The organism is Rhizobium sp. FG96, from assembly GCF_057808655.1.
This window is the reverse complement of sequence record NZ_JBMDIL010000001.1, coordinates 1-55,140: the sequence shown is the minus strand read 5'-3', so window position 1 is coordinate 55,140 and position 55,140 is coordinate 1. Positions and strand designations below refer to the sequence as shown.

Sequence of the window (55,140 nt, the reverse complement as noted above, 5' to 3'; positions counted from 1 at the left end):
GCCCTTCATCGTGATGTCGCCGTTGACATGCTCGAGCGCCAGCTTTTCGATCCCTTCCTTGTACTGCGGATCGGGCGCATCGGTCAGGTCGGCCTTCATGTTCTTGAAGGCGCCGTCGAAATCGAAGCCGGATTCGTCTTCGCGCAGCGTCAGGTTCATGTCGGTCTGGCCGAGCGAGAAGATGTCCTTGCCGTCCTTAGAAACCTTGAACGGGCCGGTATGGGCCGTCTCGTAGAGCAGCATGGAATCGACGCCGTCGCCGGTCGCATCGGCCGGGATCGAGATGCCGCCGAGCTTCATGTCGCTGGCGGAGATCGTCGTGCCTTCTTCGCTGACATTGATGTCGGGGAAGGCTGCTTCCTCGATGTAGTAGCCGCCGTCTTCGTCTTCCTCGACGCCGGTCATGGTGATGTCGCCGATCTTCAGCGCATCGCCGGCCGCAGGCTTGAAGCTTGCGTTCTTCAGCGTCACGGTCGTGTCGTCGACATCGACGCCGTCAGCGACGAGCGTGCCGCCCTGGGCGATATAGGCGGCATTGAGCTTCTTCAGCAGATCCTGGCCATCAAGGGCGAATGCGCTGGTGGCGAGCGACAGGAATGCTGCGCCGGAAAGCATAAGCCGGGTGGTCCGGTAAAAGGTCATGACGAAATCCTCTAGTGGCGGTTAAGGCTAGTCTATTGCGAAGTCGACGCGCGTTATATTGATGCGAACTCTAAATTTTAGTTGATAGGCAAAGAAAACGAAGTCCAAATGACGTGCCGATGCTTGATGGCCACATGATGTCATTCTGGTACGTCATCCACAGGCGCAAGCCTCCCGATTCCTTGCCGTGGAGAGCCTTCTAGGCTAGTCAAGGCCTATGGGACAAGAGATTTTGCCGCCCTCTGGCGGAGACGACGACAGCATCCTTCCGGTCGACCTCAAGGCTGCGCTCGAAGAGCGTTACTTGGCATATGCACTGTCGACCATCATGCACCGCGCCCTTCCTGACGTGCGCGACGGCCTGAAGCCGGTCCACCGCCGCATCATCCACGCGATGAGCGAGATGGGCATCCGGCCGAATGCGGCCTTCAAGAAATGCGCCCGTATCGTCGGTGACGTCATCGGTAAATTCCACCCGCATGGCGACCAGTCGGTCTATGATGCGCTGGTGCGTCTGGCGCAGGATTTCTCGCAGCGTTATCCGCTGGTCGACGGGCAGGGGAACTTCGGCAATATCGACGGCGATAACGCCGCTGCCTATCGTTACACCGAAGCCCGCATGACCGAAGTCACGGCGCTGCTGCTCGATGGTATCGAGCAGGACGCCGTCGATTTCCGCCCGACCTATAACGAGGAAGACGAGGAGCCGGTGGTTCTGCCGGGCTCCTTCCCGAATCTTCTGGCAAACGGCTCCTCGGGTATCGCCGTCGGCATGGCGACCTCCATCCCGTCGCACAACGTCCACGAACTCTGCGATGCGGCCCTGCATCTCATCAAGCATCCGGACGCCACGGTCGAGACGCTGGTCGAATCCTTCATTCCCGGCCCGGATTTCCCGACCGGCGGTATCATCATCGACAGCCGCGCCAGCATTGTCGAGGCCTACAAGACCGGCCGCGGTGGCTTCCGCACCCGCGCCAAGTGGGAGACCGAAGATCTCGGCCGCGGCGGCTACCAGATCATCGTCACCGAAATTCCCTTCCAGGTGCAGAAATCGCGCCTGATCGAAAAGATTGCCGAGCTGCTGCTTGCCCGCAAGCTGCCGCTGCTCGAAGACGTGCGTGATGAATCCGCCGAGGACGTCCGCATCGTGCTGGTGCCGAAGAACCGCACCGTCGATCCGACGATCCTGATGGAATCGATGTTCAAGCTCACCGAGCTCGAAAGCCGCTTCCCGCTGAACATGAACGTTCTCTCCATGGGCCGCATTCCGCGCGTCATGGCGCTGAACGAGGTTCTCAAGGAATGGCTCGATCATCGCCGTGACGTGCTGCAGCGCCGCTCGCGCTTCCGTCTCGCCGCGATCGAGAGGCGTCTCGAAATTCTCGGCGGTCTGTTGATCGCCTATCTGAATATCGACGAAGTCATCCGCATCATCCGTGAGGAAGACGAGCCGAAGCCGGTGATGGTCGCCCGCTGGGATCTGACCGAAATCCAGGTCGAAGCCATCCTCAACATGCGCCTGCGCTCGCTGCGCAAGCTCGAGGAATTCGAAATCCGCAAGGAATTCGACGAACTGACTGCCGAGAAGGCCGGCATCGAGGCGCTGCTCGCTTCCGACGAGAAGCAGTGGCAGACCGTTGCCTGGGAAATCGGCGAAGTGAAGAAGAAGTTTGCCAAGGCGACCGAGCTCGGCCGCCGCCGCACCCAGTTTGCCGATGCGCCGGAAGCCGACGAAGAGGCGATCCAGCAGGCGATGATCGAAAAAGAACCGATCACCGTTGTCGTCTCCGAAAAGGGTTGGATCCGTGCTCTCAAGGGCCACATCTCCGACACGGCATCGCTGACCTTCAAGGAAGGCGATGCGCTGAAGGTGGCGTTCCCGGCTCAGACCACAGACAAGATCCTAATCGTCACCACCGGCGGCAAGGCCTTCACCCTCGGCGGCGACAAGCTGCCCGGCGGGCGCGGCCATGGCGAGCCGCTGCGCATCATGATCGACATGGACAATGATCAGGACGTGCTCACCGCCTTCGTCCACGATCCCCAGCGCAAGCAGCTGATCGTTTCGACGGCCGGCAACGGCTTCGTGGTGGCGGAAGGCGAGATGGCTGCCAATACCCGCAAGGGCAAGCAGATCATGAACGTCTCGATGCCCGACGAGACCAAGCTGATCGTTCCGGTCAGCGGCGATCACGTCGCCGTCGTCGGCGAGAACCGCAAGATGCTGGTCTTCCCGCTGGCGCAGGTGCCGGAAATGGCCCGCGGCAAGGGCGTTCGCCTGCAGCGCTACAAGGATGGCGGCATCTCCGACGTCCGCTGCTTTGCGATCGATGCCGGCCTCTCCTGGGAAGACAGCGCAGGCCGTATGTTCAACAAGAACAAGGACGAGCTGGCCGAATGGCTGGCCGACCGCGCAACGGCCGGACGCACCGTTCCGAAGGGCTTCCCGCGCAGTGGCAAGTTCGCCGGCTGACACCGGTAACAATTTGGCGATCCGCCCTTGGCGGGCGGCTCGCTTCCTCTATCTCAGTCCTGTCACCAAAAACTGGGAACGGCTCCATTCCGAAAGGCGGACGGAATGGCCCCGCAAGGCAATGCCTTGCGGTGTGCTCTGAGCCCAAAACACGGAGGAAAAAATCAATGTCTGCCGCCGAAAAGATCAAACTCACCGTTACGCATAGCTACAAGGCGCCGCCATCCGTCGTCTATGATGCCTGGCTGAATCCTGCGATCGCCAAGCGCTTCCTCTTCGCCACCGATGACGGCCATGTGATCCGCGCCGAGATCGACGCCCATGTCGGCGGCCGCTTCCTCGTCGTCGACCGCCGCCCGACCGGCGATGCCTGCCACAGCGGCATCTTCCTCGACCTCCACCGCCCGAAACGCATGGTCTTCAGCTTCTCAGTCGAAGATCACGATCACTGCACCGACCGCGTCCAGATCGACCTCGAACCGCTCGGCAGCGGCTGCCGTCTGACGCTGACGCATGAAATGTGCTCCGAATGGTCCGCTCACGAGGAAAAGACCCGCCAGGGCTGGGCGCATGTGATGGAAGGGTTGGAGCGGGAGGTCGACCAAGTCGATCGGCTGGCGAGCTAGCTTTTCGCCAAAGCTGGCGCGGCGTTGTCGTTATGCAGTGCCGCGCTGCTCACGCAGGGCAGGCCGCCTTACTCCCCGCCACTCTCTTCCAACACCGATGGATCGAAACGCTCCCAGCCGCGTGGCGTCAGATGCTCCTGTGGCTGGTAGCGGGTCTTGTAGTCCATCTTCCGCGATCCCTGCACCCAGTAGCCGAGATAGACATGGGGAAGGCCGAGGGCCTTGGTGCGCTTGACGTGGTCGAGGATCATGAAAGTGCCGAGCGAGCGTCGCTCATATTCCGGATTGAAATAGGAATAGACCATGGAGAGACCGTCGCTCATCGTATCGGTCAGCGCTGCTGCGACAAGCTCGCCGCGCGGCCGGGTTTCGAGGCCGGAGCCTTCCTCGCGCCGGCGGTATTCGATGATTCGGGTATTGACGTGGGTGTCCTCGACCATGATCGCATAGTCGAGCACGGTCATATCAGACATACCGCCCTGCTGGTGGCGGTAGTCGAGATAGCGGCGGAAGAGGGAATATTGCTCGCTCGAAGGCTGGGCCGGAAATTCCGTGGCAATCAGGTCGCTGTTATTGGCCATCACCCGCTTCATCGATTTCGTCGGCTGGAATTCCTGCGCCAGGATGCGCACGGAAACGCAGGCGCGGCAGGCCTCGCAGGCGGGACGGTAGGCGATGTTCTGCGAGCGGCGGAAACCGCCCTGCGTCAGGATATCGTTCATTTCGGCGGCGCGGGGGCCGACGAGATGGGTAAAAACCTTGCGCTCCATCTCCTGCGGCAGATACGGGCATGCAGCCGGTGCCGTCAGATAAAACTGAGGGGATGGCGTGGACTGCGTATTCATCTGACGCGGATGGTTCCTTCGGTGACCGTCAATCTTGACAGCATGACTTAAGAATAAAAAACGTCAACAGCGCGGCCGGGTTCTCCGCGCTATCATTTTGTCGTAGCTTTTTGATATGGCGCCCCGAACCGGCCCGCAAAGGCCAGCCGGGGACTTTATTTCCGCGGTCAGGCGGTGCGCACCGTGACGGTGCCGACCAGGAAGTCGTGGATCAGGCGGCTGCGCTCGGTAAACAGGCCGACCAGAAGAATCAGCGGCGTCAGCACCGAGTTCAGGATCCAGAACAACGCCAGGTGAACGATCGCCGTCAGGAAATCGAGCGGGCGTCCGTCGACGCGCATCATCTGGATGCCCATGGCGCGCATGCCGAGCGAGGCCTGCGCCGGACCGCCGACCGTGAGGCCGAAATAGATGCCCGCCACCAGCACGAAGAGCGCCGGATAGAGGAAGAAGCCGAGGCCGAGCGTCACGATCGACAGGAAGAACAGCACCACCGCTGCCGGAATGCACAGCAGCAGGACGATGATGTAATCCAGGATGAACGCAAATACCCGCCGGCTGAGCGTCCCGCTATAGGCGCGCCAGTCTTCCGGTGCGGCATAGACGGGGTTGGGGTTCAGGCTCATCTAGGGTCTCCTTTGTGAAACGATGCCACTGATATGGTGTCGGCGGCCGGAGATGCAATGATGCGCGCTTTTCAGCGTTTGGCGAGCGCCCGGGCGACCTCGATCGCGAAATAGGTCAGGATGCCGTCGCAGCCCGCGCGCTTGAAGGCGAGCAGCGTTTCCATCATCGCGCGCTCGCCATCGATCCAGCCGTTCATCGCCGCAGCCTTGATCTGCGAATATTCTCCGGAGACCTGATAGGCGAAGGTCGGAAGGCCGAAGGCTTCCTTCATGCGCCAGCAGATATCGAGGTAGGGAAGGCCCGGCTTGACCATCAGCATGTCGGCACCTTCCTCGACGTCGAGCGCCGCATCGCGGATCGCCTCGGTGCCGTTGGCCGGGTCGATATAATAGGTCTTCTTGTCGCCCTTCAGCAGGCCGCCGGTCGAGATCGCCTCGCGGTAGGGGCCGTAGAAGGCGGAGGCGAATTTCGTCGCATAGCTCATGATGCCGACATTCTGGTGGCCCGCGGCATCGAGTGCCCGGCGGATGGCGCCGATGCGGCCATCCATCATTTCCGAGGGCGAGATGATATCGGAACCGGCGTCGGCCTGCATGACGGCGGCGCGCGCCACCTGCTCGACGGTCTCGTCGTTGACGATCTCGCCGCCGCGCAGGATCCCGTCATGCCCGTGGCTGGTAAAGGGATCGAGCGCCACGTCGGTGATCACGCCGATAGTGGGCACATGCTTCTTCAGCGCCATCGTCGCCTGATTGATCAGGTTATTGGCCTCGAGGCTGTTCGAACCCGTCTCGTCGCGCAGCTCCATCTCGATATTCGGGAAGGTTGCGATCGCGGGCACGCCGAGATCGGCCGCTTCCTTGGCGGCTTCGACAAGCTTGTCGACGCTCATGCGGTTAACGCCGGGCATGGCCGGGATCGGATCGACGATGCCGCTGCCGGGAACGACGAAGACAGGCCAGATCAGGTCGTCCACCGTCACCCGGTTTTCCTGCACCAGGCGGCGCGTCCAGTCCGCCTTGCGGTTGCGGCGCATGCGGCGGTGTCCGGTGATGTCGTCGACGAGGTGGGTCTTGTCCTGCATTGTCTTGTCCCTGGCCATTCCATTTGCTGGCGCGCTCATTATCATGCCATCTTCGAAAACCAAACCGGACGATTGGCCGCGCCGGCGCGCAACGTCTGGCGAATGACCGAACGGAACCATAAAGTCCGCCCCATGGAAAATGATTCTCCGGCCCTGCCGAAGCGTACGCTGACCGACCTGATGTTCATCCTCTTCCTGAGGCTGGTGGCGATCACCTGTTTCTGGTTCGGCCTGCAATATTGGGGCATGCTCGTCGGCTACTCGCTGTTCGGCGCCGGCCGCTTCGATCTGCTCAGCCTTCCCTGGAAAGTGGCGGCCACGACGCTCGCCGTCGTCTTCCCCGTCGCCTCGCTGGGGCTATGGCTCACGGTCTCCTGGGGACCGGTCGTCTGGGTGCTTGCAGCCGGCCTGCAGGTGCTGATGCACGGCTTCCTGCCGGAGACCTTCGGCTCCAATCATCTGATCGTCATCACCCATGTTCTGGTGGCCGTGATGTACCTCGCATTCCGCGTTGCGCTCTGGTTCGAGCGCCGCCGCCAGCGGCGTCAGGTAAGCGTTGATTTACCCTGATACAACGGGAGGTTTTCGGTAAGGTGCTGTTAAGCCTGCAGTTTAAGTAGAATTTTATTTGTATTCGATAGGGTCTGTCTCAAGGCGGGAAGAAAACCAACACCGCCAAACAAACAGTGAGGCAGTCATCATGAACACGAAAATCAAGCCGCAGGCGGTATCGAACTTCCGTGACCAGCAGGATCAGGACATCCGTGATCTTTACATGGAATCCCTTCATCTTGTTGAACGTCTTCACCGCCGTCTGCTCGACGTCATCAAGGACGAATTCGACCGTCAGGGTCGCAGCGACGTCAACGCCATCCAGGCTCTCCTGCTCTTCAATATCGGCAACTCGGAACTGACCGCCGGCGAGCTCCGCTCCCGCGGCTACTACCTGGGCTCCAACGTCTCCTACAACGTCAAGAAGCTCGTCGACCTCGGCTTCATCAACCACCAGCGCTCGCGCATCGACCGCCGCTCCGTCCGCATCAGCCTGACGGAAACCGGCACCGAGATCGCCGAGACGGTCGCCAAGCTCTACGAACGCCACATCACCTCGATCGACAAGGTCGGCGGCATCGGCACCGACGAGTTCACCCAGATGAACAAGCTCCTGCAGCGCCTCGACCGCTTCTGGAACGACAGCATCATGTACCGCCTGTAAATCTCATACGCTGTTATTCCCGATAGCGTATAGGACCTCCTTACCGGCATGACAGAGCGCTGCAGTGTGTGAGAAGGCACACGGCGGCGCCTGTTGCCGTTCGGTCCCCTGCTAGTTCTTTGCAGCATCACGCTTCGGCGAAGGCCTGCCGAACTGTTCGAATGCAATATCCCTGCACATTCTCGTGGTGACGTCGAACACCTCGTTATTTAGTTCGCCACCTAGCTGGGCTCGGCTTTGTCGGCGCAGCACATCGTGCAGAGCGAATTGCTTTTACAAAGGCCCGGGCGGAAAGGGCTGTCAGTGGTAAAGGGCGAGGCTGGTTGAGTGTTGAGCGGTGGGTAAACAATGGCTAGCGAAATGATGGAGATAGGTTTTCAGAACTGCATGTATCGCACCTCGACCTTCATGTCGCGGTGGGAGAGCACTTCGCGAAAGCGTGGAGTTTTTGGTAGATCGCCATGTACCACAACCACCAAGACAAGACGGATCGGAAGCGCGCTTTTTATCGATGCTACCGTGACGGCATCAACGAACTTGTGAACACTATCAATGACAAACGGTCTACGAGGATATTTTGTCATTTTAATTTCGAAGATCGATAGGTTGGTCGGCCCATCAGCAATGCCGTCGAAAACCCTTCGCCCGGTGCCGGACCTCAAAGCGACATTGCGTCGGATCGCGGGGAACTCGTTCGCCAGCACAGCAAAAGCTTTGTCTTCAGCCTCGGAAACGAGATGCCGCACCTGCTGAACTTCGTAAACCGTAGTCGCTTCGGTTTCATCCGGGGGGAGGCGGTTCGTGATTGTCTCATCTGCTGCAGAGGGAGCCGACGGCGCATACTGAGCGGGTGCAGCCTCTCCGTGAACGAAATCTATAGCTTCTTTCTCGGCTTTCGCGGAGATCTCGACGTATGTCGCTGGCTCCATCATCTTCACGAAGTTTTCTTCGTTGGAGTAGTCCGACGGGGCATAGAGCGACTTCGGCTTGTACCAAAGCGTGATGAAGAAGATAGTGACCAACATTGCTGGGAACAGCATCAGAAACCAAACGTATTTGTTCTGATTGCTTTCGTGAATGAAGGGCAGGATTACCGTGCCGCTGATCTCCGCAATCCCAGCGAATATCGCGATGATCGTCAGCGGATTTTTGATGTGTCCAATTTTGCCGATCATCAACGTCGCTTTCCGCTCACGGACCCGTTTCTTCGTCCGAATTCCACCATCGGAGTCTCCGCAGACATGACTGCCCGACTCTGTGCCAAGATGGAAGCCGGTTGAGAATATTGGGCGTACTTTTCTTGTCATAGTAGTAGGGCGCGGTGAGAACGGCAGCGATGCCTTGCTGGGTGCCCGCGCCATGCCCGATACGTTCCATCCCACGTTCGGTTTTGCCCACTCACCGCCAGCGTGTCATCTTTGCAACGCATGCCTGCCAAGCGTAATCGCCTGTATTCAGGCCGTTTTTTAGCCGCTATTAACCAGCACCGTTTACGGATTGCTATGGTTTGATGCGTGCCGTCTCCTACCGCTGGTAGGTGCCCGGAAGGGCAGGCGACACGAATTGGCCATATTGGTATGGCAGCGGAAATGCACAGCAGACGGCGCCCTCGAACAGCAGTTCACGCATTCACGCTTCCGGCTCGCAATCTTGTGATGGCTGGACGCGGAAAATCGGTGATGCGCCGCAGAACGGAATGATAGTGGTCTGCGTTATCGCGCAGTGACTCGCAAAGCCCGCGGTTTTCCTCTCAGAGCTGCGGCATTCAGTGGTTGGGACTATGTCGAAGAAAAACGGAATTGAAGCTCTCTCGCGCCGCGCATTTCTTGCCTCCGCGGCAACGTTCGGTGTCAGCGCACTGGCCGCCCCGGCATTGGCGCAGACGGCCGTCGATGCGCTGATCAATGCGCCTCAACGCGGCGACTGGGACGATCAGTTCGATGCCAAGGCCGCATCGCGCACCGCAAACGCCATCGTTTCCAATACCCCGATCCTCGGACCGCAGTCCGTTTCCAGCATGCAGCAGGCGATCGCCCAGTACCAGCAGATCGCATCGGCCGGCGGCTGGCCGACCGTCAATCCGCCGGCCGATCAGCGCCTGCAGCTCGGCGTCACCGATCAGTCGGTCCAGGCGCTGCGCCAGCGTCTCTTCGCCACCGGCGATCTTCCGCAGGAAGCCGGCATGTCGTCCTCGTTCGACTCCTATGTCGACGGTGCTGTCAAGCGCTTCCAGGCCCGCCACGGCCTTCCGTCCGATGGCGTCATCGGCGAATTCACGCTGAAGGCGATGAACATCCCGGTCGATGTGCGCCTGCAGCAGCTGAACACCAACCTGATCCGCCTGCAGACCTTCCCCGAAGATCTCGGCCGCCGTCACGTCATGGTCAACATTCCGGCCGCTTACGTAGAAGCCGTTCAGGATGGCAGCGTCGCGACCCGCCATAACGCGATCGTCGGCCGTCTGAGCCGCCCGACGCACCTTGTCAATTCGAAGATCTACGAAGTCATCCTCAATCCATACTGGACGGCTCCGCGCTCGATCGTCGAAAAGGACATCGTGCCGCTGATGCGCAAGGACCCGACCTACCTGACGCGCAACAACATTCGCCTGATCGACGGCAAGGGCAGCGAAGTCGCGCCTGAAACCATCGACTGGAATGCCGAAAAGGCACCGAACCTGACCTTCCGCCAGGACCCGGGCAAGATCAACGCCATGGCGTCGACGAAGATCAACTTCTACAACAAGAACGGCGAGTACATGCACGACACGCCGCAGCAGGGCCTGTTCAACAAGCTCATGCGCTTCGAATCCTCGGGCTGCGTGCGCGTCCAGAACGTCCGCGACCTGACGACTTGGCTGCTCGGCGAGACCCCCGGCTGGCCGCGCCAGCAGATGGAACAGGTCATCGCCAGCCGCGTCAACACGCCGATCAAGCTCGCTGAAGAAGTGCCGGTCTATTTCGTCTACATCTCCGCGTGGGGCATGCCCGACGGCATCGTCCAGTTCCGCGACGACATCTACCAGATGGACGGCAATGCCGAACTGGCGCTGGATACGACGGCGACGACGGAACAGCCGGTTCAGTAGGGGCTGGTTCTCCTTGAGTTTGGCAAGGCCGCGCGGATTGCGCGGCCTTTTTTGTTTGGCAAGACCTTTCCTCCCTCATTCCTGTGCTCGTCACAGGAATGAGGGAGGGAGGTCACCCCGCGCGTAGATTGCCCAGCAAATGTCGTTCTTCGTATTGCTCTGGCGCAAACGGAAGGCTAAAGCTGCGGCCATTCCAGTTGAGGAGCCCGCCCATGACCAATGCTTCCACTCAGACCTTCTTCAATCGCAATCTTGCCGATACCGATCCGGAGATCTTCGGCGCGATCGAAAAGGAGCTCGGCCGTCAGCGGCACGAGATCGAACTCATCGCCTCGGAAAACATCGTTTCGCGCGCGGTGCTGGAAGCCCAGGGCTCCATCATGACCAACAAGTATGCCGAAGGTTATCCGGGCAAGCGCTATTACGGCGGCTGCCAGTATGTCGATATCGCCGAAGAACTGGCGATCGAGCGTGCCAAGAAGCTCTTCGGCGTCAACTTCGCCAACGTTCAGCCGAACTCCGGTTCGCAGATGAACCAGGCCGTGTTCCTGGCGCTGCTGCAGCCGGGCGATACCTTCATGGGTCTCGACCTGAACTCGGGCGGTCACTTGACGCACGGTTCGCCGGTGAACATGTCCGGCAAGTGGTTCAACGTCGTTTCCTACGGCGTTCGCGAAGGCGACAACCTGCTCGACATGGACGACGTTGCCGAGAAGGCGCGCACCCACAAGCCGAAGCTGATCATCGCCGGCGGCACCGCTTACTCCCGTATCTGGGACTGGAAGCGCTTCCGCGAGATCGCCGATGAAGTCGGCGCCTACCTGATGGTCGACATGGCCCATATCGCCGGTCTCGTTGCCGGTGGCCAGCATCCGTCGCCGTTCCCGCACTGCCATGTCGCCACGACCACGACCCACAAGTCGCTCCGCGGCCCGCGCGGCGGCGTCATCCTGACGAACGAGGAAGATCTGGCGAAGAAGTTCAATTCGGCCGTCTTCCCGGGTCTCCAGGGCGGTCCGCTGATGCACATCATCGCTGCCAAGGCCGTTGCCTTCAAGGAAGCGCTGCAGCCGGAATTCAAGGATTACGCAGCCCAGATCGTCAAGAACGCCAAGGCGCTTGCCGAAACCCTGATCGCAGGCGGCCTCGACGTCGTCTCCGGCGGCACCGACAACCACCTGATGCTCGTCGACCTTCGCAAGAAGAACGCCACCGGCAAGCGTGCGGAAGCCGCCCTCGGCCGCGCCTACATCACCTGCAACAAGAACGGCATCCCGTTCGACCCTGAAAAGCCGTTCGTCACCTCGGGCGTCCGCCTCGGCGCGCCTGCCGGCACGACCCGTGGCTTCAAGGAAGCCGAGTTCAAGGAAATCGGCAACCTGATCGTCGAGGTTCTCGACGGCCTGAAGGCTGCCAATTCCGACGAAGGCAATGCCGCTGTCGAAGGCGCCGTGCGGGATAAGGTGGTGAACCTCACCAACCGCTTCCCAATGTACGACTACATCGGCTAAGGATAGCGCATGCGCTGCCCATTCTGCGGATCGGAAGACACACAGGTCAAGGATTCACGCCCGGCGGAGGACAATACGTCCATCCGCCGCAGGCGTATCTGTCCCGATTGCGGCGGCCGCTTCACGACCTTCGAGCGTGTGCAGCTGCGCGAGCTGATGGTCGTCAAGAAGACCGGCCGCAAGGTGCCTTTCGACCGCGACAAGCTGGTGCGCTCCTTCGAGATCGCGCTGCGAAAACGCCCGGTCGATCGTGATCGCATCGAACGCGCCGTCTCCGGCATCGTCCGGCGTCTGGAAAGCTCCGGCGAGGTCGAGATCGGCTCTGAGGCCATCGGCCTTCAGGTTCTCGAAGCGCTGAAGAGCCTGGATGACGTCGGCTTCGTCCGCTATGCCTCGGTCTATCGCGATTTCTCGCATGCCGAGGATTTCGAGAAGGTCATTTCCGAGATCAACGCCAAGATCGGCCGCGATACTTTGGACAGTTGAGCGATGAAGTCAGCATCAGACGATGAACGTTACATGGCCGAGGCTATAAGCCTCGGCCTTTCGCATCTTGGGCAAACCTCCACAAATCCCTCCGTCGGCTGCGTCGTCGTCAAGGACGGCGAGATCGTTGGCCGCGGCACGACCGCTGTTGGCGGCCGCCCGCATGCCGAGCCTCAGGCGCTGGCCGAGGCCGGGGCGAGGGCGGAGGGTGCCACCGCCTATGTGACGCTCGAGCCTTGCTCGCATTTCGGGAAGACACCGCCCTGCGCCAACGCGCTGATCGCCTCTGGCGTCTCCCGCGTCGTCATCAGCGTCACCGATCCCGATGAGCGCGTCTCCGGCCGCGGCATCGGCATGCTCCGCGATGCCGGCATCGAGGTCGACACCGGCGTGCTGGAGGAGGAGGGCAGGCGCTCGCTCGCCGCCTATCTCACCCGGCAGACGAAGAAGCGGCCCTATGTGACTCTCAAACTTGCAGTTTCCTCCGACGGCATGATCGGCCGTGCGGGCGAGGGGCAGGTGGCGATCACCGGGCCTGCGGCGCGCGCCGAGGTGCAGAAGCTGCGCGCGCAGTCGGATGCCATTCTCGTCGGCATCGGCACGGCGATTGCCGATGATCCGGAACTGACGGTGCGGATTGCGGGGCAGGAGGATCGCTCGCCGGTGCGCATCGTCCTCGATCCGGCATTGTCGCTGCCGGTGACGGGGAAGCTGGCGCAAACGGCGCGGCAGGTGCCGGTGATCGTTGTGGCGCGTGAGGATGTTTCGGATCTGGGGGCTGTCGAGGGTTCACCCCCCTCTGCCCTGCCGGGCATCTCCCCCACAAGGGGGGAGATCGACGCGCGGACGGCACCTCCCCAGGCAATCGATGTTGAAGCGAGCGGCAGCCCCCAGCCAATCTCCCCCCCTGTGGGGGAGATGCCCGGCAGGGCAGAGGGGGGTACCCCACCCACTAACGCCGCAGATGATCTCGACTCCCGCCGCACCGCCCTCGAAGCCCTCGGCGTCGAAGTCCTCTACTGCAATCCCTATCACCCGGAAGTCCTGCTCCCGGCGCTCGCTTCCCGCGGCATTTCCTCGTTGATCGTCGAAGGCGGCGCCCGGACGGCGAAGCTCTTCCTCGATGCCGGTCTCGTCGATCGCATCCAGCTCTATCAGGGCGATGTGGTGATCGGCGCCGATGGTATTGAATCGCCGGTCACGAAGACCGATATGCCATCCGGTTTCGCCCACAGGGGCACATTTTCATTCGGCTCCGACCGGATGGACGAATACGAAAGAGAGCTTTGATGTTCACCGGCATTGTCACTGATATGGGCACGATCGAATCCGTTTCCCCGATGAACGAGGGCGTCAAGCTGCGCGTTGCGACGAGCTACGATCCGGCGACCATCGATATGGGCGCCTCGATCTCGCATGCCGGCGTCTGCCTGACCGTTACCGGCCTGCCGGACGAAGGCAGCAACGGCCGCTGGTTCGAGGTCGAAGCCTGGGAAGAGGCGCTGCGGCTGACGACGATCGCCGGCTGGAAGGCCGGAAGCCGCATCAATCTCGAGCGCTCGCTGAAGATCGGCGACGAGCTCGGCGGCCATATCGTCTCCGGCCATGTCGACGGCAAGGCGGAAATCCTCTCCGTGACGGCCGAAGGCGACGCAACGCGCTATCGCCTGCGCGCACCGGAACATCTGGCAAAATTCGTGGCGCCGAAGGGGTCGATTGCCCTCGACGGCACGTCGCTGACCGTCAACGCCGTTGACGGCACGGATTTCGACGTGCTGCTGATCCGCCACACGCTCGAGGTCACGACCTGGGGCGAGCGCAAGGCAGGCGACTTCGTCAATTTCGAAGTCGACACCATGGCCCGCTACGCCGCTAGGCTTGCCGAGTTCCCCGCCGCGAAAACAGAATGATCTCGCCGTTGTAATCGGTGCGGGTGACCTCGCGGAAACCGAGCTTTCCCGCAAGGCGGATCGACGGCGCGTTTTCCGGCGCGATGATGCAGGTCATCTCCATGTCGGGAAAGCGTTGCTCGGCCCAGCCGATCATCGCCTGCAGCGCCTCGCTCGCATAGCCGCGGCCATGGAAGTGCGGCGAGAGCGCCCAGCCGGTTTCCAGCGTCCCCTCGATCGACGGCGTCATTTCGCGGCGGGTTTCGAGAAAGCCGCATTCGCCGACGAAGCGGCCGGTTTCCTTTTCCTCGATGGCGAGAAAGCCGAAGCCCATATGGTGCCACATGCCGGTGGCGCGCAGCAGCCGCGCCCATGTCTGTTCGCGCGTGCTCGGAACGCCGGTGATATGGCGCACCACGTCTTCATCAGCCCAGAAGGTGACGTAGGCCTCGAAATCGGTTTTCCGGTGCGGGCGCAGGATCAGGCGCTCCGTCTCGATCGTCGGAATATTCAGCATTGAAAATCGCTTTCTGTCTTATGCGCCGGGTTCGTTGTGCCAGTAGTCGAGGCTCTCGTCCGAGCGGCCGATGACCCGGAAGCTCGGATAGCCGCCATCCTTGCGGGTCTTCGCCAGGAACTTACCGGAATCGGGATATTCGACGATCTCCGTCGGCGACATCGTCGAGACGCCGATATAGATCAGCGGCTCGCTCCCCGTGTTGAGGATCTGATGCGCGGTTTCGGGGCCTCCTGCCGGCGCGCCGAGGACCGATCCCTTGGAGATCGCATGCCGCTCGGCGCCGAAGCGGTATTCGCCGCTGCCCGAAAGCACGATGAACAGCTCGTCTTCGACATGGTGATTGTGGAACGGACAGCCCGACTTGCCCGGAGGCACTTCGTTATAGCTGACGCCGAGATTGGAAAGGCCGAGAAGCTTGCCGAAAGAAATGTCGGTGCCTTCGTAAAGCGTGCCCTGCGTCCAGTGCTCGAGTGCGAGCGTGGTGGGGTCAATCACCGGCTTGGTTGTTTCTGATGGCATGTCTCGTCTCCCTTTGAGGGCGCAACAGACCATCATTCGCATGCAATTTTCAAGAGTAGGGGCAGGATAAATGGACGGGCGGCGCGTGAGGAACGCGCCGCCCGTCTGCTGTTAATCGGTATAGATCGTGATGCTGCCATCCGCCGCCTGTTCGGCGTTGATGACATTGCTGACGCTGACGCCCTGATCCGCGAGCTTGCGGGTAAGGCTCTTGTTGGCGTCGATCGAGGCCTGGATTTGATGGACTTCCTGGGCGTCGCGTACCGGGGCAGAGCGCGGGCCGAACTGGTCCATGCTGTCGATATTGCGCCAGTCCTGATATTGCTGGACGGCGAAGTCGTTGCCCTGGAACGTACGCAAGGTGTGCTCGATCCCGGAGGCGGAGTTCATACTCAGGTTTTCCGCACGGCTGACGCCGACGAAGGCGAGAGAGGAGAAAGCGGAAACGATGGCAATCTTAGCAACGCGGTTCATGGTAGTGTCCTTTCATCTGCTCTGACGGTCGGCTGTCGTGCAGGGGATCGTCTGCGTTACGAGAAAGGAATTGGGGCGCAAAACCTCTCCCTTCAATGGGCTAAGTCACTGAAATCGCGTTAATTATTCTTCACGTTTGCTGCCTTCTTTTCGCCATGATCGAGGCGGCCGGAGGGCGTCCTTGATGCAGTGCAGCATAACCTGCCGCTATATGCTTGCAGCGATTTCAGGATTTGCATTTCAGCCATGATCGGAATTTGCTTGCCATTCGCGCGTAGGCGTGTTTTGACCGCGGCCTGCTGCACGGCTGAACTCTCTAAAACCGAAGGTGAACCATGGCCCGGGATGATGCTCCCCATATTTTGATCGTCGAAGCACGCTTCTACGATGACATGGCTGACGCCCTTCTCGATGGCGCGACCCACGCGCTGAAGGAAGCCGGTGCCACGTTCGACGTCGTCACCGTTCCCGGTGCGCTCGAAATTCCGCCGGCCATTGCCATGGCGCTCGACGGGGCAGACAATGGCGGCGTGCTGTATGACGGCTTTGTCGCCCTCGGCATGGTCATTCGCGGCGAGACCTATCATTTCGATATCGTCTCCAACGAATCCTCGCGTGCAATAATGGATCTGGCGGTCAGCGAGTCCCTTGCCATCGGCAACGGCATTCTGACGGTCGAAAATGACGAGCAGGCTTGGGCGCGCGCCCGCCGCTCGGACAAGGATAAGGGCGGCTTTGCTGCCCGCGCAGCTCTCACGATGATCGAGCTGAAGAAGAAACTGGGTGGGCTTGAATGACCAACGAAACTCCGGAGCGCCAGGTAAAGTCGGCAAATCAGCGGGGCGCTGCGCGTCTCGCTGCCGTCCAGGCGCTCTATCAGATGGATATCGGCGGCACCGGCGTGCTGGAAATCGTCGCCGAATATGAGGCTCATCGCCTCGGCCAGGAAATTGACGGCGAGACCTATCTGAAGGCCGATCCGTCCTGGTTCCGCTCGATCGTATCGGGCGTCGTGCGCGAACAGCGCCGCCTCGATCCGCTGATCGCCTCTGCCCTGCAGGACGACTGGGCGCTGTCGCGTCTCGACAGCACGGTCCGCGCCATCCTGCGCGCCGGCGTCTTCGAACTGACCGATCGCAAGGACGTTCCCGTCGCCGTCATCGTCACGGAATATATGGAAATCGCCCAGGCCTTCTTCGAAGACGACGAGCCGAAGCTGGTGAATGCCGTTCTCGACCGCATTGCCAAGCAGGTACGCGGCGACACCAGGAAGTAAGCTTCCTCCGTCCTCCATCGGACCAAATCGCTCAATCCATTGTGCTGCAAGGGTTTTAGGCCCTTGCGGTCTTGACGTCGTGTTTTCCACCAAGCAATCTCCGCACGCAAAGCTAGAGCGTTTCTGAGGAGAGAAGACGATTCGGCTGCTTGCGTGGCCGGGCGGAGGAGTGTTCCGGCACTTTTGGAGGAAAGAGCGAAATGACCATTCTTTTATGCGTAATCGCATGCGGTCTGCTCTCGGTGGTCTATGCCATCTGGGCAACCCGTTCGGTGCTGGCCGCCGATCAGGGCAATAGCCGCATGCAGGAGATCGCGGGCTATATCCGCGAGGGCGCGCAGGCCTACCTCACGCGTCAGTACAAGACCATTGCCATTGTCGGCATCGTTGTTTTCATTGCAGCATGGCTGCTTCTCTCCGGCACGGCCGCGATCGGTTTCCTGATCGGCGCCGTACTCTCCGGTGCCGCCGGTTTCATCGGCATGCACGTTTCGGTCCGCGCCAATGTGCGCACGGCCCAGGCTGCTTCCCACAGCCTCTCGGCAGGTCTCGACATCGCCTTCAAGTCGGGCGCCATCACCGGCATGCTCGTTGCCGGTCTGGCGCTGCTCGGCGTCTCTATCTACTATTACATCCTGACTGGCGTGCTCGGTCATGACACCGGCTCGCGCGAAGTCATCGATGCGCTGGTCGCACTCGGCTTCGGCGCCTCGCTGATCTCGATCTTCGCCCGTCTCGGCGGCGGTATCTTCACCAAGGGTGCAGACGTCGGCGGCGACCTCGTCGGCAAGGTGGAAGCCGGTATTCCGGAAGACGATCCGCGCAACCCGGCAACCATCGCCGATAACGTCGGCGACAATGTCGGCGACTGCGCAGGCATGGCGGCCGACCTTTTCGAAACCTATGCGGTCTCTGTTGTCGCCACCATGGTTCTCGCCGCGATCTTCTTTGCCGGTGCACCGATCCTGCAATCGGCGATGATCTATCCGCTGGCGATCTGCGGCGTCTGCATCATCACCTCGATCATCGGTACCTTCTTCGTCAAGCTCGGCTCGAACGGCTCGATCATGGGCGCTCTCTACAAGGGCCTCATCGTCACCGGTCTGCTGTCGATCATCGGCCTTGGTGCAGCAACCTCGCTGACCGTCGGCTGGGGTTCGCTGGGCATGGTCGCCGGGCATGACATTACCGGCACGAACCTCTTCATCTGCGGTCTCGTCGGCCTCGTCGTCACCGCGCTGATCGTCGTCATCACTGAATACTATACCGGCACAGGCAAGCGCCCGGTCGTCTCGATCGCCCAGGCATCGGTCACCGGTCACGGCACCAACGTCATCCAGGGCCTCGCGGTCTCGCTGGAATCGACGGCGTTGCCGGCGGTCGTCATCGTCGGCGGTATTCTGGCTACCTTCCAGCTCGGCGGCCTGTTCGGCACCGGCATTGCGGTGACCGCAATGCTCGGCCTTGCCGGCATGATCGTCGCGCTCGATGCCTTCGGGCCGGTTACGGACAATGCCGGCGGTATCGCCGAAATGTCCCACCTGCCGCCGGAAGTGCGCAAGTCGACCGACGCGCTCGATGCCGTCGGCAACACGACGAAGGCCGTCACCAAGGGCTACGCGATCGGTTCTGCCGGTCTCGGTGCTCTGGTGCTCTTCGCCGCCTATTCGAACGACCTGCAGTATTTCGCGGCTCACGGCGACCAGTATCCGTACTTTGCGGGCATCGGCACGATCTCCTTCGATCTGTCGAACCCCTATGTCGTCGCCGGCCTGCTGTTCGGCGGTCTGATCCCGTATCTGTTCGGCGGTATCGCCATGACCGCCGTCGGCCGTGCGGCCGGCGCGATCGTCGAGGAAGTGCGCAAGCAGTTCCGCGAGAAGCCGGGCATCATGCAGGGAACCGAAAAGCCGGATTACGGCCGCGCCGTCGATCTGCTGACCAAGGCGGCGATCCGCGAGATGATCATCCCGTCGCTGCTGCCGGTGCTGGCGCCGATCGTCGTCTATTTCGGCGTGCTGCTGATCTCGGGCTCAAAGGCCTCGGCCTTCGCCGCCCTCGGTGCCTCGCTGCTCGGCGTGATCATCAACGGCCTCTTCGTCGCCATCTCGATGACCTCGGGCGGCGGTGCATGGGACAATGCCAAGAAGTCCTTCGAAGACGGCTTCGTCGACAAGGACGGCAATCGTCACATGAAGGGTTCGGAAGCCCACAAGGCATCCGTCACCGGCGATACCGTCGGCGATCCCTACAAGGATACCGCCGGTCCGGCCGTCAACCCGGCGATCAAGATCACCAATATCGTTGCTCTCCTGCTGCTCGCGGTTCTCGCCGGCATGTAAGGGAAGGGCAGGGCTGAAACGAAGAAACCCGCCGGATCGCTCCGGCGGGTTTCTTTATTGTCTGATGCGTTCCAGTGCTTACTGGATGCTGGCCGGGTTCTGCGGGTTGCCCTGCGGCGTGCCGAACAGGCTCTTTGCCGCGCTGCCCGCGCCGCCCTGGAGAACCTGCTGAAGGAACGTCAGTTCGCGGCCGCCGGTCGGCGTTACGCGCGAGATCGTGTCGAACACCTTGCCGTCCTGCAGCGTGTAGTTGGCGCGGCGTGCCACGACGCCGTCCTTGTCGAAATAGATGGCGAGAACGCTCTGATCGACCACCCTGAGCTTTTGGTAGGCGATCGAGCGCGTGCGCTTCTGCGAGATGTAATAGAAGACTTCGTTGTCGAAGGTTGCCGTCGTCGAGGGCGTGCCGAGCGACAGGAGAACCTGTTCGCGGCTCGAACCTTCGGGTACGAGGTTCAACGATTCCTGATCGACGACATAGCCGCCGTTCAGCACGGTGCCGGTCTGGCAACCGGTAAGTCCTGCTGAGGCAATCATGATGGCAATGGCCGCGCTGCTGAAGAACTTTACGTCAGACTTGAAATACCGTTTCTTCAACGACATCTACTCCCCTTGAGTATCGGTAGGCGGCTTTTGACCATGCGAAGCACCGCTGATGCAAAACCTTTGTGGCCTTTCCGGGGTCGAATTCTCCCAATTCGCCGCGTCGCTGCCCTGAAAGGGCGCTGTCCCGAAAGTGGCCACCTTCGGCATTGCAATTCGCGCCTGCTTCGGTAAACCAGCTTTCGAATTCATGCAACACGGCCCACGCAACTCCGCGTGAAGAATGAGGCATTTCCGGAAAAAACAATGATCTTCGGGCTCTTTCGTAAGAAAAACAACAATCAGGCGATCGTCGAACGGCAGTATTCGACGCTGACGTCGGCCGCCCGCAGGCCCGAGTTCTACGAAAGCATGGATGTGCCCGACACCGTCATGGGCCGCTTCGAGATGCTTTCGCTGGTGATGATCCTATTCTTCCGCCGCACGCGGGCCTCCGGCACCAGCGGCCAGGAGATCGCCCAGGAGATCGTCGATGCCTTCTTTCAGGATATCGACTATTCGATCCGCGAGCTCGGCATCGGCGACAACAGCGTGCCGAAGCGCATGAAGAAGCTTGCGGGCATGTTCTACGGCCGCCTCGAAGCCTATTCCAAGGCGATGGATGCCGGTGACAGCGAAGCACTGTCCACGGCGCTGTCGCGCAACATTCACCCGAAGGCGGAAGCTCCGGCCGACATGAGCGCGCTCGCCGCCTGGATGTTCAAGGCCGAAGCGGCACTCTCGGAGCAGTCCGAAGATCAGATAGCGACCGGCTCGGCGACGCTGCCGGACGCGGCCTGAGGAGGAAGACATGAAACATCAGGACGACGCCATTCCCTTTTCCTATCTGGTAAAGGTGGGTCATATCTCGGCCAATCCCGTCGAGGTGCGCCTCGAAGCCGACGAGAAGGAGCGTAAGGCGCTCGCCGAGAGCTGGAACATTCTCTCCGTCGATGAACTGCGCGCCGAGCTGCAGGTCAACCGCTGGAAGAAGGACGGTATCCGCGTGAAGGGCAGGGTGCATGCCCGTATCGTGCAGGCCTGTGTCGTGACGCTCGAGCCGGTCATCTCGGATATCGACGAGCCCTTCGAGCAGATCTTCGTGCCCGAAAATTCCAAGCTTGCCCGCCGCCCGGCCAATGATGCCGGCGAAATGGTGCTCGATCCCGATGGTCCGGATCTGCCGGAGCCCTTCACCGGCGACAGCATCGATGCCGGCGCCGTGGTGACCGAATTCGCCGCGATGGCGATCGATCCCTATCCGCGCAAACCCGGCATCGAATTCAACGGGCATATCGAGGATGATGGTCAGAACGACAAGAAGCCGTCGCCATTCGCTGCGCTCAAGGACTGGAAGAAGGACTGAATACCCGTTGGGTATTTGACACAATTCAGTTGTAAGCGATGGGAAAACCGGTATTTTGGCCGAAATTTCGCCTCCCCCGGCGAAAAAGAAGGATCAGGGACGCGTGATCAGAATTTCTCTCGACCTCATGGGCGGCGACTTTGGTCCCCAGGTTGTCATCCCAGGTGCCGCCAAAGCGTTGGAGCGGCATCCGGATATTTCCTTCGTTTTCTACGGGTTGAAGGAAGAGTGCGAGCCCGTTCTCGCCAAGTTCCCGAAAGTCGCAGCCAAGTCGGTCTTCCATGACTGCGAGGTTGCCGTGCGCATGGACGAGAAGCCGAGCCAGGCACTTCGCCGCGGCCGCTACGTCTCCAGCATGTGGCGGACCATCGAAGCCGTGAAGTCGGGCGATGCCGATGTTGCGGTGTCGGCGGGCAATACCGGCGCGCTGATGGCGATGTCGAAATTCTGTCTGCGCACCATGGCCAATATCGAACGCCCGGCGATCGCCGGCATCTGGCCGACCCTGCGCGGCGAGAGCATCGTTCTCGATATCGGCGCGACGATCGGCGCGGATTCGCAGCAGCTGATGGATTTCGCCCTGATGGGCGGCGCCATGGCGCGCGCGCTTTTCGAAATCGAGCGCCCGACCATCGGCCTGCTCAATGTCGGCGTCGAAGAGATCAAGGGTCAGGAAGAGGTCAAGGAAGCGGGACGCCTGCTTCGCGAAGCCAATCTTGATTCGCTCGAATATTCCGGCTTCGTCGAAGGCGACGATATCGGCAAGGGTACGGTCGACGTCGTCGTCACCGAAGGTTTCTCCGGCAATATCGCGCTGAAGGCCGCCGAAGGCACGGCAAAGCAGATCGGCACCTATCTGCGCGCCGCGATGTCGCGCACGCTGATGGCCAAGATCGGCTATTTGCTGGCGAAAAGCGCTTTCGACATGCTGCGCGAGAAGATGGACCCGAGTAAGGTCAATGGCGGCGTGTTCCTCGGCCTGAACGGCATCGTCATCAAGAGCCATGGCGGCGCCAATGCCGAAGGTATCGCAGCCGCGATCGAAGTCGGTTACGACATGGCCAAGAATGGCCTCAATCAGAAAATAGAAAACGATCTCAAGAGATATCATGCCAAGCGGCAGCCGCCCATCGGGCCGGAAGCTGCGTGAGCGACGGGGTTTAGCAAGAATGATCCGTTCAGTGGTTCGCGGGTTCGGAGCCGCACTTCCGAAACGCGTAATGACCAACCGCGACATGGAAGATGTCGTTGACACGTCGGACGAGTGGATCGTCCAGCGTACCGGCATCCGCCAGCGCTATGTCGCAGGCGAGGGCGAGACGACGTCGTCGCTCGGCGAGCAGGCCGCACGCGCAGCACTCGATAATGCCGGCCTGACGCCCGCCGATATCGACCTGATCATCTGTGCGACCTCGACGCCTGACAACACCTTCCCGGCAACGGCGGTGAACATCCAGAACCGTCTCGGCATGAGCCATGGCTTCGCCTTCGACGTTCAGGCTGTCTGCACCGGTTTCGTCTATGCCGTCACCACGGCTGACGCCTATATCCGCGGTGGCCTCGCCAAGCGCGTTCTCGTCATCGGCGCGGAGACCTTCTCGCGCATTCTCGACTGGAATGACCGCACCACCTGCGTGCTCTTCGGCGATGGTGCCGGCGCGCTCGTTCTCGAAGCCTCCGAAGGCGAGGGCAAGACCTCGGATCGCGGCGTTCTGACCGCGCATCTGCGTTCGGATGGCTCGCACAAGGACAAGCTCTTCGTCGATGGCGGCCCGTCGAGCACCGGCACCGTCGGCAAGCTGCGCATGGAAGGCCGCGAAGTTTTCAAATATGCGGTCGGCATGATCACCGACGTCATCCAGGCGGCTTTCGACGCCACCGGCACGACGTCTGACGATCTCGATTGGCTGGTCCCCCACCAGGCAAATCGACGCATCATCGATGGTTCGGCCAAGAAGCTGAACATCGCCCCAGAAAAGGTCGTCATCACCGTCGATCTGCATGGCAACACCTCGGCGGCTTCCATTCCGCTGGCGCTTGCCGTTGCAGCCGGTGACGGACGCATCAGGAAGGGCGATCTCGTCATGCTCGAGGCCATGGGCGGCGGCTTCACCTGGGGCGCCGTGCTGCTGCGCTGGTAGTGCTGCAAATCGCAAAAAACTGACGACGAACAAGAGCTTGACCGTAAGGCGCAAGACAAATAGTCTTTGCTCGCTTTCATAAGATATTTTGCAGCTTGGGCGGGGAAACCATGACCGGAAAGACAGTGACGCGAGCAGACTTGGCGGAATCAGTTTTCCGGAAGGTTGGTCTCTCTCGAACAGAGTCCGCCGAACTCGTCGAAACCGTCATTGACGAAATCTGCAACGCCATCGTCCGTGGAGAGACGGTCAAGCTCTCCTCCTTCGCGACCTTCCAGGTGCGCGACAAGAACGAGCGTATCGGCCGCAACCCGAAGACCGGCGAAGAAGTGCCGATCTCGCCGCGCCGCGTCATGACCTTCAAGGCGTCGAACGTCCTGAAGACCAGGATTCTCAAGGCTCACACGCTGCGCAAGGTCAAGCAGAAGCCTGCAAATCCGGCCTCCTGAGCCCGTTCCATCGGCTCTGCCTAATCGATAAATCATTGATGTCATTGCCCGCGAACTGTGGGAACCCGAAGACGTGACTTGAATTCGGCGGTTCAAACCGTTGAAATATGATGAGTCGCGGATTGGACCGCCACCGAGGTCGCGTAGGGAGTAGGACGTTGGACAAGAGCCCTGATGCTTTTCGAACCATCAGCGAAGTTGCGGATGATCTTGATCTGCCGCAGCACGTCTTGCGCTTCTGGGAAACTCGTTTTCCGCAGATAAAGCCGATGAAGCGTGGCGGCGGACGCCGTTATTATCGCCCTGAAGATGTGGATCTGCTGAAGGGCATACGTCATCTGCTCTATGATCACGGCTACACGATCAAGGGCGTGCAGAAGCTCCTGAAGACCAACGGCAACAAGTTTGTCGTCTCCGTCGCCCATGGCGATCTCGCAAGCGTGGAGGCGCTGGCGGCGAGCTCCAAGGATGGTGGTGGCTCTTCGTCCTCCGAACCCCGCGTCAGCATGGCCGATGAAGACCAGCTCGTCGGCCGCGCCAAGGCGCCGATCACCCGCCGCTTCTTCAATTTCGTCGCTGGCGAGGATGAGCAGGGCGAGGTCTCGATCGGCAAGTCGAGCGTCGGCAAGGAAGACCGCGCGCTGCTCCAGGAAGCGCTCTACGACCTCCTGGAATGCAAGCGCCTGCTCGACCAGGTACGCTGACGGAAGTCGCTTTTGCCCTTGTTTCAATGGCCCTTGCTTCTAGCTAACTCCCCGTAAGCCATCCGGCACGGGGAATTCTGGATGATTATAGACGGCGCTGCCGGGGCATTACCTTCATCTGACATATGCATCGTCGGTGCCGGTCCGGTCGGCCTTTCGCTGGCTTTCCGCTGCGCCGAACGCGGTCTTTCCGTAGCGATTGTCGAGGCAGGTTCCGCTGACGGCAGTGGTGGCGATATCGCACCCGGTCCCGTCCATTTCACCAACGGTCATCACGTCGAAAGCGCGGCCTCGGTCGCAAGTGGCATCGGCGGCACGTCGCGGCTTTGGGGCGGCCGCTGCGTGGCACTCGATCCGCTGGATTTCGGAAGGCGCAGCCACGTCCCGATGTCGGGCTGGCCGATCCCGGCTGACGCGCTGCAACCCTACTATCCCGATGCCCTGAATTTTCTCGGCTGCGATCCCAGGGCTTCGGTGATGAAGTCGCGAGTCGAAGGCGACGTGCGAATGGATTCGCTGGAGCATTGGGCGCCGGAGCCTGATCTCGGCGGCAGATATCGCGAGCGCCTGGTCGCCGCCGCCGGTATCACGGTGATCACCAATGCGCGCGTCAGCGCCATGATGGTCTCCGGCGATGGAGATATCGAGGGGCTGGAACTGCTGACATCGGAGGGCCGGAGGGACCTGCGGGCCGGCCGCTACGCACTCGCGGCAGGCGGTCTCGAAAACACCCGGCTTTTGCTGGCCGCGCAGGAGAGGCATCCGGAGAAATTCGGTGGACGGGAAGGACCGCTCGGACGCTTCTATGCAGGACATTTGACCGGCTATCTCGGCGTCATCGAATTCAACAATGTCGAGACCGAGGACCTGCTCTGGTTTCGCAAGGCGAGCGGCGGCGATATCGTTCGCCAGCGCCTGATGATCGATCCCCCGGTGCAGGCGGCGAACGGATTGCTCAATGCCGCCTATTGGCTGGAGAGCCTTTCGATCGCGGATCCCAGCCATGGCAGCGGCGCGCTGTCGCTGGTCTATCTGATCTTCGCGCTGACCGGCCTCTACCCGCGCATTGCCCGTGGCCTGGCGCCTGCTACGTCGATCACGCCGCAGCGCCTCTACCGCGCCCACTGGCGCAACATCCGCAACGATGTCGCCGTTATCCCGGGTGCGGCGCGGACGCTATTCGACATGCTGCTGCGGCGCTTCCGGCGGGCGGCGGGCGCGGTGCGCAATCCGCGCCGCCGCTATCTGCTGCGCTATCACGCCGAGCAGGCGCCGAATGCCGAAAGCATCGTCCGGCTACGGACGCAAGTCGAGGGGAAAGCGGCCGGTCTCGAAATAGACCTGCGGTTCGGCATGCAGGATTTCGATTCCATCGTCCGCTCCCACGAGATCATTGATCGGTGGCTGCGGCGCGAGAAGCTCGGTCATCTCGATTACATCCACCGCTGTGACGAGCGGCACGATGCCGTCAGGGATCAGGCACTCGACGGCTACCACCAGATCGGCTCGACCCGCATGTCGGATGATCCCGGCAGCGGCGTGGTGAACGCCGATTGTCGGGTGCACGATGTCGGCAATCTCTATGTCGCCGGCAGCAGTGTCTTTCCGACGGGTGGACAGGCCAATCCGACGCTGCCGGCCATCGCTCTGGCGCTGAGGCTTGCCGATCACTTGGCCAGTTTGGCGAGTGATGAAACGCCGTCGAGCGAGCGGAAGGTCGTGGAAACAGTGTCCTCATGAACGAGGAAAGGGGCGGGACCTCCAGGTCTCGCCCCTTTCTCTCCGCGGTCTTGTGACACACGCCGGTCTACTCGAGAACCTGGATGACGCGGTGCGTCTGCGGTTCCACGATCACACGGCGGTCATTGACCACGGTATAGGCATAGCCATCCATATTGGGGACGGTATGGACTTCGACGGTATCGGGCAGTGTCGTGCCGACGACCACATCGCCATCATAGACGACCGAAGGCGTCTGCTGCTCCATCACATAGGTGCGGACTTCGCCCGGAAGGACGATCGCACCGGTGGGAGCCGGATCGGTGACGATTACGGTGCTCTGCGCGAAGGCAGCAGAGCTAACCGTCAGCAGTGCGGCGGCCGTGGCCAGCATGATCTTGCGCATGGGATAAACTCCTTTTCCTACCCAGCCGTCATGGAAACGTGGCGGAAAGTTCGTTGTTCCCAAATCAGCCGCCCGATCTCAGCGGGCGGCAAGCTCTACGCGCATCATCGCGAGCAGCGTATCGTAGTCCTGGATGCCGTCGAAATAGAAGTGAATGACACTGCGGGCGACATCCAGCGCCTCCACACTCTGCTTGTGAAGCTGGCGCTCGGCCGCCACCGTATCGAAGACGGCCTGAAGCACATCGACCTCTTCGGGCGCGACCGGATCGTGTATCCCGCGTTCTGTCACCGCGTTCATTCACTCCTCCACTCTTCCTCCTGCCATATGTCAATGTGCGAGCGGCAGGGGCGCATTTCAACCGGCAAGCGCAATGATAGTAATTGAGTCCTTACTAAAACGGATGGCGCATCCGCGGCTTAGCCTTTCCCGATGGTCGCTGCTGAGACCTTTTGCCCGCGATCTCTGCGTACCCCGTTAATAAGTGATTAACCATAAGCGGCGTTTATTCCATCCTGAATGCTGGCGGCTTGTTGATTCGAGAAACCGCTGGGCGAATTTTCCCGTTTTGGGGAACAGGAAAGACGATAACGGCGGCTCCCTGAATGCGTTTGCTGAATCTGATATCGATCGTTGCGGTGGCGGGCGTAATGGCCGGCTGCAGTACAACGAGCGGCAGCGTCAAGCAGCCGTCCGGCCCGGAAGCCATTGCCAGCGAAAAGGCGCTGGTCATGCCGCCGCCCGGCGGGCCGTCGATCGTCAGCGTCGTCGAGACCAAGCGCGGCAATGGCGTCGAGCAGACGCTGTCGCTCTTCACGTCGTCCTCGGTTCCCGGCCAGAATTTCATGAAGGTGCAGTTCCTGGGCGCCAGCGGCTCCAATCCGGATACCGGAAGCGCCGGCTACAGGATGTTCAGCGAAACCGGCATGTCGCGCGAAGCCTTCGCTTCCGTGCCCGGCGTTGCCATGGCGCGCAACACGACCTTCCTGCAGAACAGCTACGGCCCGTTCTCCTACGCTTCCGGCCGCAGCCGCGGTGGCGATACCTGCATCTATGGCTGGCAGCAAATCCGCTCCAGCCGCGCCGCGCATACGCAGACCCGCAATTTCGGCATGATCCAGGTGAAGCTCCGGCTTTGCGATGCCCGCGCCAGCGAGCGCCAGCTGCTCGCCGTCATGTATGGCTACACGATCACCGGCACGCTGAACGGCGAAATCTGGAACCCCTACGGCGACGTTCGCGGCGCCGACCCGACGCTCGGTCAGGCCGGCACGCCGATCTATCCGGATGAGGGCGGCTATCGCCAGATGTCGATGCCGCTCGGTTATGAACCGGCGCCGCAGGCTGTCAACCGCGCCACCGTGCGCCGTGCCGTCGTCACGCGGCCACAGCCCGCCGTGGCACCGCAGCCGGTCGTGCAGCAGGCGCCGCCCGTCGGGCCGCGTGTGCCGCTGCCGGATGCGCCGCAACAGAGCTCGCAGATGGTTGCTCCGGGCAGTCCCGCGCAGCCGGCGGCTCCGGCACAACAATCCGCGCGGGCAGGCGGTGTCGCCGTGCCCTCGCCAGACTGCATAGGCGATGCGGCCATGACGGCCGCCTGCCGGAGATAGACTTGCATGCCCGGGCCTTATGGCCCGGTTCTGTCATTTCGAAGGAACGTCGATGCATAAGGCCCGAAGCATCCTGATATGGGCGGTTGTCTCGCTCTGCACGATTGCGCTGATCACGCTGCCGGTGAACCTGCAGACCCAGCTCATCGCCAGCATCACCGTCGTCACCATCATGGCGATCATCAAGGTGATGAAGGGCGAGGGGACCTGGCGCCTGATCGCGCTCGCCTTCGGCACGGCGATCGTTCTGCGCTACGTCTACTGGCGCACGACCAATACGCTCCCGCCGGTCAACCAGCTGGAAAACTTCATCCCCGGCCTGCTGCTTTATCTCGCCGAAATGTATTCGGTGGCGATGCTGGCGCTCAGCCTTTTCATCGTCGCCACCCCGCTGCCGCCGCGCCCGTCGCGTGCTGCGCGCGAGGAGCGCTTCCCGCATGTCGACGTCTTCGTTCCCTCCTACAACGAAGACGCCCACCTGCTCGCCAACACGCTGGCCGCTGCGAAGGCGATGGACTATCCGAAAGAGAAGCTGCATGTCTGGCTGCTCGATGACGGCGGTACGCTGCAGAAGCGCAATTCCAACAAGCTCGTCGAGGCACAGGCCGCAGTCGCGCGCCACGCCGAACTGAAGCAGCTCTGCGAAGATCTCGACGTCAAATACCTGACCCGCGACCGCAACGAGCATGCCAAGGCCGGTAACCTCAACAACGGCATGAAGCACTCGACCGGCGAACTGATCGCCGTCTTCGACGCCGACCACGCGCCGGCCCGCGACTTCCTGCTGGAGACCGTCGGCTATTTCGACGACGACCCGAAGCTCTTCCTGGTGCAGACGCCGCACTTCTTCATCAATCCCGATCCGCTGGAGCGCAACCTGCGCACTTTCGACAACATGCCGAGCGAGAACGAGATGTTCTACGGCATCATCCAGCGCGGTCTCGACAAGTGGAATGCCGCCTTCTTCTGCGGCTCCGCAGCCGTTCTCAGCCGCAAGGCGCTGGAAAGCCAGGGCGGCTTCTCCGGTATCAGCATCACCGAAGACTGCGAAACGGCGCTGGCGCTGCACGGCACCGGCTGGAACTCGATCTATGTCGACAAGCCGCTGATCGCCGGCCTGCAGCCCGCCACCTTCGCCAGCTTCATCGGCCAGCGCAGCCGCTGGGCGCAGGGCATGATGCAGATCCTGCGCTTCCGCTTCCCGCTCCTGAAGCGCGGCCTGACGATCCCGCAGCGTCTGTGCTACATGTCGTCGACGCTGTTCTGGCTGTTCCCGTTCCCGCGCACGATCTTCCTGTTCGCGCCGCTCTTCTACCTGTTCTTCGATCTCGAAATCTTCACCGCATCCGGTGGCGAGTTCCTGGCCTATACGCTGGCCTACATGCTCGTGAACCTGATGATGCAGAATTACCTCTACGGTTCGTTCCGCTGGCCCTGGATCTCCGAGCTCTACGAATATGTGCAGACGGTCCACCTTCTGCCCGCCGTCGTCTCGGTCATGCTCAATCCGCGTAAGCCGACCTTCAAGGTGACGGCGAAGGACGAGTCGATCGCCGTCAGCCGGCTGTCGGAAATCAGCCGTCCGTTCTTCGTCATCTTCGCCGTGCAGATCATCGCCTTGATCATCACCATCTACCGCATCTATGCCGAGCCCTATAAGGCCGACGTGACGCTCGTCGTCGGCGGCTGGAACATCATCAACCTGATCATGGCCGGCTGTGCGTTGGGCGTCGTCTCCGAGCGCGGCGAGCGCTCCTCGTCGCGGCGCGTGCGCGTCAACCGCCGCTGCGAGCTCGGGGTCAACGGCAAATGGTACACGGCCTCGATCGAGGACGTCTCCGTCCACGGCGCCCGCCTGCATGTCTTCAACAAGCAGCTCGATCAGATGACCGTCGGGGCCGAGGGCGAAATCCGCTTCCGCCCCTATAGCGGCGCCGATCTCGAAACCCTGCCGCTCATCGTCCGCAACATGGAGCCTTCGGGCGACATCACCATGGTCGGCTGCCAGTATGTTCCGAAGAACGCTCTCGACCACCGTCTGATCGCCGACCTGATGTTTGCGAACTCGGACCAGTGGACGCAATTCCAGCAGAGCCGCCGCCGCAACCCGGGCCTCATCCGCGGCACCATCTGGTTCCTCGGCCTGTCCTTCTACCAGACCAGCCGCGGCCTGGTGTATTTCTTCCGCAGCATGCGGCCGGAGCGCGAGGCGCAACAGCAGCAACAGCAACAGACGGCAAAGGCGAACGGCTGATGAAGAAGCTTGCCGCTGCCTCCGCTCTGCTTCTCAGTGCCTCGGCGATCGCCTATGCGCAGACCGCGCAGGCGCCCGCACCCTTCGACATGTCCGGCGAGCGTCCGGCCGGCCTGCAGCCGATGGTGCCGCGAATGACGGTTCCGGCCCAGCAGCCTGCTGCGGCCCCGGCTCAGCCGGCGCCGGCTCCCGCCGCACCTGTCCCGGCCGCACCCGTCGCTGCGCAGCCTGCACCCGTTCCCGCGGTTCCGGCAACACCGCCGGTCCTGTCGCAGCCCGCGGCCGCTCCGGCACCTGTCCCGGCATCCCCGGTTCCCGCGTCGCCCGTCGCCGCACAGCAGCCCGCAGCGCAGCCGCAACAGACGCCTGCGACGCCGGATGCGGCAGCCACCGCCCGTGCAGCCGGCAATGTCGTGCGCTATGTCGTGCCTGCCGCCAAGTTCGGCCTGGAAGGCGAATATGACCGCAAGTCCTGGTCCGTCTATCTGACGCCCGAGCAGGCGGCTGCCCCGGCAAAGTTCAACTTCGCCTACCAGAACTCGATCGTCGTCGCCCCCGAGGCCTCGCAGATCACCGTGCTGATCAACAACCGGCCGGTCGGCCAGCAGCAGGTGGGCTCGCCCGACAGTCAGTCCTCCGTCAGCTTCGATGTGCCGCGCGGGCTGCTGCAGCCGGGCGCCAATCTGCTGACCTTCGAGACCAACCAGCGTCACCGCACCGACTGCAGCATCCAGTCCACCTATGAGCTGTGGTCTAATATCGATCCGTCGCAGACCTATTTCAGCTTTGCCGGGCAGGATGCCGCGCGCCTGTCGAGCACCGATGCGATCCGCGCGATCGGCGTCGATGGCGCAGGCAAAACCGAATTCGATCTACTGGTCCCGGCGCTCGAGCAGCCGGGTACGACGAAGCCGCTGCTGCGCCTGACGCAGGGCCTGTCCGTTCTCAGCGGCATGCCGAACCAGACCTTCTCCTTCAGCGCCGATCGCTTGCCGACCGGTGGCGCCGGCAAGCTCACCGTCCTGGTCGGCACGCCTGCCGAGCTCGCGCCTTACTTCCCGGCGCTGCCCCCGGCCGTCCAGTCGGCGCCGCTCGCCACCTTCGCGACCGATCCGCGGACGGGCTCGACAGTGCTCTTGATCAGCGGCCCGTCCTGGCCGGCGATCTCGCAGGCGATCGATACGATCGTTCAGCCGACCGACCGTTCGCCCGATGTACGCCGTGACGTGCTGACGACGCAGCGTTGGACGGCGCCGGATGCCCCGTTGCTCTTCGAGGACACGCGCCTCAGCTTCCAGAAGCTCGGCGTCAAGACCACTGAATTCTCCGGCCGCCGCTTCCGCACCGATTTCAACGTCGCCGTTCCCGCCGATTTCTATGCCAATGCCTATGGCGAAGCGACCGTGCTGCTCGATGCCGCCTATACGGAGAACGTTCTCCCCGGCAGCCATATCGACATCTATGTCAACGGCAACATCGCCTCGACCGTGCCGATCACTTCGACCGGCGGCGGTATCCTGCGCCATCTGCCGATCCGCGTCACGATGCGGCATTTCAAGCCGGGCCTGAACGAGCTGGCGCTCGAAGCGATCCTGCAGACAAAGGAAGACGCAGCCTGCGCGCCCGGCTCGACGGCCGGTGGCACGCCGCGTTTCGCGCTCTTCGATACGACCGAATTCCACATGCCGGATTTCGCCCGCGTCGGACAACGGCCGAACCTCGCGGCAATGGCCGGCACTGCCTATCCCTATGGCCGCCTGACCGCGCCGATGCCGCTGTTCCTGGACCGCGCCGATGCCGACACGCTCTCCGCTGCGGCAACGCTGCTCGGCCAGATGGCGAGCATGGCCGGTCACCCGATCGATATCGAAACCTCGGCATCGCCGAGCACGATCGGCGACCGCGACGCGATGTTCATCGGCTCGATCTCGCAGCTTCCGGCGACTGCGCTGTCGCAGGTCAATGTCGCGACCGCCAGCCAGGCCTCCTGGCGTCCCGTGCCCGATACCGGCGCAGCAGCACCCGACACCAACGCCGCCTTCGACGAATGGCGTTCGAAGGTCAGCGGCGGCGCCTGGAAGGGGCAGGTCACCGCTTTCCAGGAATGGATGCGCCGCAACTTCGACATTTCGCTGAGCTCGCTGCAATTCGTGCCGGGCGCCGAAGAAGTCTTCGCCCCGTCGAATGTCGCAACGATGATGGTGGCGCAGGGCACGAGCCCTGAAGGCAGCGGCACCTGGACGCTGGTCACCGCGCCCTCGGCAAAGGATCTGCGCGAAGGCGCCGAAGCGCTGACCTCTCAGGCCAACTGGCCGCAGATATCAGGCCACATCACCACCTATTCGTCGAAGACGGGCAAGGTCGAAAGCGTCCCGGTGACGCGCTTCGATTTCGTGCCGTCGCAGACCTGGACGATCGCCAATTATCGCCTGATCGCCGCCAACTGGCTGTCGACCAACATTCTCTCCTACGCCTTCCTGCTGGTCGTCCTGTCGATGCTGATCGGCGTCGCGACATCGAGCATGCTCGGCAGATTGGGACGAGGAAAATGAGGGGGATCGCGACGCGGCTGATGGCGGGCGTCGTTGCCCTCAACCTGTTGTGGCAGCCAGCCGCGGCACAACAGGTTCTGGTCGCTCCGCAGGCCTGGGCGGCCTACAAGACGCAATTCCTCGATCAGACCGGCCGCGTCATCGATAACGGCAACGGCAATATCAGCCACAGCGAAGGGCAGGGCTATGGCCTGCTGCTTTCCTACCTCGCCAACAGCCCCTCCGATTTCGAGCAGATCTGGTACTTCACCCGCACCGAGCTCTTGTTGCGTAACGACGGGCTGGCCGTCTGGAAATGGGATCCGAATTCCAAACCGCACGTCACAGACATCAACAACGCCTCCGACGGCGACCTCTTGATCGCCTATGCGCTGGCGCTTGCCGGTGCTGCCTGGAAGAAGCCCGAATATATCGAGGCGGCGGCCAAGATGGCGCATTCGCTGCTGACCGAAGCCGTCGTTCAATCCGGCGGCCGCACGCTGCTGATGCCCGGCGTTGAAGGTTTCATGCCGCCCGGCCGCAAGGATGGTCCGGTCATCAACCCATCCTACTGGATCTACGAGGCGCTGCCGGTCATGGCGCTGCTGGCGCCCTCCGACCAATGGCAGAAGCTCAGCGACGATGGTCTGGCGCTGTTGCGCAGCATGCAGTTCGGCCCGCGCAAGCTGCCGGCCGAATGGGTGAGCCTGGCGCGCATGCCGGCACCGGCAGAGGGCTTCGATGCCGAGTTTGCCTATAACGCGATCCGCATCCCACTCTACCTTGCACGGGCCGGTGTAACCGATGCCGAGCTCTTCGGACGGCTGCAGCAGGGCATGACGGTGGACGGGGCTCCGGCCACCATTGATCTCACCACTGGTAAACCGAAGGCGGCGCTTTCGGATGCTGGTTATCGAATTGTTAACGATGTTGTGGCCTGTGTGGTGCATGGTACGAAACTGCCAGAATCAGCTCTGCAGTTCTCGCCAGCGCTCTACTATCCGTCCACCCTCCAGCTGCTCGGGCTGGCATTCGTTGGGGAGAAACATCCGGAGTGTCTGTGAAGTCCTCTCTCGTTGCAATTTCCGCGGCAGTCGTCGTGGCTGGTGTCATTACCGGCCTGAAGGATCGCGCGGCGCTACAGCAGCGCTTCGGGATTGGTGAAGAAGACAACGCTCCGAACCTGATGCTGATGGAGCGCATCAAGGGTCCGGATGCGCCGGCTGACCCGAAGGTCGACGTTCAGGCGATCACCGACCGGCTGCAGGCTGCAGCGCCCGTTCTGACTGCCCAGACGCAGGCGCAAGGGCAGGGACAGGCGCCGGTTTCGGCCGTTCCGCCGGTCACCGTGACGCCGGCCGCACCGGTCAATGCCGATGCTACTCCGGTCGAGACAGCACAGCAGACGCAGCCCGCACCGGCAACACCTGCTGCGCAGCCGCAGAGCCAGGGACAGCCGAAGGTCGATGAAAGCGCGTTGCGCTATTTCGCCAGCCGCGGCGACAAGGTGCGTCTGCAGGCCGAAATCTCCCGTCTTCAGGCGCTCTATCCGAACTGGGTTCCCCCGGCCGATCCGCTGGCCGTACCGCAGAGCGGCGACAAGCAGCTCGAGACCATGTGGCAACTCTATTCCGAGGGCCGTTATGCCGAGCTGCGTTCGGCGATCGCCAACCGGCAGACCGCCGAGCCCGCCTGGCAGCCGCCGGCCGACCTGCTCGATCGCCTCGATGTCGCCGAAGCCCGCGCCCGGCTGATCAACGCATCCGATCTCAAGCAATATGCGACCGTCGTCGATATCGGCGCCGCAACGCCGAGCCTGCTGACCTGCAGCGATATCGATGTGCTCTGGCGCGTCGCCGAAGCCTTCGTCGATACCGAACGCCAGCAGCGCGGCATTGACGCTTATACCTATATCCTGAAGAACTGCACCAATCCGCAGGAGCGCCTGGCGACCATCCAGAAGGCCGCAGCCGTGCTCCCGTACCAGCCGATGCAGTCGCTGCTGGCGCTCGAACAGCCGGCCGTCAGCGGTGCGCGCGAGTTCGACAGCATTCGTGACGACCTTGCCCGCCGCTTCCTCGCCGAAGGCAATGCCGACGACAAGCTGACGATCGCTGCCGATTACATCTCGCGCGTCGAGAGACTTGCCGAAGCCCAGGGCGAACCGGCCGATGCGCTGCTGCTCGGCTGGTACCAGCTGCGCCGCCAGAATGCGACCGATGCCGAAAAGTGGTTCCGTGCCGCCCGCACCAAGGAAGACAGCGCCTCGGCCTCCGAAGGCCTCGCTCTGGCGCTGGTCGACCGCAAGGCGCCGCAGGAAGCCGAAGACGTCATGTTCAAGTGGCGCAACGATTCCAAGGACGCGATGGACACCTATCTGGCTGCCACCGCCAACCTGATGGCGCTGCAGCCGCCGGCCAACATCACCGAGGACGTGCTCGGCCGCATGGCGACCGAGATCATCGCCCAGAAATACGTGCCGACCGCCCAGCAATATGGCTGGTATGCCCGTTCGCTCAATCAGCCGCAGACGGCCGCGCGCTGGTTCGAAACGGCGCTGCGCTGGAAGCCCGATGACGAGCCTTCCGCTTATGGTCTGGCGATCACCCGCGAGCAGCTGAACGACCGCAAGGGCGTTGCCGAAGTCCAGAGGCTCTGGGCCGGCCGCTCGCAGCGTATCGCCACGCTCGACGACACCTCGTCGCTGACGCCGAACGTCTCCGCGCCGCTGCCGGGCCCGACCCAGGCGCCGCAGACCGATGCACCCGTCGCCGTGGCGCCCACGCCGCAGCCGGTGCAGCAGCAACAGTACCAGCAGGCGCCGCAGCAATATCAGCCGGTGCAACAGCAGTATCAGCCCGTGCAACAGCAGTATCAGCCCGTGCAACAGCAGCAGGCCTACCAGCAGCCGGTTCAGCGCCAGCGCACGCAGGTTGCGAGCTACGATGCCGAGCCGTCCCGGCCCGCCGCCGTTCAGCAGGCGGCACGCGCCCCCCGCGGCTGCGCCACGACGATCGATGCCAGCATGCTGAGCCCCGGCGATGCGCTGACCCGCGGCTGGTGCCTGATGGATCTCAACCGTCCGATGGAGGCGATTGCCGCCTTCGAGACGGCGCTGAAGAGCCCGGCGCGCCAGAACCGTGAAGATGCCGCTTACGGCCAGAGCCTCGCCTATCTGCGCGCCGGCCTGTCGAACAACGCCGCCGTCTCCGCAACCCGCGCGCCGCAGAACCGCCAGCGCGCCGCCGAGCTGCAGGTCGCGATCCTCGCCGACCGCGCGCTCTCGGCCTACGGCGCCAAGCGCTATCGTGAAACGCTGATCTATCTCGACCAGCGCGCCCAGCTGAAGCAGGAAACCATCGACCTGATGGTGCTGCGCGGCTACTGCTACCTGAACCTCAAGATGTATGGCGATGCCACCCGCGTCTTCGAGGCGGCGGCCGCGACCGGCAGCAAGGATGCCAATCGCGGCCTCGCCAATGTTCGCGAGGCGACACACCCGGATGGCCGCTACTGACCTTGGCAAGCGCCGCTGCCACGGTTAGACAGAAGGCTTGAAGAGGAGCTGGGGGCGATGAGAACATCCAAGGTCATCCATGTCGTTACCTGCCACGCCGAAGGCGAGGTGGGCGATGTGATCGTCGGCGGTGTCGCGCCACCGCCCGGTGACACGGTCTGGGATCAGTCCCGCTTCATCGCCACGGATGAGACGCTGCGCAATTTCGTGCTCAACGAACCGCGCGGCGGCGTCTTCCGCCATGTAAACCTGCTGGTGCCGCCGAAGAACCCGAAGGCGCAGATGGGCTGGATCATCATGGAGCCCGCCGACACGCCGCCGATGTCCGGCTCCAACTCGATCTGCGTTTCGACCGTGCTCCTCGATACCGGCATCATCCCGATGCAGGAACCGGAAACGAAGATGATCCTCGAGCCGCCGGCCGGTCTCATCGAGGTCACCGCCACCTGCCGCAACGGCAAGGCCGAGCGCATCAGCGTCAAGAACGTCGCCTCCTTTGCAGACAAGCTGGATGCGAAACTGGAGGTCGAGGGGCTCGGCACGCTGACCGTCGATACCGCCTATGGCGGCGACAGCTTCGTCATCGTCGATGCCCATGCGCTCGGCTTCTCGATCGCCCCGCACGAGGCCCGCGATCTCGCCGAACTCGGCATGAAGATCACCAAAGCCGCCAACGAACAGCTCGGCTTCGTCCACCCGGTCAACAGCGGCTGGGACCACATCTCCTTCTGCCAGTTCGCAGCCCCCGTCGCCGTCGAGAACGGCATCCTGACCGGCGCCAATGCCGTCGCCATCCGGCCGGGCAAGATCGACCGCTCGCCGACCGGCACCGGCTGCTCGGCGCGCATGGCCGTCCTGCATGCGAAGGGTCATATGAAGGTCGGCGACAAATTCACCGGCCGCTCGATCATCGGCTCCGAGTTCCATTGCTCGATCGATTCCGAAGCCGATATCGGCGGCAAGCCCGGTATCGTGCCGATCATCTCCGGCCGCGCCTGGGTGACGGGAACGCAGCAACTGATGCTCGATCCCTCCGACCCCTATCCCGCGGGCTACCGCCTCTCGGACACCTGGCCGATGGAAAAGCAGACCGGCTGAACCGGACCATCGCCCGCCAATCACCTAGCAGACAAGGAATACGCAGTGCCCAATTCGAACATCTTCGGCAAAGACTACGACGCTTTCCTCTTCGACATGGACGGCACGCTGGTGAACTCGATCGCCGTCGTGGAGCGCGTCTGGGGCGACTGGGCAAAGCGCCACGGCCTGGAGCCGGAGGTGTTCATGAAGACCGTGCACGGCGTTCGCGCCTCCGATACCGTCCGCAATCTCGGCCTGCCGGGCGTCGATCCCTTCCATGAGGCAAAGCTGCTGCTCGACGCCGAGATGGAGGATGTCGAGGGCATCATCGAAATCCCCGGCGCCATCGATTTCGTCAAGAGCCTGCCGGACGACCGTTGGGCGATCGTCACCTCGGCCCCCGCCGAACTCGCCTTCAAGCGCCTGAAGGCGGCCGGCATTCCGCTGCCGAAGGTCATGGTAACAGGCGAGGAAGTCTCGGCGGGCAAGCCGAGCCCGGAATGCTACATCCTCGGCGCCAAGCGCCTCGGCGTCGATCCGGCCCGTTGCCTCGTCTTCGAAGATGCCGTCGCCGGCATTCTCGCCGGTGAAGCCGCCGGCGCCGACGTCGTCGTCATCACCACGACCCACGCAACGCCCTTCGAAACACCTCACGCCGAAACCGACGGCTACACGGATTTCCGCGTCGAAACCAAGCCCGGCGCCGTCTCGATCGCCAGGGCGTAATCAACTGTCGGCTTTTTGAGCGGATAGATCCTTTTTCCGCTTGCATTCAAGCCGTCGAAAAACTAAACGATGCAAGCCGTTTAGGCAGGTCGGGGCGTAGCGCAGCCCGGTAGCGCACTTGACTGGGGGTCAAGGGGTCGCAGGTTCAAGTCCTGTCGCCCCGACCATTTAAACCCTTGAACACCAAGGGTTTTCGTTCTCTCCCCCAAGGGCCGAGATGGCCTAGAGGAGAACGAAAAGGATAAAAGATCCACAAAAGAGCACGGAAAGCTCACGATTTTTTCTTGCCACTCAATGAAGCCAATTCCTGCCCGGTCGCGGAATGGGCCCAAGAAACACGTAATCCCTTCCTTATCAGTCCACTGCAATCCCGATCTACATAACTGTCTTGGTGATCTTGCGAACGCCCTCGATCAACTCTGCAACTTCTGTAGCTGTCGGGTCCGTCGGCGCCTTGTGATCGCATTTGTTGCGAATATCCGCGAGGTGTTGGATGAAACGCCACTGCACGAGATCGATAACGCTAGCGTCTTTCAAAGCTTGGTAAAAGTCTGAAATAGTGGGATGCTTTTTCTTGATCGCCAAGCCGTGACGAGCACAAACCGCCCCAAGGTGGCCTTCCAAAACCACACCAGCAACCGCGCCTGCGCCGCGTACAAAGCCGCTTGTGTTCAGCACTTCGGCGGCGTGCAGTTCGTCATCTAGTACGTCGGCGTGGACAAGCGTCCTTATGTCATACAGTGACGATCTGAACCTATTCCGAAGACCGTTGATAATATTGAATTGTTGGAACATGGCTGGGATTGCGGCGGCAGGGGTAACCCCGGCATGGGTTTGAACACCGCGCAGGGCATCGCTAATCGTATAGTTCGCCCACATGATGGTGGAGCGCTGTCCTTTATGCTGGTAGTAGCTACGGAAGTCGTCTTCGCGCTCGGGGATGAGTTGCTTCACCAACGCTAAGGACTCCGAATACCAAGCTTGATAATTGGCACCAAAGTCCGGCAGGTTCTCAACCTCTTCAGGCGCGAAGTCATGTATGACGGGATCTTTTGGGCGCGTCAGCTTTTGGAGGCTCATGGTAAGCTTCGCGCCAAACTTCCCCAAGCGCTCAATATCTTTCTCGTATCTTTCGAAATTCGACGCCATGTCCGTTCCCTACACGTCGCAAAATATTACATGGAAAAGGTGATCTTAGTCGCCGAGTCTTGCAACTCTAGCTTCTAGTTCTTCAACACGTTTTCTAGCGCTGCTACGTTGCTACGGATTGGCGGGTTAAAGCCGCTCTATCCCTGGGGCCAGGGATGACCCAACGGAAAACAGAGCAAAGCAAGAATTTCCACCTAGGTCTCACTAGGTGACCCTCAGCCTGGACGCTTCACGTCTACGCGCGTCCGCTCGACCCCACCAAAATTGGCCGCTACCTTTTGTGAATAGTTCTCGTCTTTTCGCCGCTACCGCACGTATCCTGACGAAACGCCAGATGGCGCAGCGGAGGGACAGCAATGACCGGTCGCAGGATGATGGACGGTTCGCGGGAGCGGCTTGTCGAGGCGTTTCAGGCGCTGACGGACGAGGCTGTCAGGGCCGGATGGGCAGAAGGCGATGTCGCGATAGCGCTGACGGAGCTTGCCGGGGAGTATCTCATCGAACTCAGTGGCAGGGCGATTACCGAAGGTGCCCTGCATCCGCGGCTGGCCGAGGTCGTGCCGCTTCGAAAGCACTGACCCGGCAGATTCGACTTAGGCAAGCAGCCCGGCGATGCGGGCGGCGGTGATGAAGGAAAGCCGCGCCTTGCTGGCGCTGATCAGGCCGTCGAGCGCGTCGAGGCAATGCTGCATGGCGATGCGGTATTCGCGGCCGCGGTTGCCCGGCCAGCGCTTCAGGAACTCGACGGCATCCCAGGCGGTGGAGATGATGAGGTCTGCGGTTGCGGATTTGACGCGAACGGGGGAGGGGAAACTTCTCTGACTCATGACACGGTCTTTGTACTGATTTGAACCTGGCATCGAACGCCGGGCATGTCCCTTTGTTCCCGCTAAATTTCAGAGAGTTGCAAAGCGTGAAATCCGCGCGCATAGTGCAGGCGTTCCCGATCTCATCTGCCGCTGCAGGTATCCTGCCCCAGGCTTTCAGGAAGTGCCGCCTCGATGCTCGACACGACTATCCATCCGCGCGACCTTCCGCTGTTTTCGGACGATCTCGACGTGATTTCCAATGTCCTGGATGAAGTCTGCGAGGACCGCGGCGTCGGCCGCCGCACGCAGGAGGCCGAGCGCCTGGGCGCGGTGATGATCCAGCTTTACCGGCAGGGTGTCAGAGACGGCGCAAAGCTCGCCGCCCTGACCAAGGCCTATCTCTGAAGATTACTTCTGCTCGACGGAAATGCCGTTCTGGCCGATGCTGAGCTCGACGCCTTCAGGCTTGCTTTCTTCACGATAAATATAGGCGCCGAGGCCGATGACGACGACCACGAGCGCGCCGATGACGAAATAAAGACTGCTGTTACGATTCAAGATGATTTTCCCTCAACGCATTGATTGCGCGCGGAAAACGCATCAGAACCGGTTTGGTTCCGGATTAATCGTCATTGGTGGCGTTGAGCTCCTCGGGCCGCAGGCCGTCGTCGCCGTTGCCGCGTGCCTTGAGGCGCACGCCGGGGCCGCCTTCGTCATGATTGCCGCTGGCGATGAAGATGATGCCGGCCGCCTCCAGCGCGTGCTTGGCGGCGAGAAAGGCCTGCGGCTCGCCGCTGCCTTCGCCCTGTTCGAGCGCCGAAATGATTTTTGCGGAAAGGCCGGATGCAGCGGCCAGTTCCTCGATGCTCATGCCCGTCATGGCGCGGGCGCCGCGTATCTGTGTTCCCGTGATCATGAGGAGAAGTTTAGCGCGGACGGGCCGCTTCTCAAGTGGCGCTGACGTGGGTTTTGCGCATCTCGGCGAGCTGGTGGCGGTGCTCGAGTGCGGCGCAGCCCCAGACGATGCCGAACAGCAGATAGACGTGGCGCCAGTGGTCGATATCGATGACGTTGCCGATCGTCGCATGGCCGATGACGCAGATCCAGGCGATCATCAGGAAGGGCTGCCAGGGGCGGTCCTTGAGCAGGTTCTTGAAACCGAGATAGATGGTCCAGATCAGCATCGAGACATAGGTGACGAAGCCGAGCCAGCCGTAGGTCGTCAGGCATTTCAGCCAGATATTGTGCTCGTCCTCGGGGAAGATCGTGCCGAACACCATCGGGCCGATCCCGAGCGGCCGCTCCATCATCATCTGGAAGCCGATGCGGTGGCGGTCGAAACGGCCGAGATATTCGCCGTCATATTGCTGCACGAGCTGGGCGCGGGTGCTGAAGAGATCGGCAACCTGCGGGATCTGAAGTGCGATGACGAGCGCGGCGACCATCAGGATCACCGCCGCCATCGACATCATCAGGATCTTCAGCCGGAAGGCGCCGGTGCGCTCTTTCAGCAGCATGACGAAGATGAGGATGACGATGGTCAGCAGGAACAGGCCCCAGGCGGCACGCGAGAAGGACAAGAACACGCCGAGCGCCAGGATGAGCAGCGCAAGGGCGCGGACTGGCGAGCTCAGCAGGCTGCGCGTCAGCATGCCGTGCACGAGGTAGAGCGAGGGGGCGACGAGGAACGGACCGAAGACGTTCGGATCCTGGAAGGCGCCCTTGGCGCGGTCGTAGAGCGTGAAGACTTCCGAGCCGGGGAAGGCGTGGAAATAACCGAGGATGCCGAGCAGCGAGGTGATGACGGCGGCAAACACCCAGGCATTGAAGATCAGCACGAGGCGCTTGGCATTGTCCTCGATGATCGCGGCATAGAAGACCGATGTCAGCGCCAGGAAGGTCGAGACGGCGATATACATCGGCCCGCCCGTCATGTCCTTCATCTGCGTCAGCGACAGCATGCCGCCGACATTGAAGGTGATCAGCAGTGCCAGCAGGATGCCGCTATAGCGGGAGATGCGCAGCCCGAGGATGAACCAGATGCCGGTCAACCCGGCCATCCAGAGCTCGTAGGGCGCCGGCTCGTCGATGACGAAGCCGGAGAGGAAGACGCCGAAGGCGACCAGAGCCGAGCCGATGATGCGCAGCGTCACGCGCTGCGGGTCGGCAACGCGCGGATATGTCGCCTCGATCGCGCTCAATACGCGTTTTCCGTGTTGAGCAGCCGGATCGGCGTCAGGAACAGGATCTTCAGGTCGAACCAGAGCGACCAGTTCTCGATGTAATAAAGATCGTAGGCCGTGCGGAACTTGATCTTGTCGTCATTGTCGACTTCGCCGCGCCAGCCGTTGATCTGCGCCCAGCCGGTGACACCCGGCTTGACGCGGTGGCGGGCGAAATAGCCCTCGACGACATCGCCAAAGGCCCGGTTATGGGCCTGGGCTGCAACGGCATGCGGACGTGGGCCGACCAGCGACAGCTCGCCGCGCAGCACGTTGAAGAGCTGCGGCAGCTCGTCGATCGAGGATTTGCGGATGAAGCGGCCGAAGGGGGTGACGCGCGGGTCGCCCTTGGTCACCGCAGCCTTCGCGCTCGGGTCGCTCATGTTCGTGTACATCGAGCGGAACTTGAAGACGTTGATGATTTCGTTGTTGAAGCCGTGGCGCTTCTGCATGAAGAAGACCGGGCCTTTCGAGGTCAGCTTGATGGCAACAGCCGTTGCGATCATCACCGGCCAGAGCAGGAGCAGGGCGAGTGTCGCGAAGAAGATGTCGAAGCCGCGCTTGGCGACCGAATCCCAGTCCTGGATCGGCTTCTTGAAGATGTCGAGCATCGGCACGGTGCCGACATGCGAATAGGCGCGCGGGCGGAACCGCAGGCGGTTGGCATGGGCGGCAAGGCGGATATCGACCGGCAGCACCCAGAGCTTCTTCAGAAGTTGCAGAATGCGGGCTTCGGCGCTGAGCGGCAGGGCGATGATCAGCATGTCGATGCGTGTCAGGCGGACGAACTCGACGAGTTCGGCAACGGTGCCGAGCTTCGGATAGCCGGCGACCATGATCGGCGAGCGCTTCTCGCCGCGATCGTCGAAGATGCCGCAGATGCGGATGTCGTTGTCGGGCTGCAATTCGAGCAGGCGGATCAGATCCTTGGCCGGATCGCCGCCGCCGACGATGACGGCGCGCCGCTCCATGACGCCGTTGCGCGCCCAGTTGCGGATGCCGTAGGCGACGAGGAAGCGGATGCCGATGAGGAACAGGCCTGCGACCGAGAACCAGGCAAGATGCAGGTTGATCTTCGCCCAGGAGGTCTCGTTGAACAGCGCAAAGACCATTTCCGTCAGCAGGAAGGCGGCTGCCCAGGAGAGGAAGATCCGCGGCAAGAGCCGCACGCGCGAGCGCAACGCCGGGATCGAATAGGTATCGCTGATCTGCAGGCTGACGACGGCGAAGGCTGCGATGAAGAAGGCGAGCGCGACGCGCGAGGCGAAGGTCTCGGTGCTGCCGTCTCCCGGCCAGATCAGGAAGGCGAGGAGGCCGATGACGAATTGCGAGGCGAATTCGAAAAGCCGGAATTGGCCGATGATGATGGCGGGCGAATGCGTGCCTTCGCGAAACTGTTCGGCGATCTGCAGGGCGTAGGGGTTGATCGACCCTGCCTCATCCGCCTTCTCGGCCGTATCGCCACGCGCATGGATGTCCGAGACCTGCTTGCGCAGCGTTTCGACGTCGAACTGACCGCTCTTTTCTGCCTTGTTCATGAGGCTTCCGCCGCTCGTTGATACAAACGGCATAGCAGGAAGCCCCTAAGAAAGGTTTACAGGATCTTATATATTTGAAGATGTCGGCGTCTGGCCGATGAGCTCGTAGTATAGTTTCAGCACATCTTTCGCCATCACCGGTGCTGAAAACACCGCCTTGACGGCCTCGGTCGAGGGCATCGTCTGATGGCCCCATTCGGGCTTGGCAAGCGCCTCGGCCATGACCCGCGCAAGGTCGGTCGCGTCACCGGGCGTCACGAGTGCTGCGCTCTCCTTGCCGAGCGCTTCCGGAATGCCGCCGACGCGGCTGGCGATCACGGTCTTGCCGGCGCCCAGCGCCTCGAGGACAATATAGGGCATGGCCTCGGCACGCGAGGGCACGACAACATTCTGCGACATCGTGAACGCCTCCTGCACGCGCATTGCCGGCAACATGCTGATGCGCTTGCCGAGGCCGCGCTCGACCATCATGTCGCGGTACTTGTCGCGGTCCGGCCCGTCGCCGATCATCAGCGCGGAGAGGGGGCGCCCGGCCAGCCGCTCGGTCTTGGCGAAGGCATCCACAAAAAGATCGGGACCCTTAAGGTCCCGAAGCATGCCGATATAGATGAAATGGACCGCATCGGATCGGGTGGGAATGACCTGGAAGTCCCGTTCCCCGATGCCGTTATAGATCAGCCGCGTCTTGGTTTTCGGCTTGCCGACCTTCTTGGCATAGGTGTCGCGCTCGTATTCGCAGATGAAGACGAGGGCATCGGTCAGATATTCCTGCAGCCGTTCCATCTTGAGCACGAACTGCCCGAGGAACGAGGTGCGGGAATAATGCAGGCTTCCGCCATGCGCAGTATAGAGGCGGGCTACGCGATACCTGTTCACCCGCAGGGCTGAGCCAACGAGCCGCGCGAGCACACCGCCTTTGGCGCCGTGTCCGTGCAGCACATCAGGCCGCAAACTTTTGATTGTCTTGTATGTATCCCAGATCACCGGGATATCGGAGAGGCCAGGGGCGCGGCGGATTGGCACGCGCGTCAGCCCAAGCGACAGATAGGGACGGATATCGTCGAACAGCCGGTCCTCGTGCTCGCCACCTGTCGAGCTGTCGCAGAGAATGCCGATCTCGTGTCCAGCCTTGCTGTGCTCTTCGACCAGATCGCGGACATGGCGGAAGATTCCGCCGATCGGCGACCTGAAGCAGTGAATGATGCGGAGAGGCCGTTGTTCGTCTGTCATGTCAGATCAGAACAGCCGTTCGCGTACATAGATCGTGTCGCCAGCGATGATGGCGGAAGAAATGTTGACGCGGCCGGTGATGACCTGACCGTTGATCTTGCGCGTCACGTCGACGCTGGCCTGATTGGCGCGCGAGGTGTAACCGCCGGCAACAGCGATGGCATTCTGAACCGTCAGGCCGGGAACATAGGCGTATTGACCGGGCTGGCCGACTTCGCCCATGACGAAGATCGAGCGGTAGCGATCGACATCGATGGTGACATCGGGATCGCGAAGATAACCCTGGCGCAGCTTGCCAGCCAGCTGGCCGGAAAGCTGTTGCAGGGTGCGGCCACGGGCAGGGACCTGGCCGACAAGCGGGAATGCGATATAGCCGGCCTGATCGACAGTATAGCTGTTCGTCATGCTCGGCTGGTCGAAGACGGTGATGCGCAGGCGGTCGCCGCTATCCAGCGTATAGGGCTGGATCGTCGCCTGCTGGAAAGCCTTCGGCGCCGGCTTATAGGTGTTGCAGCCGCTCAGGACCGCAGTCATTGCGGCGAGGCCAAGGGCCAGAAACATCTTTGGCGTAGCGAGGGGCATCCGTGCAGGCTCACAGAAAACAAATTGGTCCCCGCCGTTATCGATCCGTTAGGGTTAATGGCTGGTAAAAATCCGCAGCTTTTTTTGTCCCCGGTGCATTCTCCCGCCTCTTACTTGAGGGCGGGGCAATTAACGCTTGGGTTACTATAGTCGTTTACGCTTCGCGGCACCTTTGTTCTTGGAGTACGAGTATGTCCGGCGTATCGGGAAATCAGGATGTCGACATCGATCTTGGCCAGCTTGTCCGTGCCGTATGGGAACGGCGGCTCAAGGTCGTTGCGATCACGCTGATCGGGGCAGGGGTTGCCTTCGCCGGCGCCAAGATGATCGCGCCGAAATATCGCGGCGAGACGCGCCTGCTGATCGAGCAGCGCGCGCCGGCCTTCGCCAATACCCAGACATCCGACGCCACGGCAGGCCCGTTGCTCGACGAGCTGAATATTGCGAGCCAGGTGCAGCTCCTGCAGTCCGCCGACCTGATCAAGAAGGTCATCAACAGCGAGAAGCTCTACGAGCTCCCGGAATTCGACGAGGCAGCCAACGGCTCGGCGCTGACGGATATCCTCGTTGCCCTGCATCTGAAGAAGAACCCGGCTGAAAACCCGCCTGAAGAGCGCGTCATCGATGCCTTCACCGAGCGCCTGCAGGTCTTCCAGGTGCCGGGCTCGCGCGTCATCGGCATCAACTTCACCTCCAAGGATCCGAAGCTCGCCGCCCGCATTCCGAATGCGATGGCATCGGTCTATCTCGCTACCCAGAGCGGCGCCAAGCTCGCCTCCAATTCCGAAGCCACCCGCTGGCTCGAGCCTGAAATCGAAAGCCTGCGCCAGAAGGTCAATGATGCCGAGCAGAAGGTCGCCGAATACCGCGCTCAGCACGGCCTGCTGCCGACCAATGGCGGCAGCAACTTCCCGACGCAGCAGCTGAACGATATCTCCGCCGAACTGACCCGGGTGCGCGGCGAGAAGGCCAATGCCGAAGCCCGCGCCCAGGCCGTGCGTAACGCGCTGTCCTCCGGCGAAGCCTCCGATACGCTGCCCGACATCATGAATTCGCAGTCGATGCAGCGCCTGAAGGGTACCGAGTCCGGACTGCAGTCGCAGATCTCCGATCTCAGCACCTCGCTGCTCAACAACCATCCGCGCCTGCGCAGTCTCCGCGCCCAGCTCGCCGACATCAAGACGCAGATCCGCGCCGAAACGCAGAAGATCCTGACCAGCATTGAGAACGAGTCCAAGGTCGCCGATCTGCGCGCCACCGAGCTCGAGCGCCAGTCCGGCGCTTTGCAGCAGAACAGCGCCAAGGCCGGGGAAGACGAAGTCGGCCTGAACGCGCTGCAGCGCGAAGCCAATGCCCAGCGCCAGCTGCTCGAAACCTATCTGGTGCGTTACCGCGAAGCCGCATCGCGCGCCGACAGCAATTCCAGCCCGGCCGATGCCCGCGTCGTCTCCAAGGCGATCCAGCCGGTCGATCCCTATTTCCCGAAGGTCGTCCCGATCGTCATCGTCGCCGCCTTCGCAACGCTGATCATCACCTCGATCGTCATCATGCTCGCCGAGCTCTTCAGCGGCCGCGCGTTGCGTCCTGTTGGTCCCGCCTTGCCGGTTGCCCGTATCGAGGAAGAGGAAACGGTTATCGTTGCCGCTCCCGCAAAGACGAAACGTGCCGTGGCCCCCAGCATGCTCTCTGCCCCGGCAGAAGAACCTGAAACCGAAGAGCTCGCCGTCGCCGTCGAAGCTGTCGAAGAGAACGAATTCTCGATCGGCTCCGTTGCCGATTATCTCACCGGCAGCCGTGCGCCGCTCGCAATCGCCATTTCACCGACTGGTGACGACGGCTCCGCAGCCACCGTTGCGCTTGCCCGCAGGCTCGCCGCCTCCGGCCAGCGCGCCATCCTCGTCGACATGACCGGCTCCGGCTATCCGACGGCAATGATGGCCGAAGACCTGGAAGCGCCAGGCGTTACCGACCTGCTCTGCGGCGAAGCTGCCTTCGGCGACACGATCCACGGCGACCGCTCGTCAGATGCGCATCTCATCCCGCAGGGCACCAGCGATGTCCGCAAGGCGATGCGTGGCGCCGACCGTCTGTCGCTGCTGCTCGATGCCCTGATGTCGGCTTACGATATCGTCGTCGTCGAATGCGGCGCGGCCGATGTCGCCGGCGTGTCGCGGCTGACGCGCAGCAAGGATGTCGAGATCATCCTCTCCATGCCGGAAGTGCTGGAAGACGAGTTCGTGACCGCTATGACCGAATTCGAAAAGGCCGGTTACCAGCGCGTCGTGCTGATGTCGGGCGGCGAAAGCGCCGAGCCCGATCTTACCCGCCACGCCGCCTGAGGCGGTCAGATGCCGATCTTGGCGCGCAGGCGCTGGGCTGTTCTGTAAAAGCCCGGCCGCGCCTTGATATAGGCCTTGCTGCGGGTGATGGCGCGATGCGCCGTCCCTGCAATCCGGCCCTTCAGCGACAGCGGCAGAACCACGTCATGATGGTCGGTCTCGACGGGCGCCCAGGAGCGCTTGTAGGTCTGGTCGCCAAGGCCGAAATCAAAGAGCGCGACGCCCTTGTTCTGCAGGCCGGAGATCATCTGCCAGTAGAGGAATTCGCCGGGGCTGGCATCCGGAACGAGGTTCTCGTCGATCGCACCGAACTGGCAGATGACGTGATCGCCCTTGCGCGAGATGCCCGAGACGGCCGCAATCTTGCCGTCGAATTCACCCTTCAACCGCAGCGCATGCATTTCCAGGCCATAGTCGCTACCGTCGCGGATATCGATGAGCCCATGCAGGAACGCCTTCGTCGCGGCATCGGCAAAGACGTCGGGCAGACCGAGCGAACGGAAGCGCTCGGACTTCTGCCTGAAGAACAGGTCGAGCAGCGCATGCTGTTCGACGGGTGAGCCGCCGTCGATATAGTCGAAGCCGCCGATTGCCTCCAGCCGCTTGGACTGCACGCGGAATTTCTTGCGGCGGCTCTTGGCATTCAGCTGTTTCAACGTCGCCTCGAAATTTTCGAGCAGCGGCAGCTGGTAGGCGTGGTTCTGGTTCTGCACCATCGGCAGCAGCTTCAGCGGGTTTTCCCGCCCGCGCCATTCCAGCGGCATGTTCTGCAGCAGCAACAGATCGGCCTTGCCATGCAGCGCCTCTCTCAGGATCGCCGTGAAACGATCGGCATCGAGACCGCCTGCGCCTTCGAGGAAGGCGGCCGAGAACAGGCCGGTATTGATATTGCTGTGATCGGCGCCGATGAACTTGGCGATCCGCACGCCCTGGCGGCTTTCGATCTCGATCGGCAGGATGAAGGCGGCCTTGCCCTGCGCGGTGCCTTTGAGCACGGCAAGCGGCCTGTCATAGGCGCGCACCCAGGAGCGGCACCACTCGTAGCCCTGATGCAGCGAGGCGAGGGGATCTTTCTCAAGCGCCCGCCAGTCGCTCTCCAGCGGCTCCAGTTTTGTATGAACGGTGATGCCGAGATCGGCGATCGCCAGCTGCGCGCCGACCGATCTCAGCCGGGAAATACCGGCATCGGCCTTGCCTGCATCGTCAAGCGGCTGGTGGTCGGCATCGAGCTTCTGCGTCCGCACGGGAGATCTCCGGTCAAGATTGCGTGCCGGAAGATATAGCGGCCAAGGCCTAGAGAGGGTTTAAACGCAAGCCAAACAGGCGGGTTTTCCGCAGATCAGGGTTATCTGCCTGTTAATGCCTATTGCTGCTTCGGGCCTGCCATCCACTTGATGATCAGCATCGCTGGCAGGATCCAGATGAGGCCGGTCAGCGCGAAATAGAGGAGATGGCCCCACCAGGGAGCTTCGCCGAGCGTCGCCACCGCGATCGTGTTCGCGATCAGCGCATAGCCGAGCACGAGGATGATGATCAGGATCGTGCCGATGAATTTGCGCAGGCGAACGGGCATCAGTCTTGGCTTCCGGATTGCAGGATGGAACCAGCGCGACGGCATGCCGCAAAGGTTCGGGGCTTGTTTTGCATGAGCCGCTAGGGCAAATCAACTGCCGATAACAAGGAGCAATCATGGCCGTCGCAGATATCACCACCGAGCATGCAATCCGGGGCGAAGTCCGCAAGCAGGACCGCAACCGCCGCGCCATTCGCATCTGGCTGGGTTTCGTGCTGCTCGCGCTCTTCTGTCTGGTGCTTGTCGGCGGCGCGACGCGTCTCACCAATTCGGGCCTGTCGATCACCGAATGGAAGCCGATCCACGGCGTCATTCCGCCGCTGAACGCTGCCGAGTGGGAGGAGGAATTCAAGCTCTATCAGCGCATTCCCGAGTTTCAGCAGTTAAACAGCGACATGACGGTCGAACAGTTCAAGGGCATCTTCTGGTGGGAATGGGCTCACCGCCTGATCGCCCGCGGCATCGGTGTCATCTTCGCGCTGCCGCTCCTCTATTTCTGGATCACGGGCAAGGTCGAGCGCCGTCTGCGCTGGCCGCTGGCGGGTATTCTGGCACTCGGCGGCCTCCAGGGCTTCATCGGCTGGTGGATGGTCTCGTCTGGCCTTGCCGTGCGCACGGATGTCAGTCAGTACCGCCTGGCGACCCACCTCGTCATGGCCTGCCTGATCTTTGCCTCCTGCATGTGGATCATGCGCGGTCTCTCGCCGCATTCCAATGAAGCGGCGCCGGCCTCGAGCTCGAAGACCTGGGCGGCCGTCATCGCCATCTTCGCGCTGTTCCAGATCTATCTCGGCGCGCTCGTGGCCGGTCTCGATGCAGGTTTCACCTACAATACCTGGCCGCTGATGGATGGCTCTGTCGTTCCCGGCGACCTGCTGATCCAGCAGCCGGCCTGGATCAATTTCTTCGAGAACCCGAAGACCGTGCAGTTCATCCACCGCATCGGCGCCTACACGCTCTTCGCGCTGACGCTGATCAACATGATCATGGCGCTGCGCGCCGCGCCGCAGACCACCCATGCCCGCCGCGCCGTCGTGCTCTTCGCGCTGGTAACCATCCAGGCGGCGATCGGCATCACCACGCTGCTGCTGCATGTGCCGCTGCACTGGGGCCTGCTGCATCAGGGCGGCGCACTCGTCGTCTTCGGCTTCGCCGTCGCCAACTGGCGGGGTTACTACGGCGAATTCACCCGCCAGACGGTGATTGCCGAGCGCAGCTGACGCGCCGACACATTCCCGAATTCTTCAAGCCGCGGTGCCATGCGCCGCGGCTTTTTGATGCCGTGAGAAAAATATCGCGCCCCTGTCGGCAATGCTGCCTGCCACCCGTCCTTGTGACATGGTTCCACAATGGCTGCGGCCACGAAAGAGGGTAGGACAATGGCAAAGACAATAGCAATTCTCGCCGCAAGACTGATCTTCGGTGCGATGTTCCTGATGGCGACGAGCTTCAAGTTCATGGATATGGGCGCAACCGCGGGCTACATCGCCGCCGCAGGATTTCCGTTCCCGCTGTTCCTCGCCTGGGTGGCGGCCTTCTTCGAAGTCGGTCTGGCGGTAGCCTTCCTCACCGGCGCCTTCTTCAGCGAAGCGGCGTTGCTTGCCGGCGTCTACGTGATTTTCCTCGCTTTCGCTTTCCACGGTCCGAACCGCTGGGAAGGTAATCAGGCCGAGTTCGGCTTCTTCGTCGATCACTTCACCTTCCTGGCCGGCCTGCTCTTTGCTTTTGCGCATGGCCCGGGCGAGAAGCTCAGCGTCAAGATGGGCCTGCTGCGCCAGCCCGCCTAACGAAGGATGCCGTCGAGGACGGGCAGACCGAATATCGCGGAGGCTCCGATCAGGAGATAGCAGATCAGGCGGAAGGTACTTTCCTTCGCCAGCCCGAACAGCTTCGAGCCTCCGTAGAGCCCGACCGCATAGGCTGGGAGAATGACGATCGTCAGCGCGAAGACGGCCTGAACGAAGAGGCCGCCGACATAATAGCTGATCGTGCTGAAGATCGTGGAGATCGAGAAGTAGAAGATCACGTTGGCGCGCACGCGCTGAAAGTCGCTCTTGCCGCCGAGCCAATAGGCAACCACCGGCGGTCCACCGAGCTGGGCGGCTCCACTGAACAACCCGGCCAGCAGACCGACGCCTGAGCTCAGCGGCGCAGACGGCTCGCCGTGGTAGCGCCAGCCGGAAACCAAGAGCGCCAGCAGGCAGATCGCCACGGCACAGATCATCCAGCGCAGCAGCAACGGGTCCATCAGCGTCAGCACTGCCGTTCCTGCGGGAACGCCGAGCGCCGCCCCCGCAATCATCACGAAGACCTCACGCCGGTTCGAATTGCGCCAGGCATCCGGGATCATCCCGAGCGTCGCCAATCCATCGATGACCAGCAGCACCGGCGAGATCAGCTTCGGGCCGACGATCGCGCCGCCAAGCGGAATGAAGATCAGCGCCGCCCCGAACCCGGAGAAGCCGCGGGCAAGCCCGGCGATCAGAGCGAAGGCGATCAGGGCAGGGACGCCGTGATCGGGAAGCGCTGACACGAGCCAGGACGAGAAACTGTCGAAGGAGAGGGAGGCGGACATGATTGCCTGCGGAAGTGGGCTGCCGGCGGCCGCATGGATGCAGCCACCGGAAATCAGGCGTGGCGCTTAGGCGCCGATCATCAGGTCCATGTTCTGGACGGCGGCACCCGAGGCACCCTTGCCGAGATTGTCGTAGACGGCGACCAGCAGGGCCTGCGCGTTCGCGTCGTTGGCGAAGACGTGCAGGCGCATGCGGTTGGTGTCGTTGTAGATCTCGGGGTTGAGATCGGGGGTGCGCTCGGTGCTCTCGAACGGCGCGACTTCGACGACGCCCTTGATGCCGGCGAAATAATCGGCGATCGCGGCATGGATTTCAGCACCGGTCGGCACCTTCGGCAGATGCGACAGCTGCAGCGGCACGGTGACGACCATGCCCTGCGCGAAATTCCCGACGACAGGCTGGAAGAACGGCACGCGGCCGAGCTTGGCATAGTGCTGCAGTTCCGGCAGGTGCTTGTGCTTGAAGCCAAGGCCGTAGGGCATGTACTCAGGCGCATCCTCGCCCTTGGCGACATAGTCCTCGATCATCGTCCGGCCGCCGCCGCTATAGCCCGAGATGCCGTTGACGGTCACCGGGAAATCGGCAGGCAGCAGGCCGCCTTCGATCAGCGGACGCAGCGTCGCAATGGGGCCCTGCGGCCAGCAGCCCGGATTGGCGACGCGCTTGGCCGAGGCGATGACACCCGCCTGGTCCTTGCTGAGTTCGGCAAAGCCATAGGCCCAGCCTTCGGCGACGCGATGCGCCGTCGAGGCGTCGATCACCTTCGTCGTGTCATTCTCGATCAGGCTGACGCTTTCCTTGGCCGCATCGTCAGGCAGGCAGAGGATCGCGACGTCGGCCTTGTTCAGAAGCTCGGCGCGAACGGCCTTGTCCTTGCGGCTTTCGGCCGGGATCGACAGCAGCTCGATATCGCGGCGGCCAGCCAGGCGCTCACGGATCTGCAGACCCGTCGTACCAGCTTCGCCATCGATGAATATCTTCGCTGCCATGATAATCCTGCGCTTTCAATAGGTTCCGGGTTCTTTCGGAATCAGTTTGCCATGAAGTTGAATCAGTTTGATAACAGCCGTCACTTGGCGGCCGCGCGCCTTTCGGCGTGAAGGCCCAGCATATACATCGCGACCGTCGCCCCCGCAATGGCGGTGACGTCGGCGTGATCATAGGGCGGCGAGACCTCGACGACGTCGGCGCCCCGGATATCGAGCTGATGCAGCCGCTGCAGAACCGACAGGATCTTGGCGCTCGACGGGCCGCCGGCGACCGGCGTGCCGGTACCCGGCGCAAAGGCCGGATCGAGGCAGTCGATGTCGAAGGTCAGGTAAGCCGGTGCGCCCTTCGTATGCGAGATGATCGTCGAGGCGATCTCGCCCGCACTCATCTCCTCGACCTGATGGCCGTAGAGGATCTGGATGCCGCAATCGTCAGGCGCATGGGTGCGGATGCCGATCTGGATCGAGCGGTCCGGGTCGATGATGCCGTCACGCACGGCGCGCGCCACGAAGGAGCCGTGGTCGATGCGCCCGGCGTCGTCGAGCCAGGTATCCTGATGCGCGTCGAACTGCACCAGCGCCAGCGGCCCGTGCTTGGCGGCATGCGCCTTGAGGATCGGCCAGGTGACGTAATGGTCGCCGCCGAGCGTCAGCATGAAGGCGCCGCTGTCGAGGATCGTGGTCGCCTGACGCTCGATCGCTGCGGGGGTCTCCTGGTGATTGCCGTAGTCGAGCAGGCAGTCGCCGTAATCGATGACCGCCATATCGGCGAAGAGATCGCGGTTGAATGGATATTGCGGATCGTTGTCGAAGATCGCCGATGCCCGGCGGATCGCCTGCGGCCCGAACCGCGTGCCCGGCCGATTGGAGACCGCGGCATCGAAGGGCACGCCCCATACGGCGACATCGACGCCCTTCAGATCCTTGGTGAAGCGGCGGCGCATGAAGGAGAGCGCGCCGGCAAATGTCGGGTCGCTGGCGGCGGAGGTCAGGCTCTTAGCCGTAAAGGCGTGGTCGATGGTCTTATTGGCCAAGTTAATCTCCCTTTGTCGCGGCGGTTTTGTCGAAGCCGTAGGCGCGCTGCACCAGCGCGACGCGAATTTCATAGCGTGAATACCAGTCGGACCGGCCGCGGCGCTGCGCCTCGACATGGTCGACGACCGCTTTCCAGGCGAGAATGCTCGCCTCGTCCTTCCAGTAGGAATTGATGATGCCGAAGCCGCTGGCGGTCCGAGCGCTTTCGAAACCGAGATAGCCCGGCTGCTGCTGCGCGAGTTCCACCATCGCGCCGCCCATTTCCAGATAGCCGCCTTCCTCGCCCGTGCGCTGCGACGAAAAGGTCACCACGTAATAAGGCGGTTCCGGAGTCTCTGCGAAGGGTGAGGGCTGGCTGGACATGGCAATTCCTCTTCGGAAGAAAGGCCTAG

General features: G+C 62.1%; 55 protein-coding genes, 1 tRNA gene and 1 pseudogene (1 of these 57 only partly in view). 32 read left to right on the top strand and 25 right to left on the bottom strand.

Translation table 11 applies throughout. From position 1 onward, the window contains the following. Positions 1–642, bottom strand: the 5' portion of a protein-coding gene (locus ACODR6_RS00285; RefSeq protein ID WP_413709225.1) for a hypothetical protein. The gene continues 546 nt to the left of window position 1, outside the view; only the first 642 of its 1,188 coding nucleotides appear in the window; the start codon lies at positions 640–642; its stop codon lies off the left edge, out of view. A gap of 217 nt (positions 643–859) precedes the next feature. On the opposite strand from ACODR6_RS00285, the gene parC reads away from it, so the two are divergent. Both parC and ACODR6_RS00275 read left to right on the top strand, forming a co-directional pair. Beyond that, positions 860–3,118, top strand: a complete 2,259-nt coding sequence (gene parC, locus ACODR6_RS00280; protein ID WP_112718771.1) for a DNA topoisomerase IV subunit A — start codon at positions 860–862, stop codon at positions 3,116–3,118. Positions 3,119–3,285: 167 nt separating this feature from the next. Continuing rightward, positions 3,286–3,744, top strand: coding sequence for an SRPBCC family protein (locus tag ACODR6_RS00275; protein ID WP_112718770.1), 459 nt, complete (start codon positions 3,286–3,288; stop codon positions 3,742–3,744). Between the two features lie 68 nt (positions 3,745–3,812). Here ACODR6_RS00275 and ACODR6_RS00270 read toward each other — a convergent pair whose 3' ends face one another. From ACODR6_RS00270 to hemB, 3 genes are all read right to left on the bottom strand, one after another. Further along, positions 3,813–4,589 carry an arginyltransferase gene (locus ACODR6_RS00270; RefSeq protein ID WP_489019945.1) on the bottom strand — a complete coding sequence of 259 codons (777 nt, stop codon included), beginning with the start codon at positions 4,587–4,589 and terminating at the stop codon, positions 3,813–3,815. Positions 4,590–4,756: 167 nt separating this feature from the next. Beyond that, complete coding sequence (locus ACODR6_RS00265) at positions 4,757–5,215, bottom strand: RDD family protein (RefSeq protein WP_199628801.1); 459 nt, start codon at positions 5,213–5,215, stop codon at positions 4,757–4,759. A 71-nt stretch (positions 5,216–5,286) separates the two neighbouring features. Continuing rightward, complete coding sequence (hemB, locus tag ACODR6_RS00260; RefSeq protein ID WP_489019942.1) at positions 5,287–6,300, bottom strand: porphobilinogen synthase; 1,014 nt, start codon at positions 6,298–6,300, stop codon at positions 5,287–5,289. A gap of 132 nt (positions 6,301–6,432) precedes the next feature. Here hemB and ACODR6_RS00255 point away from each other — a divergent pair, with 132 nt between their 5' ends. Together ACODR6_RS00255 and ldtR are read left to right on the top strand one after the other, a co-directional pair. Beyond that, positions 6,433–6,870: a DUF6163 family protein gene (locus ACODR6_RS00255; RefSeq protein WP_199628799.1), complete on the top strand. Its 438-nt coding sequence runs from the start codon at positions 6,433–6,435 to the stop codon at positions 6,868–6,870. A 130-nt stretch (positions 6,871–7,000) separates the two neighbouring features. Further along, positions 7,001–7,516 carry a transcriptional regulator LdtR gene (ldtR, locus tag ACODR6_RS00250; RefSeq protein ID WP_112389587.1) on the top strand — a complete coding sequence of 172 codons (516 nt, stop codon included), beginning with the start codon at positions 7,001–7,003 and terminating at the stop codon, positions 7,514–7,516. A 377-nt stretch (positions 7,517–7,893) separates the two neighbouring features. Here ldtR and ACODR6_RS00245 read toward each other — a convergent pair whose 3' ends face one another. Further along, entirely contained in the window at positions 7,894–8,691 is a 798-nt protein-coding gene (locus ACODR6_RS00245) for a hypothetical protein (RefSeq protein ID WP_489019940.1), read from the bottom strand. A 605-nt stretch (positions 8,692–9,296) separates the two neighbouring features. Between ACODR6_RS00245 and ACODR6_RS00240 the strand changes: the two genes are divergently transcribed. The 5 genes from ACODR6_RS00240 to ACODR6_RS00220 all read left to right on the top strand — a co-directional run bounded on the left by ACODR6_RS00240 (position 9,297) and on the right by ACODR6_RS00220 (position 14,511). Next, on the top strand, positions 9,297–10,604 hold the full coding sequence (locus ACODR6_RS00240) for a L,D-transpeptidase family protein (RefSeq protein WP_112718764.1): 1,308 nt from the start codon (positions 9,297–9,299) through the stop codon (positions 10,602–10,604). Between the two features lie 212 nt (positions 10,605–10,816). After that, positions 10,817–12,115, top strand: a complete 1,299-nt coding sequence (glyA, locus tag ACODR6_RS00235) for a serine hydroxymethyltransferase (protein WP_112718762.1) — start codon at positions 10,817–10,819, stop codon at positions 12,113–12,115. 9 nt (positions 12,116–12,124) lie between these two features. Further along, positions 12,125–12,601 (top strand): transcriptional regulator NrdR, encoded by a 477-nt coding sequence (nrdR, locus tag ACODR6_RS00230; protein WP_112718761.1) that lies wholly within the window; start codon positions 12,125–12,127, stop codon positions 12,599–12,601. A gap of 3 nt (positions 12,602–12,604) precedes the next feature. Further along, positions 12,605–13,891: a bifunctional diaminohydroxyphosphoribosylaminopyrimidine deaminase/5-amino-6-(5-phosphoribosylamino)uracil reductase RibD gene (gene ribD / locus ACODR6_RS00225; protein WP_489019937.1), complete on the top strand. Its 1,287-nt coding sequence runs from the start codon at positions 12,605–12,607 to the stop codon at positions 13,889–13,891. Further along, complete coding sequence (locus ACODR6_RS00220; protein WP_112718759.1) at positions 13,891–14,511, top strand: riboflavin synthase; 621 nt, start codon at positions 13,891–13,893, stop codon at positions 14,509–14,511. Before ribD ends, ACODR6_RS00220 begins: the two co-directional genes overlap by 1 nt. Here ACODR6_RS00220 and ACODR6_RS00215 read toward each other — a convergent pair. From ACODR6_RS00215 to ACODR6_RS00205, 3 genes are all read right to left on the bottom strand, one after another. Further along, on the bottom strand, positions 14,474–15,007 hold the full coding sequence (locus ACODR6_RS00215; protein ID WP_489019932.1) for a GNAT family N-acetyltransferase: 534 nt from the start codon (positions 15,005–15,007) through the stop codon (positions 14,474–14,476). The genes ACODR6_RS00220 and ACODR6_RS00215 overlap by 38 nt on opposite strands. Positions 15,008–15,025: 18 nt before the next feature. After that, the gene (locus tag ACODR6_RS00210; RefSeq protein WP_203429130.1) at positions 15,026–15,529 is read right to left on the bottom strand and encodes a cupin domain-containing protein; all 504 of its coding nucleotides are present in this window, start codon (positions 15,527–15,529) and stop codon (positions 15,026–15,028) included. 111 nt (positions 15,530–15,640) lie between these two features. Next, positions 15,641–16,003: a hypothetical protein gene (locus ACODR6_RS00205; protein ID WP_112718756.1), complete on the bottom strand. Its 363-nt coding sequence runs from the start codon at positions 16,001–16,003 to the stop codon at positions 15,641–15,643. A gap of 335 nt (positions 16,004–16,338) precedes the next feature. On the opposite strand from ACODR6_RS00205, the gene ribH reads away from it, so the two are divergent. From ribH to ACODR6_RS00190, 3 genes are all read left to right on the top strand, one after another. Further along, positions 16,339–16,800 (top strand): 6,7-dimethyl-8-ribityllumazine synthase, encoded by a 462-nt coding sequence (gene ribH / locus ACODR6_RS00200; RefSeq protein ID WP_112718755.1) that lies wholly within the window; start codon positions 16,339–16,341, stop codon positions 16,798–16,800. Beyond that, entirely contained in the window at positions 16,797–17,279 is a 483-nt protein-coding gene (nusB, locus tag ACODR6_RS00195) for a transcription antitermination factor NusB (RefSeq protein WP_112718754.1), read from the top strand. Before ribH ends, nusB begins: the two co-directional genes overlap by 4 nt. A 200-nt stretch (positions 17,280–17,479) precedes the next feature. Further along, entirely contained in the window at positions 17,480–19,621 is a 2,142-nt protein-coding gene (locus ACODR6_RS00190; RefSeq protein WP_199628792.1) for a sodium-translocating pyrophosphatase, read from the top strand. 78 nt (positions 19,622–19,699) lie between these two features. Here the strand turns inward: ACODR6_RS00190 and ACODR6_RS00185 are convergent, their stop codons facing one another. After that, positions 19,700–20,224: an outer membrane protein assembly factor BamE gene (locus tag ACODR6_RS00185; RefSeq protein WP_112718752.1), complete on the bottom strand. Its 525-nt coding sequence runs from the start codon at positions 20,222–20,224 to the stop codon at positions 19,700–19,702. Positions 20,225–20,414: 190 nt separating this feature from the next. Here ACODR6_RS00185 and ACODR6_RS00180 point away from each other — a divergent pair. The 7 genes and pseudogenes from ACODR6_RS00180 (at position 20,415) to ACODR6_RS00150 (ending at position 26,603) form a co-directional block, all read left to right on the top strand. Beyond that, positions 20,415–21,004: pseudogene (locus ACODR6_RS00180) on the top strand (ubiquinol-cytochrome C chaperone family protein). 10 nt (positions 21,005–21,014) lie between these two features. Next, positions 21,015–21,569: a YceD family protein gene (locus tag ACODR6_RS00175; RefSeq protein WP_112718750.1), complete on the top strand. Its 555-nt coding sequence runs from the start codon at positions 21,015–21,017 to the stop codon at positions 21,567–21,569. Between the two features lie 103 nt (positions 21,570–21,672). Next, complete coding sequence (gene plsX / locus ACODR6_RS00170; RefSeq protein WP_489019928.1) at positions 21,673–22,719, top strand: phosphate acyltransferase PlsX; 1,047 nt, start codon at positions 21,673–21,675, stop codon at positions 22,717–22,719. Between the two features lie 19 nt (positions 22,720–22,738). Next, positions 22,739–23,710, top strand: a complete 972-nt coding sequence (locus ACODR6_RS00165) for a beta-ketoacyl-ACP synthase III (protein WP_489019926.1) — start codon at positions 22,739–22,741, stop codon at positions 23,708–23,710. Between the two features lie 110 nt (positions 23,711–23,820). Further along, the gene (locus tag ACODR6_RS00160) at positions 23,821–24,159 is read left to right on the top strand and encodes an integration host factor subunit alpha (RefSeq protein WP_112718748.1); all 339 of its coding nucleotides are present in this window, start codon (positions 23,821–23,823) and stop codon (positions 24,157–24,159) included. A 110-nt stretch (positions 24,160–24,269) separates the two neighbouring features. After that, positions 24,270–24,863 (top strand): MerR family transcriptional regulator, encoded by a 594-nt coding sequence (locus tag ACODR6_RS00155; RefSeq protein WP_112718747.1) that lies wholly within the window; start codon positions 24,270–24,272, stop codon positions 24,861–24,863. 81 nt (positions 24,864–24,944) lie between these two features. Then, entirely contained in the window at positions 24,945–26,603 is a 1,659-nt protein-coding gene (locus tag ACODR6_RS00150; RefSeq protein ID WP_489019923.1) for a GMC oxidoreductase, read from the top strand. A 67-nt stretch (positions 26,604–26,670) separates the two neighbouring features. Here ACODR6_RS00150 and ACODR6_RS00145 read toward each other — a convergent pair whose 3' ends face one another. Both ACODR6_RS00145 and ACODR6_RS00140 read right to left on the bottom strand, forming a co-directional pair. Continuing rightward, complete coding sequence (locus tag ACODR6_RS00145; protein ID WP_112718745.1) at positions 26,671–26,988, bottom strand: DUF1236 domain-containing protein; 318 nt, start codon at positions 26,986–26,988, stop codon at positions 26,671–26,673. Between the two features lie 78 nt (positions 26,989–27,066). Then, entirely contained in the window at positions 27,067–27,288 is a 222-nt protein-coding gene (locus ACODR6_RS00140; RefSeq protein WP_489019921.1) for a hypothetical protein, read from the bottom strand. 305 nt (positions 27,289–27,593) lie between these two features. Here ACODR6_RS00140 and bcsN point away from each other — a divergent pair, with 305 nt between their 5' ends. The 8 genes from bcsN to ACODR6_RS00100 all read left to right on the top strand — a co-directional run bounded on the left by bcsN (position 27,594) and on the right by ACODR6_RS00100 (position 38,873). Then, positions 27,594–28,598, top strand: a complete 1,005-nt coding sequence (bcsN, locus tag ACODR6_RS00135; RefSeq protein WP_489019919.1) for a cellulose biosynthesis protein BcsN — start codon at positions 27,594–27,596, stop codon at positions 28,596–28,598. 52 nt (positions 28,599–28,650) lie between these two features. Beyond that, entirely contained in the window at positions 28,651–30,852 is a 2,202-nt protein-coding gene (gene bcsA, locus ACODR6_RS00130) for a UDP-forming cellulose synthase catalytic subunit (RefSeq protein WP_112718827.1), read from the top strand. Then, complete coding sequence (locus tag ACODR6_RS00125; RefSeq protein WP_489019916.1) at positions 30,852–33,404, top strand: cellulose biosynthesis cyclic di-GMP-binding regulatory protein BcsB; 2,553 nt, start codon at positions 30,852–30,854, stop codon at positions 33,402–33,404. Before bcsA ends, ACODR6_RS00125 begins: the two co-directional genes overlap by 1 nt. Then, positions 33,401–34,447: a family 8 glycosyl hydrolase gene (locus ACODR6_RS00120; RefSeq protein ID WP_413709238.1), complete on the top strand. Its 1,047-nt coding sequence runs from the start codon at positions 33,401–33,403 to the stop codon at positions 34,445–34,447. Before ACODR6_RS00125 ends, ACODR6_RS00120 begins: the two co-directional genes overlap by 4 nt. Then, positions 34,444–36,900, top strand: a complete 2,457-nt coding sequence (locus tag ACODR6_RS00115) for a cellulose synthase (protein ID WP_489020692.1) — start codon at positions 34,444–34,446, stop codon at positions 36,898–36,900. The genes ACODR6_RS00120 and ACODR6_RS00115 overlap by 4 nt, the downstream gene beginning before the upstream one ends. A gap of 57 nt (positions 36,901–36,957) precedes the next feature. Beyond that, positions 36,958–37,998: a trans-3-hydroxy-L-proline dehydratase gene (locus tag ACODR6_RS00110; RefSeq protein ID WP_489019914.1), complete on the top strand. Its 1,041-nt coding sequence runs from the start codon at positions 36,958–36,960 to the stop codon at positions 37,996–37,998. A gap of 96 nt (positions 37,999–38,094) precedes the next feature. After that, the gene (locus ACODR6_RS00105; protein ID WP_130282880.1) at positions 38,095–38,706 is read left to right on the top strand and encodes an HAD family hydrolase; all 612 of its coding nucleotides are present in this window, start codon (positions 38,095–38,097) and stop codon (positions 38,704–38,706) included. 90 nt (positions 38,707–38,796) lie between these two features. Further along, positions 38,797–38,873 (top strand) — tRNA-Pro (locus tag ACODR6_RS00100). A 208-nt stretch (positions 38,874–39,081) separates the two neighbouring features. Here the strand turns inward: ACODR6_RS00100 and ACODR6_RS00095 are convergent. Then, on the bottom strand, positions 39,082–39,855 hold the full coding sequence (locus ACODR6_RS00095) for a hypothetical protein (protein WP_203429122.1): 774 nt from the start codon (positions 39,853–39,855) through the stop codon (positions 39,082–39,084). 356 nt (positions 39,856–40,211) lie between these two features. On the opposite strand from ACODR6_RS00095, the gene ACODR6_RS00090 reads away from it, so the two are divergent. Continuing rightward, positions 40,212–40,433, top strand: a complete 222-nt coding sequence (locus ACODR6_RS00090; RefSeq protein WP_199628786.1) for a hypothetical protein — start codon at positions 40,212–40,214, stop codon at positions 40,431–40,433. A 15-nt stretch (positions 40,434–40,448) separates the two neighbouring features. On the opposite strand, the gene ACODR6_RS00085 is transcribed toward ACODR6_RS00090, so the two are convergent. Then, positions 40,449–40,682, bottom strand: a complete 234-nt coding sequence (locus ACODR6_RS00085; RefSeq protein ID WP_199628785.1) for a DUF982 domain-containing protein — start codon at positions 40,680–40,682, stop codon at positions 40,449–40,451. 174 nt (positions 40,683–40,856) lie between these two features. On the opposite strand from ACODR6_RS00085, the gene ACODR6_RS00080 reads away from it, so the two are divergent. Continuing rightward, complete coding sequence (locus tag ACODR6_RS00080; RefSeq protein ID WP_112718736.1) at positions 40,857–41,069, top strand: hypothetical protein; 213 nt, start codon at positions 40,857–40,859, stop codon at positions 41,067–41,069. Between the two features lie 3 nt (positions 41,070–41,072). Here ACODR6_RS00080 and ACODR6_RS00075 read toward each other — a convergent pair whose 3' ends face one another. The 6 genes from ACODR6_RS00075 to ACODR6_RS00050 all read right to left on the bottom strand — a co-directional run bounded on the left by ACODR6_RS00075 (position 41,073) and on the right by ACODR6_RS00050 (position 46,236). Further along, the gene (locus ACODR6_RS00075) at positions 41,073–41,222 is read right to left on the bottom strand and encodes a hypothetical protein (protein ID WP_165402739.1); all 150 of its coding nucleotides are present in this window, start codon (positions 41,220–41,222) and stop codon (positions 41,073–41,075) included. Between the two features lie 64 nt (positions 41,223–41,286). Continuing rightward, entirely contained in the window at positions 41,287–41,580 is a 294-nt protein-coding gene (locus ACODR6_RS00070; RefSeq protein ID WP_112718735.1) for a helix-turn-helix domain-containing protein, read from the bottom strand. A 31-nt stretch (positions 41,581–41,611) separates the two neighbouring features. Next, positions 41,612–42,865, bottom strand: a complete 1,254-nt coding sequence (locus tag ACODR6_RS00065) for an O-antigen ligase family protein (protein WP_489019910.1) — start codon at positions 42,863–42,865, stop codon at positions 41,612–41,614. Next, a complete protein-coding gene (locus ACODR6_RS00060; RefSeq protein ID WP_489019908.1) occupies positions 42,862–44,424 on the bottom strand; it encodes an undecaprenyl-phosphate glucose phosphotransferase in 1,563 nt (520 codons plus the stop codon). The genes ACODR6_RS00065 and ACODR6_RS00060 overlap by 4 nt, the downstream gene beginning before the upstream one ends. 66 nt (positions 44,425–44,490) lie before the next feature. Then, positions 44,491–45,654, bottom strand: coding sequence for a glycosyltransferase family 4 protein (locus ACODR6_RS00055; RefSeq protein ID WP_489019906.1), 1,164 nt, complete (start codon positions 45,652–45,654; stop codon positions 44,491–44,493). A gap of 6 nt (positions 45,655–45,660) precedes the next feature. Further along, positions 45,661–46,236 (bottom strand): polysaccharide biosynthesis/export family protein, encoded by a 576-nt coding sequence (locus tag ACODR6_RS00050; RefSeq protein WP_112718731.1) that lies wholly within the window; start codon positions 46,234–46,236, stop codon positions 45,661–45,663. 191 nt (positions 46,237–46,427) lie between these two features. Between ACODR6_RS00050 and ACODR6_RS00045 the strand changes: the two genes are divergently transcribed. Continuing rightward, positions 46,428–48,575 (top strand): GumC family protein, encoded by a 2,148-nt coding sequence (locus tag ACODR6_RS00045; RefSeq protein ID WP_489019904.1) that lies wholly within the window; start codon positions 46,428–46,430, stop codon positions 48,573–48,575. Positions 48,576–48,580: 5 nt separating this feature from the next. Here ACODR6_RS00045 and ACODR6_RS00040 read toward each other — a convergent pair whose 3' ends face one another. Beyond that, positions 48,581–49,819 carry a GNAT family N-acetyltransferase gene (locus tag ACODR6_RS00040; protein ID WP_489019902.1) on the bottom strand — a complete coding sequence of 413 codons (1,239 nt, stop codon included), beginning with the start codon at positions 49,817–49,819 and terminating at the stop codon, positions 48,581–48,583. Positions 49,820–49,938: 119 nt separating this feature from the next. Further along, positions 49,939–50,148 (bottom strand): DUF2842 domain-containing protein, encoded by a 210-nt coding sequence (locus ACODR6_RS00035; protein WP_112718728.1) that lies wholly within the window; start codon positions 50,146–50,148, stop codon positions 49,939–49,941. Positions 50,149–50,264: 116 nt separating this feature from the next. Between ACODR6_RS00035 and ACODR6_RS00030 the strand changes: the two genes are divergently transcribed. Continuing rightward, positions 50,265–51,368 (top strand): COX15/CtaA family protein, encoded by a 1,104-nt coding sequence (locus ACODR6_RS00030; RefSeq protein WP_489019899.1) that lies wholly within the window; start codon positions 50,265–50,267, stop codon positions 51,366–51,368. 159 nt (positions 51,369–51,527) lie between these two features. Continuing rightward, positions 51,528–51,935 (top strand): DoxX family protein, encoded by a 408-nt coding sequence (locus tag ACODR6_RS00025; RefSeq protein ID WP_203429114.1) that lies wholly within the window; start codon positions 51,528–51,530, stop codon positions 51,933–51,935. Here the strand turns inward: ACODR6_RS00025 and ACODR6_RS00020 are convergent. From ACODR6_RS00020 to ACODR6_RS00005, 4 genes are all read right to left on the bottom strand, one after another. Next, positions 51,932–52,723: a sulfite exporter TauE/SafE family protein gene (locus ACODR6_RS00020; RefSeq protein WP_203429113.1), complete on the bottom strand. Its 792-nt coding sequence runs from the start codon at positions 52,721–52,723 to the stop codon at positions 51,932–51,934. The genes ACODR6_RS00025 and ACODR6_RS00020 overlap by 4 nt on opposite strands. A 66-nt stretch (positions 52,724–52,789) precedes the next feature. After that, the gene (argC, locus tag ACODR6_RS00015) at positions 52,790–53,713 is read right to left on the bottom strand and encodes an N-acetyl-gamma-glutamyl-phosphate reductase (RefSeq protein WP_203429112.1); all 924 of its coding nucleotides are present in this window, start codon (positions 53,711–53,713) and stop codon (positions 52,790–52,792) included. An 80-nt stretch (positions 53,714–53,793) separates the two neighbouring features. Then, a complete protein-coding gene (speB, locus tag ACODR6_RS00010) occupies positions 53,794–54,747 on the bottom strand; it encodes an agmatinase (protein ID WP_130282670.1) in 954 nt (317 codons plus the stop codon). Position 54,748: 1 nt separating this feature from the next. Then, positions 54,749–55,111, bottom strand: a complete 363-nt coding sequence (locus ACODR6_RS00005) for an antibiotic biosynthesis monooxygenase family protein (protein ID WP_112718722.1) — start codon at positions 55,109–55,111, stop codon at positions 54,749–54,751. Positions 55,112–55,140 lie beyond the last annotated feature (29 nt).

Excerpts from the sequence above, each read along its gene's own strand:
- parC (WP_112718771.1), top strand. The coding sequence starts at position 860 with ATGGGACAAGAGATTTTGCCGCCCTCTGGCGGAGACGACGACAGCATC.
- ACODR6_RS00275 (WP_112718770.1), top strand. The coding sequence starts at position 3,286 with ATGTCTGCCGCCGAAAAGATCAAACTCACCGTTACGCATAGCTACAAG.
- ACODR6_RS00270 (WP_489019945.1), bottom strand. The coding sequence starts at position 4,589 with ATGAATACGCAGTCCACGCCATCCCCTCAGTTTTATCTGACGGCACCG.
- ACODR6_RS00265 (WP_199628801.1), bottom strand. The coding sequence starts at position 5,215 with ATGAGCCTGAACCCCAACCCCGTCTATGCCGCACCGGAAGACTGGCGC.
- hemB (WP_489019942.1), bottom strand. The coding sequence starts at position 6,300 with ATGCAGGACAAGACCCACCTCGTCGACGACATCACCGGACACCGCCGC.
- ACODR6_RS00255 (WP_199628799.1), top strand. The coding sequence starts at position 6,433 with ATGGAAAATGATTCTCCGGCCCTGCCGAAGCGTACGCTGACCGACCTG.
- ldtR (WP_112389587.1), top strand. The coding sequence starts at position 7,001 with ATGAACACGAAAATCAAGCCGCAGGCGGTATCGAACTTCCGTGACCAG.
- ACODR6_RS00245 (WP_489019940.1), bottom strand. The coding sequence starts at position 8,691 with ATGATCGGCAAAATTGGACACATCAAAAATCCGCTGACGATCATCGCG.
- ACODR6_RS00240 (WP_112718764.1), top strand. The coding sequence starts at position 9,297 with ATGTCGAAGAAAAACGGAATTGAAGCTCTCTCGCGCCGCGCATTTCTT.
- glyA (WP_112718762.1), top strand. The coding sequence starts at position 10,817 with ATGACCAATGCTTCCACTCAGACCTTCTTCAATCGCAATCTTGCCGAT.
- nrdR (WP_112718761.1), top strand. The coding sequence starts at position 12,125 with ATGCGCTGCCCATTCTGCGGATCGGAAGACACACAGGTCAAGGATTCA.
- ribD (WP_489019937.1), top strand. The coding sequence starts at position 12,605 with ATGAAGTCAGCATCAGACGATGAACGTTACATGGCCGAGGCTATAAGC.
- ACODR6_RS00220 (WP_112718759.1), top strand. The coding sequence starts at position 13,891 with ATGTTCACCGGCATTGTCACTGATATGGGCACGATCGAATCCGTTTCC.
- ACODR6_RS00215 (WP_489019932.1), bottom strand. The coding sequence starts at position 15,007 with ATGCTGAATATTCCGACGATCGAGACGGAGCGCCTGATCCTGCGCCCG.
- ACODR6_RS00210 (WP_203429130.1), bottom strand. The coding sequence starts at position 15,529 with ATGCCATCAGAAACAACCAAGCCGGTGATTGACCCCACCACGCTCGCA.
- ACODR6_RS00205 (WP_112718756.1), bottom strand. The coding sequence starts at position 16,003 with ATGAACCGCGTTGCTAAGATTGCCATCGTTTCCGCTTTCTCCTCTCTC.
- ribH (WP_112718755.1), top strand. The coding sequence starts at position 16,339 with ATGGCCCGGGATGATGCTCCCCATATTTTGATCGTCGAAGCACGCTTC.
- nusB (WP_112718754.1), top strand. The coding sequence starts at position 16,797 with ATGACCAACGAAACTCCGGAGCGCCAGGTAAAGTCGGCAAATCAGCGG.
- ACODR6_RS00190 (WP_199628792.1), top strand. The coding sequence starts at position 17,480 with ATGACCATTCTTTTATGCGTAATCGCATGCGGTCTGCTCTCGGTGGTC.
- ACODR6_RS00185 (WP_112718752.1), bottom strand. The coding sequence starts at position 20,224 with ATGTCGTTGAAGAAACGGTATTTCAAGTCTGACGTAAAGTTCTTCAGC.
- ACODR6_RS00175 (WP_112718750.1), top strand. The coding sequence starts at position 21,015 with ATGAAACATCAGGACGACGCCATTCCCTTTTCCTATCTGGTAAAGGTG.
- ACODR6_RS00165 (WP_489019926.1), top strand. The coding sequence starts at position 22,739 with ATGATCCGTTCAGTGGTTCGCGGGTTCGGAGCCGCACTTCCGAAACGC.
- ACODR6_RS00160 (WP_112718748.1), top strand. The coding sequence starts at position 23,821 with ATGACCGGAAAGACAGTGACGCGAGCAGACTTGGCGGAATCAGTTTTC.
- ACODR6_RS00155 (WP_112718747.1), top strand. The coding sequence starts at position 24,270 with ATGAGTCGCGGATTGGACCGCCACCGAGGTCGCGTAGGGAGTAGGACG.
- ACODR6_RS00150 (WP_489019923.1), top strand. The coding sequence starts at position 24,945 with ATGATTATAGACGGCGCTGCCGGGGCATTACCTTCATCTGACATATGC.
- ACODR6_RS00145 (WP_112718745.1), bottom strand. The coding sequence starts at position 26,988 with ATGCGCAAGATCATGCTGGCCACGGCCGCCGCACTGCTGACGGTTAGC.
- ACODR6_RS00140 (WP_489019921.1), bottom strand. The coding sequence starts at position 27,288 with ATGAACGCGGTGACAGAACGCGGGATACACGATCCGGTCGCGCCCGAA.
- bcsN (WP_489019919.1), top strand. The coding sequence starts at position 27,594 with ATGCGTTTGCTGAATCTGATATCGATCGTTGCGGTGGCGGGCGTAATG.
- bcsA (WP_112718827.1), top strand. The coding sequence starts at position 28,651 with ATGCATAAGGCCCGAAGCATCCTGATATGGGCGGTTGTCTCGCTCTGC.
- ACODR6_RS00125 (WP_489019916.1), top strand. The coding sequence starts at position 30,852 with ATGAAGAAGCTTGCCGCTGCCTCCGCTCTGCTTCTCAGTGCCTCGGCG.
- ACODR6_RS00120 (WP_413709238.1), top strand. The coding sequence starts at position 33,401 with ATGAGGGGGATCGCGACGCGGCTGATGGCGGGCGTCGTTGCCCTCAAC.
- ACODR6_RS00110 (WP_489019914.1), top strand. The coding sequence starts at position 36,958 with ATGAGAACATCCAAGGTCATCCATGTCGTTACCTGCCACGCCGAAGGC.
- ACODR6_RS00105 (WP_130282880.1), top strand. The coding sequence starts at position 38,095 with ATGGACGGCACGCTGGTGAACTCGATCGCCGTCGTGGAGCGCGTCTGG.
- ACODR6_RS00095 (WP_203429122.1), bottom strand. The coding sequence starts at position 39,855 with ATGGCGTCGAATTTCGAAAGATACGAGAAAGATATTGAGCGCTTGGGG.
- ACODR6_RS00090 (WP_199628786.1), top strand. The coding sequence starts at position 40,212 with ATGACCGGTCGCAGGATGATGGACGGTTCGCGGGAGCGGCTTGTCGAG.
- ACODR6_RS00085 (WP_199628785.1), bottom strand. The coding sequence starts at position 40,682 with ATGAGTCAGAGAAGTTTCCCCTCCCCCGTTCGCGTCAAATCCGCAACC.
- ACODR6_RS00080 (WP_112718736.1), top strand. The coding sequence starts at position 40,857 with ATGCTCGACACGACTATCCATCCGCGCGACCTTCCGCTGTTTTCGGAC.
- ACODR6_RS00070 (WP_112718735.1), bottom strand. The coding sequence starts at position 41,580 with ATGATCACGGGAACACAGATACGCGGCGCCCGCGCCATGACGGGCATG.
- ACODR6_RS00060 (WP_489019908.1), bottom strand. The coding sequence starts at position 44,424 with ATGAACAAGGCAGAAAAGAGCGGTCAGTTCGACGTCGAAACGCTGCGC.
- ACODR6_RS00055 (WP_489019906.1), bottom strand. The coding sequence starts at position 45,654 with ATGACAGACGAACAACGGCCTCTCCGCATCATTCACTGCTTCAGGTCG.
- ACODR6_RS00050 (WP_112718731.1), bottom strand. The coding sequence starts at position 46,236 with ATGCCCCTCGCTACGCCAAAGATGTTTCTGGCCCTTGGCCTCGCCGCA.
- ACODR6_RS00045 (WP_489019904.1), top strand. The coding sequence starts at position 46,428 with ATGTCCGGCGTATCGGGAAATCAGGATGTCGACATCGATCTTGGCCAG.
- ACODR6_RS00035 (WP_112718728.1), bottom strand. The coding sequence starts at position 50,148 with ATGCCCGTTCGCCTGCGCAAATTCATCGGCACGATCCTGATCATCATC.
- ACODR6_RS00030 (WP_489019899.1), top strand. The coding sequence starts at position 50,265 with ATGGCCGTCGCAGATATCACCACCGAGCATGCAATCCGGGGCGAAGTC.
- ACODR6_RS00025 (WP_203429114.1), top strand. The coding sequence starts at position 51,528 with ATGGCAAAGACAATAGCAATTCTCGCCGCAAGACTGATCTTCGGTGCG.
- ACODR6_RS00020 (WP_203429113.1), bottom strand. The coding sequence starts at position 52,723 with ATGTCCGCCTCCCTCTCCTTCGACAGTTTCTCGTCCTGGCTCGTGTCA.
- argC (WP_203429112.1), bottom strand. The coding sequence starts at position 53,713 with ATGGCAGCGAAGATATTCATCGATGGCGAAGCTGGTACGACGGGTCTG.
- ACODR6_RS00005 (WP_112718722.1), bottom strand. The coding sequence starts at position 55,111 with ATGTCCAGCCAGCCCTCACCCTTCGCAGAGACTCCGGAACCGCCTTAT.